The following is a 57,671-nucleotide window of genomic DNA, read 5'->3' as shown; positions in this document are numbered from 1 at the left end:
CTATAGATGGCTCTACATGGGAAACTAAAACAATGCTTTCTGCTTCATTTACATTAGGGTATAGACAATACTCAAGTAACTGTCCTAAACTTTCTCTTATTGATGAACGTAAATTATTATATGTTTTAATTTCATAAAAAACGAAACCAGTATTCGTTCTTCTAGTTATATCAATTCGCGAAGCTCCATAAGCTGTACATTCTCTTTTAACAGCACTTCTACCATATTCGTCTTGTAAAAATTTTAGAAATTTTTTTTGTAGAAGGTTATGTTTGAATTCTAATTCAATATCTTTTCTGATTCCCTTTCTTTTACCTTTTGATTCAAGTTCAGCTTCCTCACTACCTGAATTATCAAATGAAAAATTAGTATTTATCTTTTCGATAATTTTTCCAGTTACTTCATTTTTAAAATCCATTAATAAATATCTATTTGATGGAATTTCATTAGGATTTTCTACTAAAATTAAATCATTAGGAATTTCATTTATTTGTAAGGCTTTAAATTTTACATTAAATAATTGCTCAGCTCCTTCCTTAATCCATGTATCTAACTGTTTTGAATCTAAGTTAAGATTATATAAATCTGATTTCATTTCATCATACCACCCTCTCTTTTTGTAATGAGCAAGTACATTTTCAGATTCTTCTGAGCTCACAACCTCAACATCTTTTAAAGTTGTTACCCAATAGCTTTGATTTGAATCAGAATCTTTTGTGTATAATAAAAGGTCAAAAAGCTTAGCTTCATACTTAGGTCTGAATTTATGGATAGGCTCTAAAAATCCGTATTTATAACCTTCAATTATTTTGTCTCCATCAAAAAGCCACTCCTCATGGCCAAATCCATTCTCCTTTTCAAAACTTGGATAATTTGATTTACCAGAAAGACCGGATGGCTTTATCCAACCATTAGTATTCCATGTTATTCTGCATATTTTAGATTCTTTAGACAAAATTTTCTTCAAATGATTATGATGAAGTAAATGCTTTTGTATGTATGACTTACTTTCATCAATAAGCTTATTCCAATTATATTCATCTAAATTATCAAATGAAATTTTTGGCCAATCCCACTTTGCAATCTCCCTGTATTCTTGTAATAACTTAATTTTATAATCGGGTAGTTTCTTAGTGGTTTCAAAATAACCATCAAGTTTGTAACCAATGAAATTATTAGAACCGTTAACCTCTACATTAAAAAAAATGTCTTTATCCTCACCACTGTAAATTCTTGGCCAGAAATAAGGTTTAATTTTAGCTACATGACCATTTAACCAATTACCATCTTGACGAAGCTTGAATCCATCTATTAAAATTTGTTCTGCCCAAAATTTAGTTTTTGCTATAATTGGGTATAGTTTCTGTCCATAAAATTTTTGATCAGGGTTAATAGTTCTATAATCAGTATTAACTATGGAACTATAAAATTGTAATTCATCTTTTGTATAAAAATTATATCCTTTTTCATAGTATTTAAATACATAACCTAATTCTTCAAAATGCTTTCTAACTGCATCGCTTGATTGAAAATCAAGTTCTTCATTAGTAGCTAATTGATAAGCTAATCTAATTAAGTATTTGAACTGATATTCCTTATCATTCACTATCACATAATATTGGCTCCATACAAATTTTTTAGGAATACCTTGTTCATCAATTATTGAAGCAGCTTCTAGAATGTGACTTTTATTTAATACTTCAATTTTCATTTAATAAATTATAATGTTCTAACTAATAGCTTTAGCCAATCATACCCTAATAGCTCCGAATAAACCATAATGCAAGCTTTTGCAGAACTTGTATATGGTCTAGTTTCTGAATCAACCATCTTTATTAATTCTCTATAACACTTATCCATCATACTTTTCTTGTTTTCTCTAGTTAGGGAATTATCAATGGCTTCTTTTGCATCTTCAATATGCGAAACACATTCATCCCAAACAATTTTTCTATCACGGTTCAATTGATCTAAATCTAAATGATAATAAAAAATTGATTGATTGACCCTGTTTATTTCTTCAGGATCATTTGTTGCTGGAATAGGTATGCCTTTTTCAAAGGTAAGTAAGCTAACATCTACTGGGTTCAAAGGGTCGAGTAATATTGACTCTTCACAATTAATATTTTCTCCATCATTAGCAATCCTACCATTGACTAAATCTAGTGGAAAACAATCACCTTTACCTTTCACTTCATCACAATCACCTAAGCGATCTCTTCTTAACTTATTTGGATATGTACCTGATAATCTATAATTAAACCATTCATACGCTAGCCACCAATATCCATCTTCTTTCAATACCCTAGATTTACTATCTGGATTTGTATAATCAATTTTTTCTCTTGATTTACTTTTAGGTCTGAAGTGGTCAATTTCAAAATCATTTGGTCCTATCGGTCCTTCAGTATACCAACATTTATTGTGAGAAAGACCTAACATGATTGGTTGAAGCTGATTCCATTCGGGATGATTTCGAATGAATACTTTTTTCTCACCTATAGTCATTCCATTCATAGCATTGTGCTGGGAAATTTTAATAGCTTCCCATCCAAACTCTTCAACAGCTTGCCTGAATTTATTTCTATCTATATATCTCATTTGCTATTTTCTTCTTTTATAATTGCATCAAGGACTTCTTTTGCAATTTTATCAAGTTCTTCAGCTTCCTCTTTGGTATATTTTCTATTTGTAAATTCTTTATGGTTACTGGTTAGTTTTAAATATTGATTGTATCTACTATCTGAGGTATCATCATTAAAACCAATGTTATCAAAATATTTTTTAAGTCTTCCAAATTGAGCTCTTTCATCATCATTAATTAATCCTTGCGATATTTTTGCTTGCAAAAACCTTTTTTGATTCAATAAATCTTCTAATTTTTTACTCATTAATGATGGTATGCCAAATAGCTCACTAGTTAAAATTTTTGATATACTCATTTCACGTGGACTAATATGAGGATTAAATGCTTCTGTTTTTCCTTCTTTATTTTTTTTAAAAATTTGAACTTGATTCTTTTTTAAATTTCCAATCACTAATGGGTCATGCGAGCAAAATATAATTTGAGTGTTCTCTTTTCGCTTAACAACACGGTCTAAATAATCTAAAAATTTCCATTTCCACATTGGATTTAAATGTGTGTCTGGCTCATCTAATAAAATAAGTGATTCTTCATCATTTGTAAATTTCAATAAACCTAAAACGGAAAGTAATTGCTTTTCTCCTTCGCTCAGCTCGGACATAGAAAGCTCTCCGTTAACACCTTCTTTTTGGACTTTAATTTTTACGTCATGAAGCATATCTGATATATGAATACTTTCAAGAGCATTAAATAATTCAATTTTATTTTTATACTTTAATTCAACTAAATCTAAAAATGTTTTTTTGTCCTTTAAATAAAGATAGAGTCTATCTTGTGTTTCTGCTTTCTTATAAGATACTTCAATACGTTCTTTATGCTGTATTGGTGCATATGAAAATTTCAATAGTTCTTCAAGAAAATTTTTAACAAGTCCTTTTGCACCCCATAGAAGTTCATTCTTGTTTTTTTTTGATTTAGCCCATATTGGTTGTTTAAGCATAAAGAGAGCCGAACCAAAATCGTTTATTTTTAATTCATCTTTTAAAAATTTCAATGTTTCATCACTCTGTTCATCCTGGAACATGAAAAATGCTATTAGCGCAAAGTTTGCGTGAATATTTTGTGCAAGAAATATTCTTCTTATTGTATCGAATTGATCAATTTTAGCATCTTTTTTTATTATTTCTTCATAATAAAGTTTTTGGTGTGGTATATATAAATCAGCCAATCTATCACTAATGCCAGAATAGTAGACGAAAATATGCTTAGGTAAATAATGATCTATATTTTTAGTAAATTCTGTAGTAACAGGTTTTCCATTTAGAATAAAATTATATTTTTCATTTTCAAAAGTTACTTCAATAAAATTATTTCTACACTCATACTTGATATAATAATCAAAAGGGTTTTTAACCTTTTTGTTATAATTATAGAATAAATCTAAATCTCTAAATATAATTACGATTGCTTCAAGAAAGTTGGATTTACCTGTGGCATTGAGACCAAGTAAAACTGTTTCCCATGCATTTTCATCGATATCAATAGTGAAATCCTCAAGATTCTTGAAACGTGATTTTATATGTACTTTGTCGATTCTCATTTTACTAGTGATAATAATGATTTATTATCCTTTTTAACTTCTACAATTTTACATTGGATTTTTTTTAACTCTTTATAAAAGTCTTCAATGTTGTTTTTATGCTTACTTTGTTGCCAAACATCACTTGAAAGCATAGGTTTTTCAGAAGTTTCAAGAACCTCTTCAATAGTTAGTCCCTTGTTCATCTTCACTGGTTTTTTTTTAATTATTTTTTCTTTCTTTTTTTGGCTCTCCAAATATTTTTTCTTTTCAATAGTGTTTCGCTTTATTAATTCTATTGCTTCCTCATCATTTAAATCTTGTTCAACTAATCTCCCTTCAAATGCATTTTTAAGTATCGAACTTCTTATTATATCTGATTTGATTATACTCTTAGAGATAGTTTCTTCAAGATTTTCAATTATTGAAAATTGGGAATCTAATTCATCAGTAATTAAATTGATTTCATAATTAGAAGAAGGAATTGGTATAAGAATATTTTCAATTATTCCTAAGTTTAAATTAGGTTGAGCACCACCAACTGCTTGTTCTCTTAGTTCTACATAATTTTTAACAAAATAAAACTTTAAATATTTTCGTAGTTTTTCCTCGCTTTCTTTTTGGACAATTGCTGCAATCGCCTGATTAATTGTAGAATCGAAAGCAAGCTCAGAGCATTTTCCACGTGTTTTTCCTTCCCCATATAATGCAACTAATAAAGTGTTTTGAGGATAAAGCCTTAAATTAGTTTCTTTAAGTGCCTTTTCAGAAATATAAGTAGACGGTTTATTAATCATCCAATTATTTAAAGCTCCACTTGTAACCCACGGAATACTTCCATTCTTATAATAATCTGTTCTACTTTTCAATGGAGTTGTTCCAGTACCAACTTTAGATATATTTGCTATTTTAGTTAACCTCCAATTATTTGGAATATTTGAGAAAGAAATATAATCACTTTTATTAATACTTAGTTGTTTATCTAGTTTAGGTTTTATTGGTTTCTTTTCTCCATTTTTCAAGTTTTCTATTATTGTCTTCCATTTTTCTAATTCATTATCATAACGTTTCTGACGCTCATTTTCAATTTGCTTCAATAAATTCTCTGATGATTCTGATTTATTTTCCCCTCTCCAAGACTCTGTTAATTTACCTTCAAATGCATTTTTCAATAAAGTTTGCCTATATATTTTAAGTTGATTATTCATTTTTTTAAGGCTTAATACAGCTTGGTCTAACGCACTGAAAAGTTCATCAATTCTATATGCAATTTTAATTTGCTCATTTAATGGGGGTACAGGAATTTTTATCGTTGACAAGTTTCCCCTCGATATTCTTTTTCGAGTTGTACCTGTTTGCAATTCTTCGATTTGCTTTCTTATCACTGGTGAATTAATAAAATGTGTAAGGTAACTACTGTCAACACCATTTTGTTCAGTTCTAATTATTGCAACATCAACTACTGTAACATACTTTTCTTCTTCTGAATACGGAAAAACACAAGCTCTTCCTAATGGATCTGGCATCCTAGCTACAAGAATATCTCCTTTTTTTAAAAATGTACAATTAAGCTCTAAAGCTCTCTCTTTAGTCATATATCTGTCTGAACGATTTCTAAAAAAACCATCCCCTATATCTGCTAGTTGAATTAATCTAACTTCTCCATTTGGATTTTGGTCTTTGGTTTCAATCCAATCACCATCTTTGAATATACCATTTTTACCATCAATCAATTCCTCAATTGTAGCAACTGACCATCCTGTAGGTAGATTATATTTCTCTTGTTTTTCTTTCATTTTTTAATCTTCCAAACGATTTATTTCATCATTAGGAGCTTTAAACCAATAGTAAAAAGCTTCTGGGTTGTTCTTTTTTAATTTGTTTAGTTTGTTGTATTTCTGGTCTTCAATCATCCAATCTTTTATTTCGAGAGGGTTTTTAAACCTTTCGATTTTTAGTTCTTCTTTGGCTTGTAATAATTTGGTAAGATAAGCCACTTTAGCCGCTGCTGTTATGGCTTCGTCTATGTTGAATCGGTCAATTGTGAAGTTGGTAAAATTGCGAATACCTACTTGCAGCTGATTAAACTCTTCTGATTTTATATCACGTTCGGCTAATTTGTAGCAAGTTTGCCAAGTATCTTCTAAAACTTCGGTTGTTGTTATTGCTAATTTTCTAAATCCAATTTCTTCCTGAACTACTTTGTTGTAGCTGTTTTTTACTACTGATAAATCACTTATGTTATCGAATAGAAATGCGATGTCATATAGTTGTTTTATGATTTCTACTGGTCGGTTTTTACTGTAAAGTATTCCCGTTGTGTTGGGAGCAAATGCTGTTAACTTATCGCCTAGAATAGCATCAAAGGTTGGCATTGCAATTATAGTTTCTTCACCCGAAGTGGAAATCCAATTGTGTTTTATTGACAGTTCCTGAATTTGAGGATAAGGATTTGGTGTATAGAGCAGGTCCAATAAAATAGGTTCGATATTACCATCTACTACGCTTTTGTAATAGGTTTTGAAATGTCCGATTGGGGCATCGGGTGTATGCTTGCGGTCGTTATCGTCTTCCCAATCCAGAAAAATTTGTTCCTCCACTATTTTTTGTAAAACTGCTATTATTTCTTTTTCGGAATGTTCTGTTATGATATCGATGTCGATTGAGAATCGTTTTGGTTTTTCGGTTGCCAACAACAATGCTGTTCCGCCTTTGAATGTAAAGTCTAAACCGTTTATTTTTAATTGTTCCAATAGTGTTAGTGCCCAAATTACTTTTTCAATTAATTTGGGATCAATACGTTTTCCTAATTTGTTTCTTAAGTTAAGAATCCAATCTAATGTATGGCTTTCGTTGCTAATCATCATTTGTATATTATTGGCAAAAAACCATCTATTTTGCCAAACTTATATTTATCAATTTTTCTACTTCTGTTTCTCGATTTCTTCTTGCTGCATATCGTTTCATTTTTGATTCGTTTATGTCGTATTTGTTAAAGGCTGATTGGTAAATAAAATTTAATTCTCCTTGTTGTGCAGCAAAAAGGGTATCATCAATTACTATATCGACTAATATTTTTTCAAGTGTTGGGATAGTCAAATCATTAGTTTTCGAAATGGGTGCTTCAGAATATAAGTTTTTTACAATAATTACATTGTCTAATACACTGATGTATCTTTCGAAGAAAATTTCGTCCGGGTTTATAAAGGTATTTTGAAAAGAAGCGTTCAGTTCATTAAATACTTGTTCTGCAGCCACTTTTTCGATTTCAACGATTGTAAAATTTTTAAATGGTTGGTGACGCATCAAATCGTTTAACCAAGAGCTATTCCAAACACAATAGTTAACGAATGGAAATCCTTTGTGAATTCTACTGGCTATTTTTTTTAATTGTTTGTCAATTTTTGGTGTGAATAATTGGATTTTTCCAACGGTATATATTCCTCTGGAGATATTATCTATCACGCCATTTTTTTTTAGTTTATACAAGTAGGTGTTAATGGTATTATCTGACCAAGTGGGAAAATCGTTTTTGAGTAGTTCCATCAAATCTTCCTTTGATAAGACTTCTTTGTTATCAAAATATTTTATTATATGATTTTCAACAGTTTTCTCCAATTTTTATTTATTTGTAGTAAATGTAATAAAATATTTTTAACAAATATAATTTTGGCAAAAATAGTGTGATTTTGCCAAAGTTATATGATTTGATTTTGTCCCAAATTTGGTCAAAATTATATCGCAATCTACTTATTTATGTTTCATAGTTGCATTGTGAGGTTTAAACTCACTAAATTGATACATAGCATAATTAATCAGTAAAGTTTTGGCATTAAAATATCTTTACTGCCGAAACTTAATCGTATTCCAAAGAGTCAATAAAAAACTTTAAATTGTATAATTCAAGTACACCATCGTCTTCTAAATCTTCGTTTTTTAGTTGGTCAATTTCGATAAAGGATAAGTTATTTGCAAAGGACTTTTCTCCGATTAAATGCTCAATATGAACATAAACAGCTTCTCGAAGTCTTGGGTTGTCTTTATGGACGATGTAGTTTTTGAGTAGTACTTTTATTCCTAAATCGGTTGGTTTGTTTGGGTTTTCTAATGGGATGAAATACATTTCGCTTATTCGTAATGTGATGCCGTAATATTCTAGTGGTTTGTCAGTTCCGTTTTCGTATTTGGTTAGGTTGGTTTCGGGTTGGAGGAATGCGGTTATTTTCCAATGTTCTACAACTGGAGCGTGATGAGCTAGCAATTCTACTTCTTTGAAGAGGTAAGGATTTCCGTTTGCTGTTATTATTAACTCTGCAGCATTTGTTTTGTTTTTAATGATGAGGTCTATGTCTTTGTTGTATTGGTGTAGTATTTCGATTAGTTTATCAAAATGGATTTTTATTTCTTCTTTTGGAATTTCGTTTAGGAGTAGGAAAACGAAGTGGTTTTGTTGGAAGTAGTTCCAGAAGGTGGTTATAGTTTTCATGTTGTTATTCGGTTATTTGAAAGGTTCTAGCTTACGCTCAATTCGCTTCGCTCGGGTCGATACATTTTTTGTTCCATTTCATTGCACAAAAAACACTCGAACTGACGTTAGCGTTTATCTGGTGTTGATTTATCATAAGCTATCAAATTGACCATTAACTCACGCTTTATTATTGTTTTTTTGTGTTCGTGATTATGCAATTTATTTACGCTTGTCTTTAGCAACATTGTTGAAGGCTATTAAATTGCAAAGTTCCCTAAGCCTAGAGCGAACTCGGTTACCATACTGTTTTTCTATTTCTGATGCTGAAAGGTTGGTTGTGATGTGGGTTTGTAGTTTTTTTGAAATAAATAGATCATATCTGCTTAATAGAATTTCTGCCATTACGTTGCATTCGTTGCCGTAGTATTTTAGGTTATTTTCTGTGCCAAGGTCGTCAAAGCATATTGTTCGTGGGTCTGCTTCGTAGAGTTTGCCTTTGCTGTATTTGTGAATTATTTGATAGCCGTCCTGGATGAATTCAAAGCTTATGTCTCGGCATGGTTTTACGTAAAATTTATGTTCTGTTGCTGTTAGGTATTTCATTAAATTCATCAATGAAGTTTTTCCGCAGCCGATTGGTCCAGTTAATAATATTCCCTTGTTGAGGTTAATGTGTAATTGAAAGCATGTTGGTTCATCTTTTAGAAAATAGGCAATAAGCTTGTAAACGATAGGATAATCGGTTTCAAGGATTTTGAAATGATTTCCGTATAGTTCAACGCCTTTGGCTTCGAGCCAATTGATTACTTCTGTGTAGTTGTAATGGGATTTTATTTCGTTTTCCATAACTAAAAATTTAACCGCAAAGTCCGCAAAGATTAACGCTAGGTTCGCAAAAGATGAAATGCTGAAACAAGTTCAGTACGACAAAAAAGCTAAAGAGGTTCTGAATAGTCTTTGTCAGTTGTTGTGTTGAGTTGTTTTGCTCTGTTTGGTTGTTCTGCATTTGAAATGTATTTTAGGGCGTTAATCATCCAATTTTGTGCTGCTGCTTGCCAATCGACCATTGGTGTTTTGCCACCGACTAACCATCCTATACTTGAAAAGTAATTGAAGAATTTTTGGGCTTCGAGTTCCGGAAAGTTGTTTTCTTGAAAATAGGTTTTGACTTCTTCGATTAATGGCTGAAAATTCTCTTTAACTCCTGTTTTATGATTGATTTCAATTTGATTCGGTGAATCCGAAACAGTTTTCTTTTTTTCGCGCAACTTTTTTTCTTTCTCTTCCTCAGTTTCATTTTTTAAATTGGAATTATTTATTTCTTCAAATTTTTTTGTGTGCTTTTCCAAGTTTGAAACGTTTTTATCGTTTGAAATGTTTGTATTGTTTATATAGTTTATTGAAGGTACTAGTGCTTGTTCAGTAGCTGTCTCGGTAGTAGTCTTAGTAATTGTTTTGTGCTTGTCTAGAACCTGTCCAGTATCTAGTGAAATTTTTTTAGTGTTGTTGTCTTTTTTTTGAACTGGCTTTAAGTCTTCTGAAAAATTGAATAAAATTACCATACTGCCTTTATACGGGTTAAATGATGGTTCGTATTTTATGTACTGTTTTTCGTTTAGTTCTCGCATACATTTATGATAGGTAGCTTTGGAACATATTTTACTAATTCGCATCATTTCATCCCTTGTAATACTGATTGGATTTTTAAAACGGTTCACATTCCATGCTTGGAAAAGTGCTATGTATAAACTTATATGTGTTGGGTTTAGTTCCCGGTCTTGAATGATACGGTCGAAGAAACCCGTTAGGTGTTTGATGTAGTTCATTTTACTAGTGATTAGTGAAAAGTAATTAGTGAATAGTGTAGCTTGAATTTTATTCAAGCATTGACCTGCTTCGCAGGAAATACTTCGGCAAGCTTAGTATGACAACACTACTTTGCTCCTCGGAATAACTCTATTTAAACAGAGTAGGTAAAGCATTTACTTTGTTTCCCTGAAGGAGTTTTTCGATGTCTGCATTATCATAATACATAATTCCACCAACTTTGGTATAAGTTAGTGTTCCGTTGATGCGAAGGTTTTGTAAAGTACCTGGAGAAATGTTTAACAGTTTGCGGACTTCATTGGATTTGAGCCACTGTTTTGTTTGTTGTGGTTTGGATTGAATGATTTCTTTTAAATCATTTAAGAGAAGACTACGGAATTCGTTGAGGTCTTCGATTGTGATAACTTGTACTGCCATAACTGATGTTTTAGATTGTTATGGTACAAATTTGTAGGTTTTGAATAGATTTAAATCACAAGTCAATCACAAGTTGTGAAAGATTTTTATTCAAAATGCTGTATTTATTGGTATTACAACAGGTCTTCTGTGTTTTCCATTCGCTTTATTAATTTTTCTTTTAATGAGTTGAGGAATTTAGTTTGGTCTGATTTTCGTATTCTAATTTCAAGAAACGCCCTGTGGTACTGACCTAAATTGACATTAAAGATGCTTTCGAAATATTCGGCAATATCCTTTAAATCGGAGGTGCCATTATTGAACACACCTTCGGTATGCAACGCGTATAAAAGCTCTATTAATGCGACTTTAGAGCTTGTCCAATTTTGTTTCACCTTGGGATTGACTTGTGATTTTTCTTTTGGTTCTTTATTTTCCATAATCAACAGCTTATCTTCTAAGTAAACCTGGATTAAATCATGTGCCATAATTTTAGCCACTTTAAAATCGTGCGAAGTAGAAAAGGTACGGTCTGCTTCAAAATAAAAGCTGTCTAAAGTGAGTTTAATATCGAATTTACCTCTGGTAAAATACTTATGGTCTAAATAGTTACTTCCTGTCCGGTAATATTTGTAAAAGTCTAAATTGTTATCAAAATATCTTTTTAGTTTCTCTAATTCGTTGTTTAGATACTTTTTTATAATACGTTCGCCTCCATGCGGTTTTTTAGTTTCTATTTTATAGATGGCGTTGTAATAAATTAGTTTTGAGGTAAACTTTGGTTTTATGTTTTTGAAAAAATCTATTTCTTGTTCTTGGGATCTTACCTTTTCTTTTTCAAAGATTGCTTTTAATTTTTCGATTGAGGTAATAATTATATTGATTGCATTTTCACTTCTCAATATTGGATCATCTATTTCTAAATCGGTAAAATTTAATTGCTCATTTAGTTTTGATAGTAGTTGTGTGGCTTTATTGTTCAATTTATACTTTGTTTGAAAGATTAGTTCAGTGAACCGTACTTACATCGTGATTTTTATTTCACTTATCACAAGATTTGATGTTGCGGAGGCAATAATTCCTTTAGAGCTAAACATATTTGCTTTTACATTGATTATTGATTTACCTTTTTTAATAACACTCGTTTTTACTATGACTGTATCTTCTTCTTTTGCCGCACTAAAAAATTCAACATTTATATTAATAGTGGGAAAGAAATTATCAGTGCCTAAAATCATAAAATTTACACCAATACAATCGTCAAACATTCCACAAATAACCCCACCGTGAAGCGTTCCTGCCGGATTAGTCATCTCTTTTCGTACCTCAAATTGAAATTCAACAGAATTTTCATCAACAGCAATCACCGTCCCATTTAGCCATTTTGCAAATGGGGACGGACTTCCTGAAAATGGTCTTCCAATAAAGCTTTGAAGCAATTGTAATCTTTTATTTTCCATCTTATTTTGATTTATAATTCTAATACCATTTCTTCAAAATCTTAGTGATTTTGAAATATTGAACCACTTATTATTACAGTATCTCCTTCTTTAATAGCAAGCATTTTTCTTAAATTAACCACCTTGGGGTTTTCTTTTTATATTCTAAGTATGGATCCCCAAACCATTCTTCCATCCATTTCTCTTCTCGAAGTACAAATTGCGTGTGAAGTATTAAAAAAATGATTGGGATTACAATGAGAGGGGAAAATGTTCCTAAAAGTATTGAAATGCCAATAAGTATAGTGATATACCCCAGGTACATCGGATTTCTTGTAAACTTGAATGGTCCTTTTATTATAATTAGGGATGCCCGGTTACCTGGGCGAGGATCTGTGCCAAATTTTCGAAAGAACATGCCACTTCCAATAGCAAGAGAAAATCCAAGAACAATTATTATAATTCCTATGTATCTCCAAGGAAAAACTAACCAATGTCCGATTGGAACAAATGAACTGAGTAGTATCATCGCAGTTAATCCTACAAGTAAATGAATTGGAGGGGGGATGCGCGGTATTGAAGTTTTCATACTGAATTGATTTAAAAATTGCTTGCTGCTGACGGTTAACGCCAGCAGCAGATTATATGCAGCTATTATTGTTATTTTGAAAATTCTTCTTCTGCCATAGCATTATTCAAAAACACTCCTGTATTATTTCCTGTTGATACAGCATATGATACAGCACGAAGAGGATTAGTACTGTCACCACAAGCGAATATATTATCTACTGTTGTTTTCTGAAACGCATCTACTTTGATAAGCCCTTGTTCGGTCAATTCACAACCCAATAATTCGGGGATTTTACAGTGTTGTTCAAAAGGAGGTCTTGAGTAGATAGCTTTTAATTGAAAAGTTGAATTGTCAGAAAAAATTATTTCTTCAACTTCTCCGTTTTGGTGTTTCAATGAGGTAATTTCTTTTTCAACAATTGAAATATTGTGTCTTTTGATTTCATCAGTTTGCTCTTGTGTCAATTCTGATTTGCCATTAGTAAATATTGTCAAGTCTTTTGTCCAGTTACTAATGAGTCGAGCCAGATGAAATGCACCGTATCCATTTGCAAAAATTCCTGTTTTTTGATTTTTCACTTCATATCCGTGGCAATAGGGACAATGAAGAACTGAAATTCCCCAACATTCAGAAAATCCCTTGATGTTTAGTATTTTATCTTTTAATCCTGTTGCAAAAATGAGCTTTTTAGCTGAAAATACTTTTCCTGACTGAGTTGAAATCTCAAATCCTTTATCGGTTTTTGTTCCATTAACAGCAAGGTCAGTTATGAATTTTACTGTATCGTATTGCAACACTTGCTTTTTTGCTTTTTCTGCAATAACGCTTGGTTTTTCTCCGTCTTGCGTAATGAAGTTATGTGAATGTGGTGTTTGTCTATTACAAGGCAAACCGCTATCAATAATTAGAACGTTTCTTAATGATCGTCCCAAAGCCATTGCTGCTGAAAGCCCTGCATAGCTTCCGCCAACAATGATTACGTCAAAATTTTTGTTATCTGTCATATCGTTAAAATTTGGAAATGTTATTAATGGAAAAGGTAAAGCTAAAACTGATAAAGCAAGACCACCTTGTTTAATTAATTCTCGTCTTGATATTTTTTTCGATTCAACCATCTTGTTTTTAGATTTATAAATTATTTGATGGGCAGAATAAATTTACTTTATTTTGCCGATCTTACACTTTTATAAATGGCATTTTCAAACATTGAATAGGCGTAATTATTAAGGAACAGCACCATTCCTGCCATTTTTCCTACGATGTTTCGGATTTTTGGATTTTTGGCATTTATCACTTTAATAATTTTGTCCACTATTACAGAAGGATCATCTCCCTCTGCCAAACCATTTTTGATATACTTATTCACTTGCTCTTTATAGTTCTTGTATTCTGCTATATTTCCATCAACAGAAATCATATTCGTGCCAATATTTGTTTTTGCCCACATAGGCTCTATCATACTCACCTTAATATTAAATTGACTTACCTCAAATCGTAATGTTTTAAAGTAACCTTCTAAGGCATGTTTGGATGCAGCATACATTGACTTCATAGGTATTGTTATAAGCCCCATCATAGAGCTCACTGTAATAATTTGACCAAATTCTTGTTTTCTGAAATAAGGTAATATTGCTTTTGTAACATTAACTGTTCCCCAAAAGTTAGTATCAAATTGAAGTTTACCTGCCTCAGTAGAAGTCTCCTCTGCTAATCCAGTGAGCATGTAACCTGCATTATTCACAAGAACGTCTAATTCTTTTACGGTTTCAAATAGTTGCTTTGTAAATTCTTCAATCGATTTTTCATCTGTAACATCTAGAGACAATACTTTGAAAGGAACTGTGGCTTGTAGTTTTTCTGCATTTCTACTAGTACCAATTACATTGTGTCCTTCTGTGTGCAACTTATTTGCTAACATCAATCCAAAACCTGATGATGCTCCTGTTATTAAAATTGTTTTTTTCATTTTCTTAAATTTTGATTATTAATATCTTCAATTATGTTTATCTAGTTTTTATTTAAAATTTGAACTCATTCGTTTTAATCCTTTTCTTTTCAGTCTTTCACAATACCAATTGTTTTCTTTATAGCTTGAAAAATTATAGATGTAAACAAAATCTTCTATTTCAAGTTTGTGTTCTTTAAAAAAGCCATACAGAAGCTCTACAATATTTTTAAAAGTTGATTTCTCAGGTTCAATTAGAATTAGCGTATCCATCCAATATATTTTGTCAATTTTGGAAATGATAGTCTCTTTTAATTTATTGACTATTGCATCGTCTTCAATATTATAATGGATAGCATTCATTTTTATTCTTCATCTAGTTTAGGAGGAATCAATTTGTACATTACTGGTGTTACAATTCTTGCCAGAATAGTTGAACTTATCAATCCTCCAATTAATACAATCGCTAATGGAGATATTTGAGGATTGGGATTTACTGCCAGAGGAATCAAACCACAAATTGCGGTGACTGATGTTAATACTACTGGAAGAAAACGTGTTTCACCAGCAATTGCAATGGCTTCATCAATGGACTTTCCTTCTTGTCTTAATTGATTTGTAAAATCCACCAGAAGAAGAGAGTTTTTCACTTGAATTCCTGATAATCCAATGAAACCGATAATAGAAACCAAAGACATCGGGTTTCCTGATGCTATTAAAAACAATACTCCTCCTAAAACGCCTAACGGAATGATGGACATAACAATGATGATTCCTTTAAATGTTTTGAATTGTAGTAATAAAACAGCAATGAATAAAAACGTACTCAATATAATTACAGCAAGAAAATTACCTCCTAATGCATCACCTTCCGATTCTTTTTCTCCTGATAGTCTGTAATAATACCCTTTTGGCATATCTAATTTATCCAATTTCGGAATAATATCTACCAACAAATCATTTGCTAAATAACCATCTTTTGTCATAGCACTGACTTTTGAAAAGCGTGATTTGTTAAAGTGATTTATAGCTGTTGGTGCAGTTTCAAAAGATACTGTTGCAATTTGATTTAGTGCAATTGGTGTTCCCTGAACATTATTTACATATAAATTTTTCAGCGCATCAAGATTAGAAAATTTCTCTCTTGGTAAAGTAATGGTCACGTTTCTGGCATCACCACGGTCATCGATATAATCTCCAACGGTTAAACCGGCAACGGCAAGACGGATTACTTTGTCTACCTCACTGGTTAGTACACCCAATGTTCTTGCCTTTTCTTTATTGATTTTTATTTTAACATCCGTTTTATAAGTGTTTAACTCGTTGTTGATGTAAACTGTACCTTCCTGATTTCTCAAAATAGTTTCTACCTTAGAAGATAATTTGCGTAAAACCTCTTGGTCTTCTCCAAATAATCGTACTACGATGTTGGCTTCCAATGGTGGTCCTTGTTCAAAATCTTTTACTTCAACTTTAGCATAAGGCATCGTTTTAAATTTTTCGCGCAATTCTTGTATAAGACTGGTTTTGTCTGAAGGTTTTGCTTCTTCTTCTAGTTGCACGAAAATTTGAGCAAAATCAGATTTTCTGTCCTGAGGATGTACATTGTAGTAAATCTGCGGATTTCCGTGTCCAACATTTGAAGTAAAATATACAATCTCTTTGTGTTTCTTTAATTCAGTTTCCACAATTTTAGTTACCCTGTCACTTTCTAAAATATTGGCTTGAAGTGGCATTTTTATGTTGATTAAAAACATTGGTTTTTCCGAAGTTGGGAATAACTTAAATCCAGCTACAGAAAACAGACCGAAAGCGATGACACTTAAAAATATAGAAATGGCAATCGTAGTTTTTGGAAACTTCAGTGCTTTAGGCATAATGTTTTTGTATGTATTTGTAAGGAATTTTTGCAAATACTGAAGAAATATATTTCCTCCTTCATGTTCGTGTGTTTTTAAGAAACGACTACCCAAAAACGGAACCAAGGTCAAAGCCACAATCATAGAAGCTAATACACTTGTGATTACCGCCATAGGTAAACTTCTGATAAATTCACCAGCCGTATCTGGAAGAAAAGTCAGAGGTAAAAAGGCAATAACCAAAGTAGCCGTTGTACCTACAACTGCAACACTTATTTGCTTTGTACCTTTTAAAACGGCATCCATTTTAGAATGTCCTTCACGGAGCCAACGTTCTATATTTTCTACAACTACAATACTATCATCAACCAGCAACCCTAAAGCAACGACCAAGCCCACAATACTCAATTGATTTAAGGAATACCCTAAAGCATTCATTGCAATTAATCCCAAAGCCAATGATAAGGGTATAGAAATCATCACTATAAGAGATGCTCTCCCTCCTAATGGAATTAATGTAATAACAACCAAAAGAATTGCTAATCCAAAGTCAAAACCTAAATGCCCTAAACGTTTTGATACCATATCGGCTTGGTCAAAGTTTTTTACAAGCTTAATGTTCTGAGGTAAATCTTTAGAAAACGCATCAACTATTGGTAAATATTCTTTTTGAACATCACTAATGTTTACATTGTCCTTCATTCCGGCAGTAACCAAAATGCAACGATGTCCATTAATTCTTGTAATGTGATAGGGCACTTCAGATTTGTAATTCACATCAGCCACATCTTTCATGTAGATAATTTTGCCATTAGCATTGTAAACAACCGTATTAGCAACATCTTCTGCATTTTTAAATTTTCCACTTGTTTTTACATTGAATACTTTGGTATCCATATCAATACTTCCACCAGGAATATCAGCAGCTTCACTTTGTAAACTTCCCATCACAATATTCAATGGGATTCTTAATTGTGCTAATTTTTCCAAATTCAAATCCACACGGATTTCCTGTTCCGGAATACCACTGTATTTTACATCTTTAAGATTGGTTATTTTTTCAATTTTTGTCTTTAGTTTGTCCGCTTCATCACGTAGTTTTTTGTCAGATGCATTTTCAGAAATCAAAGCTACCTGAAGAATTTTTACATCTGAAGACGAAATTTTTTCCGTTTTGATTTGATAAATATCTTTTGGTAGTTCACTACTTTTAAGGGCATTCATTTCGGTAGAGATTTCCTGATATTTATTATCTACATCCACTCCGTATTTAAATTTTACCTGAAAAGCGGCTACGCCATCTTCTACAGTTGTGAGTATCTTTTCGATATTTTCTAAGCCGTAAATCTTATTTTCAATTGGTTTTACAACCTGTTCTTCCATATCTTTCGGACTTGTACCTGGATAAATTACGGTAATCAAGTATTCTGGTGGATGTGTTGCAGGATCTTCTGCTCTTGGCATCGTGAATAAGGTAAGGACTCCTACCACAGCCACCAAAAGAGCGAGAATCAGTGTAAACTGATAATTCTTAACGGAAAAATTTGTAATTTTCATACTGTTAGTTATTTAATGATCTTTATCGTTGATTGTTCATTGAGGTAGGCGCTGTTGGAAATGACTATCCGGTCTGTTTTTTGAAGACCGTCATTTACAAACACCTTATCATTGTCAAATTTGTTGATGGTGATAGGTTGACGTTTCACTTTGTTATTTTCCACGACGAATACAAAGGCTTTGTTGCCGTCCGCTTCAATAAGGGAATTATAAGGGATGGCCATATAATCTTCGGCTTTATCGGTTTGTATTTCTGCTTTTCCAAACATCCCCACAGCAGGTTTTTGGTCTTTCATATTGAGTTTTAGTTCTATTTGAAAAGACCCAAGAGCAACATCTGCCGCTTGCGACTTTCTAAAAACGGTAGCTTCAAATTTTTCATCAGGAAATCCGTCAAGGGTTACAGAGGCTTTTTGATTTATTTTTACTGAAGCCCATTCTTTATCAGTCAAGCCTACTTTCAACAGGTAATTGTTGTTGTTTGACGTTTCGTTTATAGCTAAAATTGGAGACCCAGGACCAACAACTTCACCTTCATTTGCTAATTTGTTAGCGACAAAACCATCAGCAGTTGCATATATTTTAGCATGACGAGAATTAAAAGCTACTGCATCTTTTTGCTTTTGGGCAATGTCAAGACCTGTTTTTGTATTTTGAAGTTGTTCCAACGTATAGACATTGTCTTTGTATAGATTATTAGCACGTTCATAATCTCTTTCAAACTTCTTTAAATTTAAATCGGCTTGATTTAAACCTGCGTTGATTTCGGTTTGATCTAATGTGGCTAAAAGTTGTCCTTTTTTGAAAAACTGACCTTCTTCTACATAAATGCGACTTACCACACCACCAATTTTAAAACCGTAATTAGCTTGGTTTTCTGTGGTTACTAAACCCGAAGCACTTATATTGTTGGTAAATGCTAATGATTCAACTGTTGCTGTTTTAATTGGAATAATATCCGCAGTTTCAAATGGATTGTTTTCCTTTTTTTCTTCTTTGCAAGCGAAGAAGAGAGGTAATACGAATAGGGAAATGATTATTGATTTGTTCATGATCTTAATTTTTATTGGTTTAAGGTAAAAGTTGCATTGGCTCTTTCTAATTCTGCATAGGCAATCCACGAATTATAAAGTGCTATATTAGTATTGAGTTGGGCATTTACCCATTGATTTTGAGCATCCAGAAGTTCAATATAGATGGCCTGGCCTTCTTTATATAATTTGGTTATATCGTCATTATATTTTTTGGCAGACTCTTTTTGATTTTTATTGGCATTGAATTGTTCCAAAGCTGATCTCAAATTGTTTTGTGTAACTTGAAACTGAAGTAATAATTGTTGCCTTACATTGTCAATCTGTGAACTGATTTTTTTATTGTCCTCTTCAACTTGTTTTAGCTTGTATTTGTTTTTATTTCCTGAAAAAATATTCCATTCTAAACCTAAACCCGCAAAATAATAGCGTGAATCTTTGTTCATTTCAAAATCAAAATCCTGTATTCCAAAATCGGCAAAACCGCTTAATGTTGGAAACCAGTGTGATTTTGTGAGTTTATTAATGTTCTCGTTTAATTCTTTTACTTGGTCTAATTTCTTTAATTCTTCTCTGTTCTCAGTATTTCCTTCGACTAATGCACTAGGAACGTTTTCATTGATTTCATCAACCATGATTTGTGTATCGAGTTTTTGATTGAGCAGGAAATTAAAATAGGCTCTGGCATTATCACTTACTTGTTTTGCAGTTTCTAAATTGGCTGCAATACGTACTACTTCATTATCACTTCGTAAGACAGCAGTACGGTTTATTTTATCATTTTTAAATAAGGAATGGTTTACCCTTTGATTTTCGGTAACCAATGCCAAAGCATCTTCATAAATTTTTATTCCTTCCAGGGATTGCAAATACTTGTAATAGGCAATTTTTATATCCTTGACCAATTCTCTTTGGTAGATTTCCAACTCTATTTTTTGTAAAGTTGTTTGTTGGGCTTTAATCCTTTTGTTATAGATAATTTCAAAATTCAATAAAGGCATTGTAGTATGAATTTTTGCATCATAGAAATTATCCGGATTAATAAGTACTGACTGATTTTCTAAAGTTGGAAACGCATTAGAATTTGTAATTTGATTCAAGGTGCTATATACCGGATTTAGCATATCTCCAATAGGGATATCAATGGTTCTTCCACCTTCTGCCTTTGTGTAAGTTCCATTTAAAGAAACGTTAGGGTAGAATAAGGAACCTGCTTCTTTTAAAGCCCACATACTTTTGTTAATATCGAAGTTATGCTGTTTGATAACTTCGTTGTTTTTTAGTCCGGCTTCGATGTAGCCGTCCAGCTTACTTTGCGAATATCCTTGATACTCAAGTAAAATTGCTATTAGAACTAGTGCTTTTTTTATCATTATTACATTGTTTTTTAATTGAACATTGTTCATTTTTTTGAACAAAAAAAATTATAATTTATCTATTATTTTTAAATACTCATTGTAACCATCATATAGGATAGTATCTGGATTTGTGAATTTTACACCTTTGGTTCTTTGACGAATTTCGAGGCAACACATACCGTGGACTAAACTCCAAATCATAAACGAAAGCGGTTCCATATTGTGACCTTTAAAATGTCCTTTATCGATGCATTCCTCAATTGTTTTTTTAACATGTCCAAACGTTACTACTCCTTCGTTCCAATCTTCATTATTGGAGCTTTCCAAAAATTCCATAGGTGCTTTAACATTAAACATCAAATCATACATTTCTTGATTTTCGAGTGCAAATTTGATATAAATGAATCCCATTTTTTGAAGACGTTCCATAGGATCTTCTATTTTAAATAAGTCTTTAAAATAACTACCCAATTCCTGAAACCCAATAGAATGCAAATCATGTAAAATAGCGTTCTTATCTTTAAAGTAAACATAGACAGTACCAACACTATAGTCAATTTCGTCTGCTATGTTTCTTATAGTAGTCTGTTCAATTCCTTTTTCCAAAAAAAGCTTTTTTGCTCCTTTTAGAATGAGTGCTCTCAATGCTTCTTTTTCTCTTGCTTTTCTATCTGCTACGCTCATAAGTATTATTTTCTTTGCAAATATATGTATTTTTTTTGAACAATGTTCATTTTTATAAATTATTTTACTTTTTTATTTGAATGTGATGAGTTTATAGTATTTAAATTGATAAATTTCTCCCTTAAAATCTGCATATCCTCACTCACTTTTCTATCCAAAACCTTAGCATAATGTTGAGTGGTTCTCAAATTTTTATGACCTAACATTTTGCTCACACTTTCAATTGGAACACCATTAGTAAGTGTTACGGTGGTTGCAAAAGTGTGTCGAGCAATATGGAAGGTTAGTTCTTTTTCAATTTCACAAACTCCAGCAATTTCTTTTAGATAAGCATTCATTTTTTGGTTGGATAGAATGGGAAGCAGCTTATCTTCATTAATACATTGCGGATGACTTTCGTATTTATCAATTATCATTTGAGTAACTGGAAGGATTGGAATTTTTGAAGCTGATTCGGTTTTTTGTCTGTGGGTGAATATCCACTTCTCTCCATCAATACCGTAGCTTATATGCGACTTCGTTAAGTTCTTGACATCGATGTATGCCAAACCAGTAAAGCAGCTGAAAAGAAAAATATCACGAACTAATGATAGCCTTTCGGTTTTGAAGTCTTTTTCAATTATAGCTTGAATCTCTTCTTCGTTGAGGTACACACGTTCTACTTCTTTGATTTTTGATTTGTAGTTTGCAAAAGGGTTTTTATCGAGCCAATCATTGGCCAAACATATCTTGATAATTTTATTGAAATTCTTGATGTATTTCACCGCTGTATTATTAGCACAGTTTCTAACGCTTCGTAACCAAAATTCGTAATCAGAAATAAAGGCATGATCAATCTTTGTAATATCGATATCGGAAACATTATATTTCCATTTCATGAATTCAATAGTATGTTTCAAAGAAGTAGTGTAGCGTTCTAATGTTCCTGGAGCGTATTCTTTTCCAACCAATTCTTTTATTTTGTTGTTGTGGTCTTGGAAGATAGGAACGAGCATTCTTTGCCTTTTATCTGTTCCTTGTAGTTTAGCTTTCAATATTGATGAAGTCGCTTGTTCTTTATCTTTCAACACTTGGTGATGCGCTTCGTAAACTTGTTGTTCTAAAGTTTTTAGATAAGCATTTAATGTTTTAACCTCAGTGCTAGAACCAAAAACTTTTTGAAGTTTGTTATCCCATCTATCTGGTTGAATATTTCTTTTCGCTGAAATTTCTTTGGGTACTCCATCAATAGTAATTCTTAAGTAGATTGGAGCTGTGCCATCGGCTTTGATTTTGTTTTTCTTGATAAAGAAAAGCAAATTGAATGTTTTGTTCATAATGTGGTGACTTTAGGTTTATAAAATTATCCTTAAAAATCACTTGAAACAAGATGTTTAAAACGTGAACACCTTATTATACAAGTGTTTCAGCTTAATTTAGTGACCTATTTGGGTTTATTAAAATAGGTCACTAAATAGGTCACTGACAGAATACCATTTTATGAACTTTTTGGTATAGCCACTAATGAAAAAACGCCGTAAAACATAAGTTTTACAGCGTTTTGATGAGGTTTGTTAACCTTTCAGCGGAGAAAGAGGGATTTGAACAAAACCTTCACATCCCGCTTTTATACTGCATTTCTAATATTTTTTAACTGCTGTGCCACGGATGTGCCATGAAAATTTTTGCCATTTTTATAAATATTGAAAGTTTCAGACTGGTTTAAATCCGCTTAAATTTACGTGATAATTCATAATTAATTGATAGACAAAAGTACGTTTTTTTAAGATAAAACAGGACAAATATTTTTGAAACCTTTTAAGTGATTTAACAAGCTACTACAAATAAAATGGAAATTGATTTTTGTGGCAAAAAAGATATTAAGTCCAATGTGGTTTATTATTTTTATATCACATTTGTTTTTATCATCTGCTATTATTTAAGTCACTCAGATCGTTACCCCTGAATATTTTCCAAATTAGAAATTATATTCCAAATAAATACTGGGTTCACTTTTCTCAATTGAGATAATTAAATTGTTCAATTTAAATTTATACAACATAGTATCAATTCTTCCTGCCGTGATTGATTAATTTAAAAGTGTAATCTGAATCCCCATAATTAAATGACAATGAGTCAAAATATTCCCTTGAAAAACCTTTATAAAAAAGAGTTTATTAATGCTAAAAAAATAATATGAGAGCATTTTTAATATAGAACCTTATTTTTAAGGAAGGTATAAATCCCTTACAAACACCTTTTAAATCTCTCAAAAATCAGGACAAAACAGATAGTTCTATGATGATGTCTGACTAAACTAATTCCGATTCCTTTCGTTGGGACAATTTTAGGAAGCTCTATTTTTTATTTATTATTTTTTCTTACAAATAAAATTGTTAAAAAAATATTATATATTTACTTAATTGTTTAATTAGTAAGAAAAAGATTTATGCATTTTACTTTTCATTGAACTTTTATTACTCAGAAATCTGCGCCAATAGCAGGGGTATTTGCATCCACTACTTAAACTGTTAAATTATGGATTACAACGAAATACAAGAGAATTCCCGTAGAGAGTTTATTAAAAAGAGTTCATTATTTTGGATAGGAAGTATTGTTTTGGGTGACCCGGCGGTACAGCTTGTTAGCGAAGCACTTGGTATTCGATCCCTTGGTGAGAAAACACCAGCATTCAGTTGCGAATTGTTTCGTTGCCAGGATCTGATGCACTTCAAGTACTATTTTTATAATGCCAAGTTGAGCGGCAGAAATATCAAGAGTACTGGAAAAGAGCCTTGCTACATATTGATTCAGGTTCCGCGACAACATATTGCAGAAGGACTGCTAGTTGATGTTCCTAACGAGTGGAAGGATTTTAAAAAACAAAAATCGTTTTTGGCAAAAAGTTCTTGGTTAGGCTTTAAGTTACCAGAAAATTTGGATATGGATCTCACTCCAGAGAGTCTGATCAATTGGATCGGTTGGGATATGCTTACAATTGATGATTTCGCAAAAGCAGATAATCCAGAACAACCTGATTATGAAGCTACTTTGCCTAAACTAAGTACAGCATTTGGGGATGGCTGGATGTATGACAATGCCCCGGAGCGTTATTTGCCAAATAATGTTCCCTTAACTACTTTTGAAATTCCTTACAAGATGTTTTTAAGTCCAATAGCCCTTTCTGACGAAACGGACGAGAAAAAACTAATGCGGCTTCAAGGAGATTACATATTCCTTAAAAATAATGCACCGCAAATCCATCACATAGACAAACGGAAGAAGAACGGTCAGATTGAAATTATATCACCGTGGCAGAATACACTTGTGTTTAAGGATCTTCGCCAGAACATCTCGCCGCCAAGATTTAAAATTGTCAAATATATTGGACAGGAATGTGACATTGACGACAAAACAGAACTGCTTCCTGCCCCCATACAACGTTATGATTTGAATGGTTTAACAATGCTTCCAGAGTATGATAGGGATGTAATTTCCGATTATTTTATGATTTCGGCACGTGGTGGTACTACCAGCCTGAAATATAAACATGATGATCCGACTGCTGAACATGCATTGGCCGCATGGGACCAAATCATAAAAGACGGTCGCGACAATTTTACCCGAGTGACATATCGTGCAGTTGATGTATTTACCGGTCTTAAATTACTAATTTCCATCGTCGCACCACGAGACTTTAAGGCCGGAGTTTCTTTCCTACCGAAACTTTACCATGTGGCTTACGCTGAAAAGGAGAAAAATTATGATGCTGAGGAAACAAAAAGCAAGCTGCCATTTGTTAAGATAATACCTCAGACTGAAGGGGCATACTTTACACCATTCGATATTAAGGAAGATTCATCTACAAAAAGTGAATGCTATCTTGTTGCAAAACCTAAAGAAAATCAAGATGGTTCCACTCAATTGGAATCTGATAAACTTTTGGATTTTGAATATATTGGTATTGATAAAAATGGTGTAGAACACAAGTTTAAGTCAAAAATTATATTTATTCCAGCAGAACGATATGAAATTACTTCAGCAGAGCCTTATATATATGAATATGAAGGCATAAGAGAAGTAATCAAAACTGGGAAATCTGTTGGCATAAAATTTATAGGTTTTCTCAACCCATACAGGAACGAAGCTTATAATGGGGATCCTCCAGTTGCTGATTGTCCGGAAAATCCAGTTCTTTATAAATTTAAGATGATCAAAACATTTTCAAGTTTGCCTGCTGAAGTGGGTAAACTTGGGTCACTTATTGATAAGATAAACGCACATATAAATGTATATTCGGACGTTTATAAGAATATCATAAGAGCAGACGTTACTTATGCAAAAATCAATAAACTAAAGGAGGGAAAGTCACCAAAAATTAGTAAATCTTCGACAAATGCAACCTTTAAGACTGAGGCCATTTTGCTAAATGCGGAGCAAAACCTTTTACTAAAAGCTCCCGACGGAGAACCAATTGATTATTACCTTAGCTATTTCCCTTTAGTGCCAACGCTTAAAAAAGCTAATGTAACTATTTCTCAAGTTGACCAAATAAGAGGGCAAAACGAATACTATTGGGTTTCCTATTACGACAAATATCGTGACAGCCAAGATGAACTGGAAGACTATGATGCGAACGATTTAAATAATGCTTATATTTTCTTTAAATTAGTTACTCCCATCGACAATTTCTTCACCGGGAATTATAAGAGTTCAGGGGCGATGGTTAATCCGGGGATAAAGATATCGCATGTATCGGCACTGGACAATAGTATCAGTTTTAATGAATCACATAATGATAAGGCTATCATTTTAACTGATGTTCATGGAATCAGTAAAGTAAATACGCTGCCGGCCATACCAGCTGTTTCCATATTTAAAGAACTTGATGCGGAAATATTAGGTATTTCAATGCTCGATATTCTACAGGAATTTATGCCTGTAGGAGACATTCCCGTCCTGGAATTTGCAAAAGAAATGGAGCAGACGATAGCTAGAATTACGCAGTTAGCACAGGAGTATAAGGAATTGGCGGAGGCCTGGATTGCAGAGTACGATAAAGCAGTTGCAGAAGTAAAAGATTATGCCGAAAAAATTAAGGCTGCTAAGGATGAATTAGAGTCACTTGCTAAAAATGGTGTTAGGGAATGGCTTGATACCTATATAGAACAGTCGAACATGCTTTTTTTCTTTGAGGATCAAAGTAAAGCATTACAAAGTTACACAACCGAGTATCAACAATATTCCAAAGAATGTGTTGAGGTAATACTGACTAAGCTCAAAAATATCAATCCCGTTGTATCGAGAAGCATCCTTGTAGCTATTGATACTTTTATTACGAAGCCGGATACTATTGCTTTCAAAAATTTCCTAGTGACTGTTTACGACCACCATGACATATACAGTGAAAGGCAGATCAAGGAACTGCTGAAGGCTTTCTATACGGCAGAGTTTATTAATCATATCAAACCAGATAATAGGATTGAAAATGCCATAAATACAGCTTCGAGCTTTGCCAGGGAAATTGACGAGAGATACCTTTCCTATTATAATGCAGCCGTGCAAGGCATGCAGGAGTCACTGGCATTTTCACGCACATTTGTCAAAAGCAAACAAAAATTATTAGCTGATCAGTTGACCGATACGGTAAAATTTATTCCTAAAGTTATTGAAGAAGCTCTCGCTAAGTTAGATATAAAGCCCAATCAAATTGATAAAACAATTGGCGCGATTTATCGACTCGCAAAAGTATATGAAAACTATAAACGACTTTATACAGATCTACAAAGCGAAAATTATGAGCGGTTCCTTATTGACTCAGGGCTGGTAGATAATGTCTTAATTACTGACCTTCGAAAAAATACACAGATAATTGAGCAACAGCTTATCAGTTCCTTAAAGTTGACTATTAAAGGTATTGAAATACCTAAAAATATAGATACGGCTGTTATTAATGCATTCAACAGTGTAAAAGACAAATTGGCGGAAATAGCTTCGAAAAGTGACGCCTTGCGTAAATTTGAAGAAAGAGTACCGTTAGAAAGTATAAAGTCTATGGTCGGAGCCTATACTGCCCTTGCGGGAAAATATTATGCTGAATATGATAATGCTCAAACTTTATTACTGTTTTATGAAGAAAAGATTAAAAATCCGGAGAAAACGGTACGTGACTTCCTGAACAACCAATTGCAAAAGCTATTCGATGACCTTAAAGAGAAAAGCGAGCAAATGAAGGCAGAATTTATTCGTAATGGTAAATCGTCACCGTTATACCTTAAACTGTCTGCAGAAGTTTCGAGAATAGAGTCATTCGTAAAAAAAATCAAGGAACTCAGCAAACAAAAACTTGAGTATACGATGTATACGAAAAAATTCAGGAAGGCTTCGCTTGGCGGTGTGATAGAGTTTATCCCTGAGCCAGGAATTACCGACCTGAAAGTTTTTGTGAAATATGAGATAGAATTCGCAATCACAGCCATCAATAAACCACCATCCATTACTAAGCAGACATGGATTACCGATACTACACTGCGGGCTTTTAAACTCGGGTTGCTCCAATTATTATATATTGATTTTGAGAAGGTCAGTTTCGTAACAGGGTCAGATGTCAAAGACGACTTTACGGTAAGAATCAAGAACGTTGAGTTTGGTGGTTTCCTAGCATTTTTTCAGGCTTTCCAGGAATATCTTAAGTCAATCAGTGATAATCTTGTGTTCGATATCGATGCCAACGGTGCCAAAATAGGATACGGTGTCACCATACCTGACTTTCCTGCTGGATATTTTAACTTTTTTAATCTCAATTTAAGCGGGATGTTGGTATTGCCTTTCCAGCCGGAAAAATCAATGCAAATGCACTTTGGGATTGGTAATGAATTAAACAAATTCGGACTGACCGTCATGGTTATATTCGGCGGACAAGGTTACTTTAAGATCATTGCGGAACCTAAACGTGGGATTGTGGGTATGGAGGTCGTACTTGAATTTGGAGCCATCTTTAATCTTAACCTGACTATTGTTAAAGGAACCGCTTACATGGTTGGCGGAATTTATATCAGACAGTACGACGGACAATTTGATCTTAGGGCATATATATTATGCGTGGGAAGGCTAAGGGTTTTAGGCTTATTTTCTGCCAGCCTTTCTTTTTATATGGCACTTGGAGGTACCAGTGAAGTATTGGAAGGAGTGTGCCGCGTGCGTGCGAGCCATAAATTTGGTCCTTTCTTTGAAATTTCGGTAGAATGCGAAATGAAGAAAACACTCAAGGGTGCCAGAACAAATAAAGATCCACAATCATCGGGACCAGATGGAATAAGATCGGTCGGGACTTATTTAAATAATAATTCAAGTAAGGAAGTTTATTATGACGACGAATCCTTATTACTTATTATTGCCACGACGAACGACGTAAAGCCAGTAGCCATCCTGAGAGATATTATGGGGGACGATGTTACTCCAAGAAATATAATATCTCAGATAAGCCGTAACCTGTTTGAAATCAATGCAAAACTGAAAGATTATAAGGCTGGAAGGTATACCCTAGAGGTTGATCATAGCAGCCAGAAAGATATTTATACAATAGATATCGTTAATACTAAAAATCCTTGCGAGCTTTCAAAAAAAATCGCCAGGGATATACCTGCTAATGAATACTATGCTTCTTATTTTTATAATGCTTAAAAACCTAGTTTATGATACTCATTCCAAGATTTGATATTATTCCCCATGGCGTAAAACTAAATGGGAACACATACGAAGCAGTATTTAAGGTTTCGGTGTCAGTAAGGCAATTTGAGAAATCATATGTTTTTCGCGACTCAAATTTTAAGGTTAGTACTGAAGATTTTAGTGATTTTATTAGAAGTATTAATAATTATCAGTTCAATCTATTGTATGAAAGTGGTAAGGTGAAATTATATGTACGTCCACGTCCATCTGAGACTGATCCTGCGGATCAGAGTCATAGATTGGAAGGTTATTTTAACTTTGCCAATGTTGTAAAAACTAACACACCAACAGTTGATGGACAAAGACGTGCTCACACTACAGAAAGTAGCCCGCTTGGAATGTTAGCACCCTTAGAAACGAAAGTGTTTAAAATCCGGACTGAGGGAGAAGAAATACCCCTATTCCAAATAGATGGTGATTTAATTAATACAGATGGAAAGGCAAGCCACTATAACAGTATTTTACAATCGAATAAAAAGTATGCCAAATTTCGTGAGCAACAGGATTCTCTTCGAAGAAAAGAGGAAGAGCCATTGGATTTTCGTGTGGTTTATGCCAATATTATGAATGAGCCGTTGTTGGCAGAGCAACATTTTGGTATCGTAAGGGAATTTAACCTAGATGCCGATAAAATGCTCGGAAGTACAGACGACTTATCCTATCAGGTTGAAGTAATAACCGAGATTCCTGCAATTAAAATTCCTGATATAGAATTAAGTATTGCAAAATACAGACTGTTAAAAAAAGAGGGCAAATACTATAATGGTTTGAAGAAAGTCTTTTTCTCTAAAAGCGATTTTAAAGAAGTAGTACCAACTTTTCATGATTTATACAAAGCTTATCTTGAGAAAAAACAGCCGCATCCTGACGGGATATATCTCAATGTGTTATACGGCCCCAAAAAAAATGAGAAGGGTGAAGAGATACCAGGAGAACTTCACGATCCTTTTGACGACCCCGGAATCAAAGGGTATAATGCTGTTGTTTTTAGCGATTCATACCGATCTCTTAGCTTTCATAAAATAGAATACATTTTTACAAATCAGAAAAAGTATTATGAATACACTACTTCAGGCACTTTAATGGCACGGTCTGAAATCATTACCCAAGACGATGCGGGTCGGACACCAGAAAAAAAAGCCTACCGTAATAATGTGTTGCTAGCCTGGCGTGGTGACAACCTTTTAGTAAACCGTAATGCGAATGCGAAGTTGGAAGAAACCGAATCCAAAAACCAAAACAAACCGAAAATGGAAGTCGGAACAGAATATCGGGCCGCTACAACAGAGTGTGAAGATGTATTCATAAACCAAGAGTTCTTCTCTATTACGGAAAGCCTTCTGAATGATACCCAAACTCAGCTCATTGCGGGCCGTGACTATTATTTTTTACTGAGAACTGTCTCTTATCTTGAACATTATATGCCTATTGCCGCAGAAATTGCTGGAAAGCCTGAACAGAAATATACGATGACAGTGGAAGATTATATTTCTAGTCAGGTGGAATTGGAAAAACATACAATAACCACCAAGCCAGTTACACCTTACTTTCATTCTGCGACTGAGCTTCCAATAAAGTCGGTTGACATTATAGGTAAAAAGAAATTTGGCGATAAAAACACTGGTTTTGTAGACAATGGAAACCATATTGTCTTAAACCGTATAGACAATGAAAAGAAGGAAAAAAGATTTATTTACCCGCCATCCATCAAACTTGAAGATATCCGGATCTTAGGTTATCAATCACCGGAATTGATCAAGATGGAAGGCGAAGCACAGCTTACACGTGATGAATTTGTATACAGATGCATCAGAATGGAAAAGCGTAATGCCAATACATTGCCTGAACGTGCCAATAGACGAACAACAGTAGATTATCTTGCCGACCCACGAGGAAAGAAATTACTATTTGTTCCAAATGACTTATATACCCTCTTGCAGTTGCCTAAAACACAATTTAAGGAGGTTTATGAGTTTAGTAAGCGATATCCGTTTTATGATGATACCGAATCATCAAAACTTGAGCTTCGTTTCAGTAAGGGTACCAACTCCTCACAATTGCTTTTGAATGACGAAGTATTGTATAGCCACATTCCGCAGGGGATTTTTAACTTTAATATTTATGTGGCTGATAAAGCATTTGGTATAGATGAAATCAAACGATACAATTCAACTCCTCTGAAAATATCCTGTGTAGACAAACCGAAAGTACCGGAAATCAGTATTGTTCCTAACTTCGCTTTTGAAGCCAGCAGAAATCCTGCGAAAGACCCGGCTAAAAACTACTGGTTCCTTCCAATTGAAATGGATGAAAGTAATACCTGGAAGTCTCTGAAATATATAGAGGAAACGACCGTACTTAATCTTAACCAAAGTGATTATTCCAAGCTTTTAAAACGGAAACTCAGAAAAGGCATGAGTTCGTACGATCTTATGTTTGATGAGTATCCTTACGAAACTTTCCTGACTACCGAAGGTAATGTAGATTATAAAGGGGAACTAAGAACCTCCATATTTCCTGAAAAGGTAAAAATTTCTCTCATGGCTTCCCAATCGCTCAAGCTTGCGGATGACAGCATCTTTATGTCGCTCATGCTAAATGACAAAGAAAAACTTATTGTCAGAAGTTCAGGATCGGAATTATGTCTCTATATGAATGATGTTTTCCTTGGGGAACAAGCTGAGCAGTTTGAACTTCAAATTGTTTTTAACCGTGATGAAAATTGTTTCGATATTATGAGGGGAGAAAAAAAGATCAGATCCCTAACCAATTATATTAATCCTGACATTTCAGTCAAGGACATTGAGATATCACAAGAAATCCTACATCTACTTTATCAGCATGGTTCAAATTGTAAAATTAACCTTGAACGTGCGGGTAGCTATATTTTTGTAACTGACAATCGCCATCCCTATTCAGCAAAGAAACGGGTAAAGCTGTTTGCATCTTCACCATATCAGGCTTATTTTCCAAAAGTTGAATCTGAATTTAGTCTTGGTACTACGGGTAGTGTCTTTGATATAACGATACCAAATAACACCCGTCCCTTAAAACCCGTAATTGAGGCTGACGTACTACTTATGTATACCAAAGACGAATCTTGGCATGATAAAGAGATCAAAAAATTTAAAAAGACCAAGACACAGTCGCTTGTAAGAATTACCATGGATGCAGATTTCATGATGGAAGGGCATAATAAGCTTGGTATAATAATTCGGAACATCGTTCGCGACAATCAGAACATCATTCTCGACCCCACTTTTGGAAAAGTTTCTTTGATAGGTGATGATATTACAAAACTAAGTAAAACTGATTTTACGAACCAGACATTGAAAAACATGCTCGATAATACGGATCTCGACAAACCATTATTTAAAAAATACTTGGCTGATGAGGCAATCCAAAACTATCATATTGAGGGACAAGACTATGAAGTGCTTTTATGTACACCATTCTATAATTCCTTAATCAGGAAGTGGCAGGTTATATTACCTCTGGGAAATTTCATTGAAGCCGAATCAATGTTTGTAAAACTATCTTGTGTAAAAATTAGCGAAGGTCACGGATTTGATATCGTACAAGGGCAAAACGTAACAGTGCAACGTGATTTAACAGGAACCAATCTGTCACCCATTACTGACCCTATTATTTTCCCAATTTACAGCCCAAGGGAAATATCAATACAATGTCAAAAAGATACTTATCGAATCCAGTATAATGGCCCTGTTTCAAATAAGTTGTTTTTTGTGATTTATATTAACGATGATGATGGTGTTTCAACGATTATGGACAAAAATGGCACCAAAAATTTTGTTTCATTCAGCTGTCCCGCTGCCAATGATCCGCAAGAAAATGGAAGAATTTTGTTGTTTTCACAAACAGATATTATCATATCGAAAAAGAATGCGTCAAAGCTCCTTGTGCTGGAATTTGAGACTCATGACAATTTTAAATTACAAGATTTTAAGGCTCTTCAAAATTTTAAAGGTAAAATCTCTGATGCACCAGTATTTGTTGCAGAAAACCCAATGTTTGACATTGATGGAATTAGGCTTATCAACGCAGCAGAATTTAAATTGTAAATCGTACATAAATTGTTCTAAAATGAACCACTAAACCTAAAAGAAAAAGATAAAATAGCTACGAACATTATTGCAATTTTAACTCACCACTATCATTGACAACCAAATCAATATAACCTAACAAATAGAATACCTACAATACAAAAGTCGAACAAGCAAAAGACAGACTATAAACAATAAAGCTTGCAACAGAGCCGCTGAAAACTATTCAGAGTAAAATATCAATTCAAAATAATAATAAAAATAAAAAAAATGGCAACTTATACAACATCTAAAGGAAGAGCAGTTCAACACTGCCACATTCAACCCTGTTTTGAAAGGGAGTTTACTTCTGCTGAAATAGTAAGCATCTCAAATTGGTTAAGACAAAATTTCCCTAGCGTAATTATCGTTGCTCCAGCTACTAGACAATACAATTGTCACGGTAAAGCACACGCAAATGCACATGGTTGGTTCAATGACCCTCAACCATTCATTGGAGATGATTACATTCAAGCAACTATGGCTCAACCGAGGGTTAACGATGCTATTGTCTATGTTAAGAATGGACTACATACTCATAGTGCTATCGTTACACAAGTTAACGGAACTACAATTACACAATGCAGAAGTAAGTGGGGAGGTATGCATGAAGTTCTTCACGGTCTAAGAGAAGTTCCATCTGATTATGGAGACCCTATTTACTGTATCCGAAGAAGAGCTAGTGTATTACAAACTTTAAATTCTGATGAAATGAAAAAAGAAGACATTAAAAAAATGTTTGATGAAATTAAAAACCCAGACAATTATATTAGAGTTATACTTGCTAGTTCTCCTGAAGTAGCAAGAGCTATAATTCAAGACCTTTACGGAGTAGAAGAGATAAGCAATCTTGGGGAAGCAATGAAGAAAGAACTTATTAATGCTTTTGAGAGTGATGAAGCTCAAAATAATGAAACTTTAATGGCTATTTTATTATACATAATTCAGAGAAATCCGTTCCCTGAATTTAAAGAACCTTTGTCTAAATTGGTGCTTGAAAATAAATTCAGTTTTTTGATTAAAGAAATGCTTCCGTCTGCCTTTCTTTCAGTTCTAGGTGTAGACTTCATTCAATCATGTCCATTTGATGTTGCAGTGGCCGAAGCTAAAAAAATAGCTAAGAAATAAGCTATTTAAAATATCAGTTTGCAGCAATGGGGACTAATGTACTTCTATGAAATATTTGTGCTTAAGAGAAACATAGTTTTTCTACTAAGCTTTAGTGCAAAAAAAAATCCCCACTGCTGCATAGGCTATCAATAACCGGTTGAGCAACAGTAAAAAATCAAGTTACAATAACAATTAAACTCTTTTATGAAGCAAAATTCAACTATATTTCTTCAGGGAGGCACTGTGTTTGTAGGCTTTGTCGTACTCGCTAACAAGATTTGATTTCCCTTCACCGAAGAGAGAGTCATAAACTTAGATTTGTTCAGCATTTACTCTAATCCACTTATCTTGTATGGGTATGCCGCATCTATCACATTTTTATTATGTTGTATAAGTGATCAAATTACTTGAATATATTATACAAAATAAAGCATTCTCATTAAATTCGGTGAGAACTTTAAGATATATAAATATTGCACATCGTATTGAGTAGCTTCTTAATTATGAGGGCAGGATTAGACATTAAAAATGTTTCATGATAGATGTTGACCTATGGGGTTTCTTGCCATATTTATTGCAACTACTTTTCCTTCTCTCGCAGTTGCTATTGCAATAGCTCTGTTTATTATCAATTAAATTGTTAACTAAAAATAAAAAACCTTGTAAATCAGTTGTTTACAATGTTTTTTGTGGAGTGGATGGGATTACAATCGAACACCTTGTTCCAATTTTAACTTTTCTAGATAGTTTAAAAATGAAATCATAATATGTTGATATTTATTGTTTTAAGTTTTTTTTGGACGTGTGGAGTTTTAATGTTTATACTGTTTTTAGATAATTAATTTAAGTATAAACAGTAAATTTTGATAGTAAAAAAGAGGTTTGAAATAAAATTGAATTAAAGAGAAATAATTAATTTAAAAAGTGACTAGGAGTACAATCGAACTATAATTTTTTTTTAAATTGTGCTTCAATCCTAGCGAGGACGGGAGTTAAACCCTTGATCTCAGGTTTATGAATCGTACGGTTTATCTTTTTAATAGGGGGTAGTGTTTTGATTTTTAAATAGTTGTTGTATTTTTTATAGCATTTTATTTGGTTTTTATCATGTGTTTTCCTTGCTTGAGTGTTATTTGTTTTTTTGTCTAAAATAAAGCTCATTTTGATTTTCAAAAAAAACTATCATAGATGCAAATTATGATTATTTCTTAACTTTTTGTGATGGCTAAATTAGGATGTCCATTAAAAATCTTAGTTTTTTGTTTGTAAAGTCATATTTGAACTGAATTTAAAGTTTTTGAAAGAATATGTTTTAAGCATCTGTAAATAGTTTGTAAACTTGTATAAAAAATATTTTCAAAACTCATTTGAATTTAATTTTTTAGATTTTAGAGGTAGAAACTATATTGTTAACAAAAAATATAATGACAAAAAACAAAATCCATTTTGAAATTTCCGAAAGAAAAATGATTCTGCATATAGTGGACTTTTTCTGTGTATTTATAGCCTTGTATAATGTGGGGTACTTTTTCGACTTGGTTTATTTAAAAGCTTCAGTGTCTAATTTAATTTATTTAATGGTTTTGATTCTTTATCTTAAAGTTATTGGAACTATTTTTGAATTGTATATTCTTGAAGCAGCAAGTAATGAATTCGTAGTGACAAGAAATACCATTCTTACTGTTACAACAACGGTATTAGTGTATTTTTTGACACCAGTTTATTCGCCTGAATTACCAAAGAATCGTCTTCAAATCCTTGTTTTTTTATTGGTTATTTTATTTTCATTGATTTTATGGAGGATTTTTTATGCACGTTTTTTGGTCTCCAAACGTTTTCAGCAAAATGCTTTATTGATATGTGATGAGGATCAGTTAGAAGAACTTGTTTTGGGCTTGGAAAATTTAGATTCACATTATAAAATTATTGCGTATGTAAGTGATTCAAAAAATAAAAATCTTGAAAATTCATTCCATTCTAAGATAAGATGTATAATTTCGGCGGATTTAAGCACTTTTGTAAAAGAGAAAAACATTACTGAAATTGTTGTAGCTATTCAGAAACCAGATTGCATTACCGCTGAATTGCTCCAGCAATTATTAGAGTCAAGAATAGTAATTCGAGAATATTCGCAAGTATATGAAGCGAAAACACAACGTATTCCAGTGCAATATTTAGGGCGAGATTTTTATCGCTTTTTCCCTTTTAGTCGGAGCAACCAAAATCCCTTATATTTACTAATAGTTAGAGTATTAGAAGTTTTTTTTTCAGTTATTGGTTTACTGATTACGCTATTGTTGATTCCCATTATTTTTTTAGTAAATAGTATAGCTAACAAAGGAAGTTTATTTTATACACAAGAACGTGTTGGAAAAGACGGTGTGGTGTTTAAGATTTTAAAATTTAGAACAATGATTGAGGATGCTGAACTTGAGAATGCAATATTTGCTACTGCTCAAGATCAAAGAATCACTTCTTTTGGAAAATTCATGAGAAAAACTAGAATGGATGAATTTCCACAATTTGTCAATATTTTGAAAGGTGAAATGGCGGTAATAGGACCACGTCCAGAAAGACCATCCTTTGTGAAAGAATTTGCCAAGAGAATGCCTTTTTATGAAATAAGACATATTATAAAACCGGGGCTCACTGGTTGGGCACAGGTGAATTATAATTACAGAGATTCCTTAGAAGGGAGTTTAATAAAGTTACAATACGACTTGTATTATATTAAGCACAGGAGTTTTTACCTTGATTTTAATATTTCATTAAAAACAATAACCACTATCTTGTTTTACAGAGGGAAATAATGTTTTAAAATCCCTTATTCAAAATTTATTATTTCTGAGAATTGATTGTTCTTAGCTTCCGAGTACAGCAGTACATTTAGAAGTAAGTTAGCTTTTAAGGAAAAAGATAAAAAAGTAACAGATTTTGATTTTTAGTATCGGTTATTTTTGTTTTTCTATGTTTATTAAGGCCAGTTTTGGGAAAAAAAATGAATTTTTGCTTCCAACAAGGTATAATAATATGTAAGATTTAACTTTTTTAAACTACTATTTTAAACATGCTCGAAAAAGTTAGATACTATAGAGCATTTTATGGAAAGAAAGGTTAAGTATGAATTTAGAATCACGTTAAAATTTTTAAGCTTTAATTGAAGCCAATGAGTACAAGTCATAATGGAATTAAGGCGTAATTATGATCTAAAGTTACTTTTAAATCATACAAATATGGTTTGAAATAGTTTTCATTTACTAATTGAGATATTAATCAATCTTAGATTTTTATTACTCACAAAGATATGAGTAGTTTCATCCCATACTGATAAATCTTTGGCATATTTTAGTTAGCATTATTCATATTTAACTATATAAGCATGAGATTTAATATTTATACCGCTACAGGATCTTCAAAAGAAAATATTAAAATTAAATCATTGATTATCAGTTGTTTTAAAAATAAAATAACTAGAAATTTATGTTTAATAAAGGAGTCTATTTAAAGGTTTTATATTTAATCTTTATTTTTTTTTGAAAAAAATGTAATTTTTCATACATTTTTTTTTTTTATTTTAAATAAAATTTGTAGGTTCGCAACTACAAGATTTCTTTTCTTAGTCTTAATCCTCATATAAGAAAAATATTAACAATTTAGTGTAACTGAAGTGGCGCAGCTATATCCAATTGGATAGTAAAACACTGAAAAATAGATTTTCAAAATAAATTTTCTTGAACTACTTGATTTTAAAATAGCTGACGGCTATAATATTTAATTTTAATATATTTAATTTTATGAAGAGTATTCATTTTAGGAGTGGATGGTATGTCATTTACACAAAATCTAATTATGAGAAAAAAGTATATGATGTATTGAAGAGTGACTTTGATGTCTTCCTTCCTCTTAAAAAAACTATTAGGCAATGGAGTGACCGCAAGAAAACAGTTAATACGCCCTTGTTTAAATCATATATTTTTGTTTTTTTAAAAAATAGTGAAGATCAATCCAAAGCACTTAAAGCTGAAGGAGCCTATAGCTTTATCACCATTCAAGGGAAACCCGCTATTGTTACTGATAAGGAAATAAAATCAATTAAACTTTTTACAGGGGAATTATTAGATGTTGAATTGGCTCCATTTGAAATCTGCATAGGTGAAAAAAAGAAAATTAATTCAGGTCCTTTTTTAGGATATAATTGCTTTATTGTAGACTATAAAGGAAAAGAAAAAGTTGTTGTTCGGATTGATTCTCTTCGAAGTTGTATTACCGCAGAGATAAATAAGGTTCATCTAGCAGAAATAGTTTAATTATCCAGATTTATTAATGTAATCGATTGTTTATTTTAAAGAATAAAAATATATATGATATCAAATTATTTAAAAACCTCTTTTCGAAATCTTAAAAAAAGATTGCCTTTTACCTTAGTTAATATTATTGGATTAAGTATAGGTCTGTCTTGTTTTTTATTATTGATAGCGTACACTAATTACGAAGAAAATTATGAAGATTTTCAAGATAATAAAGAGCAACTTTATAGAATAGTTTTTGAACGATTTCAGGGAGATGAGTTAAAATCTTCTTCGCCCGCAGTGATGCCCTCACTTGGCTATAAAATTAAGGGTGAGATTCCTGAAGTTAAGCAAATGTCGCGTTTTTCAAATGGTTCAGGTATTGTGAAAAGTATACGTGTTACGGCCGAGGAGGAAAAGATTTATTATGCGGATGCAGATTTTTTTAAAATGTTCTCTTTTCCTTTAGAAGTTGGTAATCCAGATACGGTATTGGAGAATCCGAATTCAATTGTATTAACTGAATCTAGTGCTTTAAAATACTTTGGAAAAGAGGAAGCTGTTGGAAAAGAATTAGAGGTCGCTAATGAATTTGGAACAGCAAAGTATTACGTAACGGGAATTGTAAAAGATCTTCCTTTAAATACGAGTTTTAGTTTTGATTTTTTATGTTCTTTTAATTCTATAAATAAAGGTAAAAATTGGTTTGTAAACAATTGGATGTGGTGGTCATTTCCAACTTACGTAACCATTTCAAATAAAGCTGATTTAGAAAGTGTGAAAAAACAATTTCCAGCTTTTATAAAAAAATATAAAACAGATCCAATAGAAGCAAGTGTTACTTGGAACTTTAGTTTTCAACCAATAGAAGACATCCATTTAAAATCAGATTTCAGAAATGAAACAGTAAGAAGAGATACAAAAGCAAGAACATTGAATTTACTTAAAATTATTGCCTTTTTGATTTTAGTAATTTCTTGGGTAAATTACATTAATTTATCTACAGCAAGTTCAACAGAGAGAGCTAAAGAAATAGGAGTTCGTAAATCTCTTGGCGCTTATAAAAGTCAAATTTCAAAGCAATTTCTTACTGAAGCAGCTTTGGTTAATATTATTGCAGCTATCTTATCGATTATTATTATTATTATGATAATAAAACCTTTCAGTAAGCTTTTAGGCTTAAACTACAGTACGGAAATTTTATTACAGCCTACTTTCTGGGTATATCTATTGCCAATAATTATTGTTGGAATTATTGTATCAGGGCTATATCCCGCATTTATTTTGGCATCTTTTAAATCTACTGAAGTATTAAAAACAAAAACAATGAGTACTCCTGGTAGTGTTATGGTTAGAAAAGTACTTGTAGGAATTCAATTTGTTATTTCAATTATACTGATTACTTGCACTTGTATTATGATTAATCAGAATAACTTTATGAAAAATAAAGATTTAGGTGTAGATATTGATAAAATCATTGTAATAAAGAAACCTCAACTTCTAGAAAAGAAGGTTTACAAATCACAGATTAACAGTTTTATCAAGGAATTACATAAGGGTACAAATGCAAAATATACTACCGCAAGTTTTGCATTACCTTCAATTGAAAGTTGGGGATTAGCCGTATGGAAAAGTTCAGAAGATCCAGGAACTCAAAAAGTACATATGGTAAATGGGGTGGATGCAAATTATATCCCTACTTTTGGTCTAAAGTTGCTCGCAGGACGTAATTTTGATGAGAACAGAATATCGGATGAAAATGCCGTTATTATTTCAAGGAAATCACTTAAAATTCTTGGTATTGAAGATCCAAATGATGCTATTAATGTATCATTGAATATAGAAACTTTTGAAGATAGGCTTTTTAATATTATTGGAGTTATTGACGATTTTCATCACAATTCATTAAAATCGGAGATTGGAGGAATGATTCTTACTCCTAATACGGGATTATTTAGTCCTCCGAGGTATTTTTCTTTGAAGTTAGACAATAATAAAGTATTGAAAAATACAATTGGTGACGCAAAATCTATATACAAACAATTTTTTCCAGAAGATCTTTTCGAATATTATATTTTAAATGACAAATATCAATTGCAATACGTAGAGGAGGATAGAAATCAAAATGTATTTACCGTTTTTTCTTTTTTAGCCATTTTTCTGGCTTGTATTGGGATTTTAGGTCTATCTTCTTTTATAGCGTTTTTGAAAACACGGGATATTGCTATACGTAAAGTATTTGGAGCAGATAAAGATATTATCCTCTGGGTGTTATCTAAGGAATTTTTATACGTATTGATTGGAGCAAGTTGTATCGCTATTCCAATTGTCATTTATTTCATGAAAGATTGGTTGGCAGATTTTCCATATCGCATAGAAATTAGTTTTTGGCATTTCGCTATAGCTATTTTTTCAATATTCTTTATAACCTTGTTAGTTATTGGAGTTAATTTATATAAATCACTTAAAAGAAAACCAATACAATCGTTAAGATCAGAATAATTAATAAAAAATAGTAATTATAAAATGATAAAAATTAAAGTTTTAAAATAATAATCATGATAAAAACTGAAAACCTATCAAAAGTATTTAAGACGACAGAGCTTGAAACTTCAGCAATTGATAATTTAAATTTAGAAGTAAATGCAGGAGAGTTTATAGCTATTATGGGGCCATCTGGATGTGGGAAATCTACGTTGCTCAATATTTTAGGATTACTTGATAATCCAACTTCAGGCAGTTATCGTTTTGGTAATCAGGAAGTTTCTAAGTGTTCAGAAAAACAATTGACGACTTTGCGTAAAGGTGGTGTTGGTTTTATTTTTCAAAATTTTAATTTAATTGACGAATTAACTGTTTTTGAGAATGTAGCCTTACCGTTAGAGTACCTTAAAGTTCCAAAAAACGAAAGAAAAAAGCGTGTTGAAGAAGTTTTGAAACGTATTGGTATCGATCATAGAGCAGATCATTTCCCTAGACAATTGTCAGGTGGTCAGCAACAAAGAGTTGCTGTTGCTAGGGCAATTGCTTTTAAGCCAAAATTTATTTTAGCAGATGAACCGACTGGGAATTTAGATTCCAAAAACGGCAAAGAAGTTATGGACTTACTTTCGGAATTGAATAAAGAAGGAACGACCATAGTTATGGTGACCCACTCTAAAAGAGATGCATCATATGCGAGTAGAAATGTATTTTTATATGATGGAAAAATAGTCGATAAGTTAATTGAAGAAGAAGTTTAAAAGAATGATTAATCTCATAATTATTACATTATAGAAGCTTATCACGAACAGGGAATTTGCATTAAATCTGATTCCAAATCAATATTTGGAATTTTAGCACTTCCAAATAATTTAAAAGTTGAAACAAATAAGCCATTATTAGTGCTAATTCCAGCAGTAAGTGGAACTAGAATTGGACCCCAAAGGATATTTGTTGAAATAGCTAGAGAAGCGGCTTTACTGGGATATTCAAGTTTTAGAATGGATATGAATCGGGCAGGTGATTCAATACAAGATCATAAGGATAACATAGATGATTCTGAAAATCCACTAATTTCTTGGTATAGTAGTTATTTAGATGAGGTTACAGGTTTTTTTAGTAAAAGCCCATATACATTTTCAAATTATTTATTGTTGAGCATTTCATTGGGTTGCGAACCAATTTTAAGGTATGCAATAAAAAGGTCTTATATTTCAGTTATATTTCTATCTCCAACCTATTTAGATTATGTTAGTGGTACTAGTGTTAATAAGAAAAATCTAAAATCTTACTGGCATAAAGTTTTTAAGAAACAGACTTGGATAAAATTACTCCATTTTGATTTGAACTGGAAAAAAATAGTTAGGAATGTGATTCCAGAAAAGCACACAATAAAAAAACAAAAACCTTCACAGTTGATTGTTAATAAAACGATTGAAGTATACAGCATTTATGGTGAACTAGATCAAGAATTCATAGATTCAAAAAATCATTGGAATAAATTAGTAGATAATGGTATACTTTCTTCATTTGTGTTCAAAGTTGTTAAGGGCTCTGATCATAATTTTTTTGGATATCAATTTAAAAAGGATGTCAATTCAATCCTAATGGGCTGGTTATATGGTTTTGAATGGAAAAAATAATTTATAAAATTTTTGAGATTTCTGAAGATAAAGTAAATCTCTGTTTACATATTCACTATCCTATAAAGTCGAATGATAAAGCATTTCTTTTTGTAAATCCTTTATTTGATGAAAAAAAGAGGTCTCAAAAATTCCAAGCGGATACGGCTCGTGCTTTAACTAATAAAGGTTATACCGTAATTAGGTTTGATTATTACGGAACAGGAGATAGTTATGGAGATTTTGAAGAATTTACCATTAATTCCTGTTTAGAAAGTTGTAAAGCAATTTTGAATTTTATTCATATTGAAATTGGAATTACTAATATTTCAATTTTGGGAATACGATTTGGAGCTAGTTTAGCATTGAAGTTAGCATCAGAATACAAAGAGTTGGAAACTGTTTTTTTAATAGATCCAATCATTTCAGGTAAACGCTACCTTATGGAGCTTCGTCTACGTAGAAAGGCTTTCTTTATGTTAAATAAGATGGAGAATGTAGGGGAGAAGATAATTATTAATGGGGAAGAATTTGAAGATCATCAAGGGTATTTAATAAGCACTACTTTAACTGAGGAGTTAAGGAATTTGGATGTATTTCAATATGTCCTCAGTGATGAAAATATCTTACTTTTTTCATTGGATACATTGAATTATAAAAAAATATTGAACTTACAAGAGGATTTGAATTCATCTGGGAACAAAACTAAATTAATAAAAGAGAAGACAACATCATTTTGGAACACGATGGAAATGGCAAAAACAGAATCATTAACAATTGAAATTATGAAGTATGTTTAATCTTTTTAACAGAAAAGAGAAAAAAAAAACTAAAGAAAAATCTGTTTTTGAAGTTTCTACTTTAGATACAGTAAAAGAACTAATTTCGGATGTCGTTGGAGATATTGATAAAGGGGATATATATCCGGAAGCTGAATTAGAAAATTTGGGATTGGATTCTATAAAGTTTTTGAATATTTTATTAGCTTTTGAAGATATATTAGAAATGGATTTGGAAGACATTGTTGAGAAAATAGATCTTTCAACAATACAAAGGGTTCAAGATGTTATTAATATTATAGATAAATTAAAAAATAACAAAGTTTAAGTGAGAGACTTTATTTATAAAAAATATAAAGAACTTAAAAAGAACAGTTTAAATTCAATTGTTTATTTTGAAGGTAAAGAAAGAATAGAAAAAACATTTGCTTCTTTTTCAGTTGATATTGATAAACATATTAAGATATTAAAATCAATAGAAAACTCTAATGGCAAAATTAATAGGATTGGTATATTAGGGGCAACATCATATAAGTGGGTAGTTTTTGATCATGCTTGTATTAAAGGTGGTTATAAGTCAGCGGGACTTCCTGAATCTTTAGGAGTGGAAGTCATCGATAAAATCATAAAGGATTTAAAAATAGACATATTACTACTCGATTTTAGCTTAAAAGAGGTTTATGGAACTATTGAAACTACTCAAATTTATTATTTCAATTGCACAGAATCTATACATAATGATGTTGAATTGATAGATTATCATGATCAAATTATTTCAGAAGATAATTTGATTCAAGAAGATTATAGTATTGTGTTTTCATCTGGAACTTCTCAACATATTAAATATATTAAGAGGACATTTCATGAAATAAAAGAAGATAAGAAATCCTTATTAGAAAAGTGTAAAATTTATTGGAGTTACAGAGGGTCTATTTGGTATATAATAAAGAAAACAAAAAACAATAAATTGATTATCTTTCTTCCTCTTTCACACCCTATGCAGCGTTGGTTCATTCAAATAGCCATTAATAATAAAATAGACATTGTCCTTTCCGAACCAAAAAATTGTATCAAACATATTATGATGGAAAAACCCAATATAATGGTTTCCATTCCTCCTATATACGATGCCATGGCATCTTTAATTGAGGCACGAATAAAACGTTATGATAAAAAGCAACAAAAATTATTCATGATTTTTAATGAATACAATTTTAATCAATTAAAAGATGGAAATCCAATTAAGCAGTTTTTTACAAAACAGCTATTTCAAAAGGTGAAAAAAATTTATGGAGGACGAGCTGACTTGTTTATTACAGGAAGTGCTCCTACAAAACGGAAGACCTTGGAAACTTTTGAGAAAGTTGGAGTACGCTTATATGAAGCTTACAGCCAAAGTGAATTATCAACTATTATTATGAATTCCCCTAGACATTATAGACTAGGAAGTGTCGGAAAACCACAAAAAAACTTAGCTGTTAAAATTGGAGATGAGAATGAAGTTCTTATTAAGTATAACGAAGATTACGATACTATAAATAAAGAGGTTTTGAATATAAAGGAAGATTATATTCATACTGGAGATACTGGTTATCTTGATAAACAAGGTTTTCTTTATATAACAGGGAGGTTGGATGATGTCATTGTTTTAGAAAGAGGCAAAAAGATTCACCCTGATGCAATTCAAAATAAATTATCTGCTTTGCTAGATAATGCTCGAGTTCTTGTATATTCTTCAAATAAGGAATCTATAGCTTGTCTAATTTTTTCAAAAGCACTTACAAAGACTCAAGCCCAATCTCAAATTTCATATTTAAATAAAAGTTTGGCTTCCTACGAACAAATCAAAAACTTTAGGATTATCAAAGAAGAGCCTTCCGTTGAAAATGGTTTATTGACAGCTACCTTAAAGTTAAAGCGGAAAACCGTTATAGAGAAATATATAAAACTAGAAGAACCGCTAATTAAAGTATGATTATAGATTTCCATACACACTTGGCATATCATAAAATATATCCAGATACATTCTTAGCAAGTCTTTTCAATTTAGGCAAGACAGATTCACAGGATTCCAAGCAGTTATCGTTGTTAAAATTGTTTTTAAGGGATGACTTTGGTGAAAAGCTTATCAAACAAATGGATGACTCTGAAATTCAGAAGGCTGTCTTGTTAATAGTTGATGACAATGACTATATAGGAGCCTCTAAAGAAACGATTGAAGAAAAGTACGTACGACATAGAAACGTCTTAAAAAAATATCCAAATCGGTTTTTTGTGTTTGGAGGTTACCACCCCTTGCGAAGAGGAGGTTTTGAATTGTTGCAAAAAGGTATTGAAGAATATAATTTTCATGGGATTAAGTTATACCCTCCTTTTAACTTTAAAGTGAATGATCCACTAATGAAAAAATGCTATCAATATGCTAATGATAAGGAACTAACCATTTTGTCTCATACAGGATTCTCAATCAAAGGACTTAAAAATGAATATGCAGAGCCTAAAGACTTTTTAGAGATTGTTGATCTTTATCCTAAAGCTAATTTTGTACTGGCTCATGCTGGATATAAATTGAATGATCCTATTGTTAAAGAGTTGATTCAGAAGAACAATGTATATGCAGATATAGCAGGGTTTAAAACAGCAAATAAAGAAGATTTAAAGTTGATTTTTGAAGAAACTTATAATGATAAAATTCTATTTGGATCAGATTGGCCTATTAATAATATGATGAAACCATTGAGTTACTTAGTGGATTCTATTAAATCATTATATGAAGAATCTAAAATAGATAACCCTAGGTTGTTAGAAAATATTTTTTACAATAACGCTTTAAAACTTTTATCAAAATAAATGCTTGAAATAAATTCTAAATATATTGAGAAATTTACTTCTATTTCAGAAGTTTTAGAATACAGAGCTTTAGTTTCTCCTGAGAAAATAGCCTATACGTTTTTAGAAAATGGATTGGAAGATGAACTGAATTTAACTTATAAAGAGTTACATAATAGCGCATGTAGTATTGCAAATAGGCTTTTAACTGATTTTAAAAGTGGGGATCGTATTGTTTTGTTTTTTCCGCCTGGGGTAGATTTTATAAAAGCTTTTTTTGGGTGTTTGTATGCAGGGATGATAGCGGTGCCGTCTTATCCTCCTAAAATGAATCGGAGTGCAGATAGAATGAAAGGGGTTTTGGAGGATGCATCTCCAGTAGCAATTTTAACAGTGTCAGGTATAGGTTACGAAAAAGTCTTATCAAAAGTTGATACTATAGATTGCTCAATAATCTATTTGGATAAAATCGATACAAATAAAAATAGTACACGACCTCAAATGGAAATCCCAACCGAGGTTGCGTTTTTACAATACACATCAGGTTCTACTGGAGCACCTAAGGGGGTTATTGTTTCTCATAAAAATTTGATGGACAACCAGCAACAAATAAAACAGTCATTTCAACTTCATGAAGTATCAATACTAGTTGGTTGGTTGCCTTTTTATCATGACATGGGTTTGGTTGGTAATATATTGCAATCAGTATATAGTGGATTTAGAGCAATATTATTCCCTCCTGTTCAATTTCTAAGAACACCTGAATTATGGCTACAAGCCATTTCAAAATATAAAGCGACTGTGAGTGGGGGACCAAACTTTGCTTACGATTTATGCGTAAAAAATGTTGATGAGTCTGTTTTAAAAGAACTTGATTTAAGGAGTTGGATAACAGCTTTTAACGGAGCGGAACCCATCTTGTTAGATACCATTAATGATTTCGCGGAAAGATTTAAAATTAGCGGTTTTAATAAAAGTAGTTTCGTCCCTTGTTATGGTATGGCAGAAACAACTTTATTGGTTTCAAGTAAAGGTGCAAACAAACCAATTGTGACCAAAAAATTTACTGAATATCAATTACAATTTAATATTGAAGAAAAAGGAGCTAGTTTAGAAAAGAGAGAATTGGTTTCTTGTGGAGAAGTAGTCAATGGATTTGATATTAAGATTATTGGTGAAAATGGAAGAGAAGTAAACGAAGGTTATGTAGGCGAAATTTGTTTGCAAGGAAAAAGTATCTCAAAAGGCTATTGGCAAAATTCAGAAGAAACAAAAAAACATTTTCAAAACAAAATTGAAGGCGCTCAAGGTTTATTCTTTAAAACAGGAGATTTAGGTCTTTTACACAAGAATCAATTGTATATAGCTGGACGTTTAAAGGATATATTGATTATCCATGGTAAAAATTATTACCCTCAAGATATAGAAGAAGTCGCTTCTAAATCTCATGAAAACATAATATTTGGTTCAGTTGCAGTATTCAGTGTACTTATAAATAATAAGGAAAGCATTGTTGTTGTTGCTGAATGTGTTTTGTCTAAAGAGATAAATGTAAGTGGTGTAATTCAAAGTGTACACTCAGAAATATTTGATGTATATAAACTGTCGGTGTATGATATTGTATTGATAAGAAGAGGTGCTCTTTTAAAGACATCTAGTGGTAAAATTCAAAGAAGAGGTAATAAAGAAGCATATTTAAAAAATAATCTTAGAAAGATAGGCTCTTTTTTAGATTTAAAAAAGAATAAAAGACCAATTAAGCAAGAGCCAATTGTAGATATATCAAATACAAAGAAAAAAATACAGGATTTTTTTCAGGTTGAACTGAACCTTGAGCAACAAATCAAAAAGAATCAGAATCTTTTAGAGTTTGGATTAGATTCCATTTCTTTAACAAGATTGGTGTTTTTTATAGAAGATGAATTCGGTAAGGAAATTCCATTAGAGCAAATTTATAGTCATTCTACAATAGATGAATTAGCATTACTTATTGATAATTATGAGGTAAACATAACAGATGAAGAAGAAAATAATCAAGAAAAAGTAAGAGCGTCTTATTTACAACAAAGTATTTGGATAAATCAGCAGAGAGATCTTTTAAATTCTGGATATCATATTACCGTTAAAAAAAAACTGAAAGGTTCGTTAGATTCTGAAAAAGTACAAGAAGCATTTCAATATTTAATAGACAAATATGATGTGCTAAAGACCATATTTGAATTTGAAAAGGAGACGCTTTACCAAAAGATTCAAAAGGACTATAAAGTCAATATTGATGTTTGCGAATTGGTTGATGAAACGTCAAAAGATCAATATATTAAAGATTTTTCAAGAACTCCTTTTTCGTTAGAAAAAGGGCCTTTGCTAAGAATAACGTGTTTATGTGTAAATTCTAAGGAGTTTACAGTTGTATTTGTAATACACCATATCTTGGTAGATGGAAAATCAGTTAGTTTATTGTTAAATGAGTTTCATAAACTATATGATGCTTTGAGTAAAGATCAACAGTCTTTAATAGTCTCATCACCTCAAAATAATTTTAAGGATTTTTGTCAAGAAGAATTCATTTTTGATAAGGACTTACTAAAAAAGCAGAAACAATTTTGGAAACAACAGTTAGGCTCAGCTCAAGTACCTTTGGAATTACCAAAAAAGACAAGCAATAGTATTGATAAAACTGCAGCGAGCATTTTATTTTCAATAGAAAAAATGGAGTTATTAGCAATTAAAGATTATGTAAAAAGAGAAAGAATAAATTTGTTTTCTTTTTTGCTTTCAGGCTATTATGTACTACTAAACCGTCTTTCGGGTAATGATATAATTACTATTGGTACTCCTGTGTCTTTAAGGGAAAAGAAAAAATACGAAGAGGCTATTGGTTTATTTATTAATAGTGTTATGCTAAAAACAAGTATCAAGAAAGATGAAAACCTTTCAATGTTTGTAAAAAAAGTATATAATCAAACAAGGGCATCTTTACAATATGCCAGTTACCCTTTTCAAAAAATATTAGAAGATTTGGAAGTAGGGATTGATGAAAACAGGCTGGGGTTAAGCACCGTTTTTTTTAACTTTATGAATAATCAAGAGAATAATTTGGTTGTTGAATCTTTAGAAGCAGTTTATGGTATTAATCCTGGAGTAGATTTGAATTTTGATTTAAATTTATATGCTCAACCTACAGACACAAAAATAGAGTTTCGTTTGGATTACAAGAGTGCTGATTTTTCTCAAGAGGCCATTCAAAATATAGTTTTCTTTTATAAATATATCCTCTCTGATATTGTACATGTTCCAGATAGTTTAATTCGAGAAAAAAAATATGAGTCTATTGTAAATAAACGGATTCCAGTAATAAGAAATCATGAGCTCTTTTCTGAAAAAGAAAGAGAGTTGTCTGTTTGGCAAAAGTTTAAGCAGGTGGCACAATCAAATTCTAAAAGCATCGCTATTAAAGGTATTGAAAGAGAATACTCTTATGAAGAGGTATATATCCATGCCAACAATATAGCAACCTATATAGAAAATGGGAAAGCTGAAAATATAGGCTTGTGTTTTGGGCATCATGAGCACATGATAGTAGGAATGTTGGCCATTCTAAAAACAGGTAATGCCTATGTACCAGTTGATTTGACACTTCCGGATGATAGAAAAGAATATATTATCAAGGATGCAGAAATCCAAAGAGTTCTTACAGACTCTTCTAACTATAATCAGGTACGGAAATTAGTAACAACTTTAAATATTTCTGTCGATATTGTTATTATTGACCAGTTAAAAACACAAGATGTTATTGAAAGTAATGAGCTAATAATTACCAATTCTGAAACAAGGGCTTATATATTATATACATCTGGTTCTACAGGACTTCCTAAAGGTGTTATTCAAACTCAGCAATATATTATGCATATTGCCTATAGTTTTATTAATAGTTTGAAAATCTGTCCTGAAGATTGCATTTCGTTGATTCCTACTTTTAATTTTAGTGCCTCCATGATGGATACATTCGGAGCGTTACTAAGTGGTGCTTCAATTAAAATTATTGATATTAAAAGTGAAGGAATTTCAGGGATGTTGGAAACGATTTCAAAATCAAAGGTTACAATATACCATTCAGTTCCAACGGTTTTTCGTAGTATGATAGAAGAAGTAACTGTTGTTGAAGATAAGAAAAAATACTTAAAAAATGTTCGACTGATATATTTAGCAGGAGAACCTTTGTTAAGAGATGATGTCATATCCTATCAAAAAATATTCAATAAAAACAGTATCCTCGTAAATGGTTTGGGGTGTACAGAATTTAATATTTGTAGTCAAAACTTTATTGATAAAAAAACAGAGATTACATCCCCTTATGTCTCTTTAGGTCATAATGGTTTAGATATTGAAGTCATAATTCTAGATAATGATCAGACTCCTGTGGATGTATTAGTAGAAGGCGAAATAGCATTAAAGAGTAGGTATCTATCTAAGGGATATTGGAAACTTCCAGAATTAACAAAGCAAAAGTTTATCACAATTGATGGTGAACAGTTTTATTTGACAGGAGATTTGGGTAAAAGACTTCCTGACGGAGAGCTAATACACTTAGGGCGGAAAGATTTTCAAGTAAAGTTAAGAGGTCAAAGAATAGAATTAGGAGAAATAGAATCACAATTGTTAAAAATTGATGGAATAAAAAGTGCCGTAGTTGTATTAAAAGAGCTTCACCAAGAAGACTACGAATTATGCGCCTATTATATTTCAGATTCAGATATTGTATTTGAGGAATCATTTCTTAAAAAACAACTTTCCAGTTTTTTACCATCTTATATGTTACCGAAATACTATAAGCAATTAGAGAAATTCCCATTAACAACAACAGGAAAAGTAGACCGTGTAAAGCTTCCAATTCCTATACAATTGCCAAAGAAGAGAGTCAATATTGAAAGTGTTCAAAAAACAAAAGAAGCACTCAAATTAGTAAAAATATGGGGTGAAGTATTAAGATGTGATTTTGAAAGCATCGAAAATGACTCAGATTTTTTTCAGCTAGGAGGAGATAGTTTAAAAGCTTTGCAAGTTTTTTCAAGAGTTCGTGAGGTGTATAAGGTTGAAATAGGTCTGCAATTCATTTTTGAGCATAGTGAATTTAGGGATATGTTGGATTCCATATCAAAACTTCAAACAACAGAGACCGTCAAGATAAATAAATCTCCTCTTTCTAATGACCATCCCCTTACTCCGGGTCAATATAGTATTTGGATATATAGTCAATTTAAAGATGCATCTATAGCTTATAATCTTACAGGAGCTTATAAAATAAATGGGAAATTGGATATTTCAATTTTAAAGTTAGCTATTAGAAGACTCTATGAGAAATATGCAGTATTAAGAACGAACTTTTATGAAAAGGATGGAAGTCCAGTAATGAGAGTTAAGGAAAAGTATTCAAATTTATCTGAAATTGTACAATTAAGAAAGACAAATAGTGAATATGTTTCAGAATTATTAAGGCAACATCATCATAGAATAATAGACCTTGTTAAAGACGAGCTTTGCACCTTTGAAATAATAGAAATAGAAGGAAATCAAGAATTTTATTTATCATACAATATTCATCATATCATTGCAGATGGTTGGTCTTCAGGGGTACTTGTTGCAGAAGTTCTGAAAACTTATAAAGAAATCAAAGAAGATACCTTTAAAGAGGTTTCATTAGATATACAATTCTTCGATTATAGCTATTGGTACAATCAACATATAGAGTTGCTACATGAATCCAAAGTATATTGGCAACAACAATTAAAAGATTATCCAAAGCCTACTCAGTGGTTAAATAATGTAGTATCCAAAGAAACTTCTTTTGAAGGGAGTGAGATGAATTTTGAATTTGATATAAACCAAACCAATACGCTAAAAAAAATAGCAGAAGAAGAACACTGTACATTATTTATGGTGGTTTTGAGCTTGATTAATATTTGCCTTTATAAATATTCTAACCAAGAAGATATTATTGTTGGAACCGATTTTTCAGGTCGTAATTTGGGAGAGTTGGAAAATCAGTTAGGTTATTTTTTAAAATTAATTCCAGTAAGAACTCAAATAAATAAAGAGTTTACTTTTAGTGAGTATCTTTCTATAGTAAAAACAACGGTTTTAGACGCATTTGATAACCAAGACTATCCTATTGAATATATGATTAAAGATATTGAAAAGGATAGTTCGGATAGAAAGACTTTTTTTAATACGCTGATATTATTTCAAAATTTCAATAATATTCCCGATTTTAAAAATTATGTTTCAGATTTAGATATTACACAAATACCGACTAACAATGCTAATGCCCTTCTGGATTTAACATTTGAGTTTCTCCAAATTGAAGATCGATTAGAATTAAAAATACGATACAAAACAGAAGTATTTGAAGCGTGGCAAATAGAAGGGTTTTGGAATCAATTCAATACGCTGATAGAGAGCGTTGGCGAGAAAAAAAATGAAAAGATAAAAACACTTCATATAGAAAAACAATCTCTTGAGACTCCTATAAGAGCAAAAGTAAATTATCCTTGTGTGATAGATGCTATTAGCAAAATAGCTAAACAGAACCCTCATAAATTAGCATTGCATTGCAATGATAGAAACCTAAGTTACCAACAATTATATGATAGGGTTAATCAGTTGGCTTCTTTTTTAAAGAGGGATATAGGGTCTAAGGAATATGTAGGCATTTTTATGAAAAAAGATGAAAATGCGATCATAACCATACTAGCCATTTTAAAATCAAACTGTGTGTTTGTTCCTATTGATATACATTATCCAAAAGCTAGAATTCAACATGTTATTAAAGACGCTAATATAAAACACGTAATATGTGATATAAGTACATCAAAAGAACTATCCGAGTTTAATACATCTGTAAATATTTTGGAGATAGAACAGGTATATAATAAACCTATTATTAAAGATGTCAAATTTGAAGATTGTAAAGAAGATGAATTAGCATATATTTTATACACATCAGGCTCAACAGGAACTCCAAAAGGGGTTATGATTGATAGAAGGTCACTTAATTATTATACGTCAACTTTTTTAAACTATTTTAAGTTGACAGCAGAAGATCGTGTATTGCAACAAGCAAGTTTATCTTTTGATACGTCTATAGAAGAAATTTTTCCAGCATTGTGTATAGGGGCTACACTAGATATTATTGAAGAAGGAGGGAAAGATATTGTATCTATAGTTAAAGCTGTCGAAAATCACGCTGTTACTGTTATTAGTTCAACTCCAATGATTATTAATGAATTGAATGCATACACCTTCAATCAAAATAAATTACGATTGTTAATTTCGGGAGGAGATGTTTTAAAGGAAAGTCATATAAGTAATTTTATTGGAAAAATGCCAATTTATAACACCTACGGACCAACTGAGACTACGGTTTGTGCTTCTTATAAAAAAGTAGAGGTTAAAGAAGATTTAAAATCTATCGGAAAACCAATTGAGGGTAAGCAAATTACTATTGTTGATACTAATGGTTTTATATTACCAAATGGCGTAGAAGGCGAAATTTGTATTGGAGGTGAAGGTATTTTTAAAGGCTATGTTAATGATAAAAATCAAACCGATAATGCTTTAGTTCTTTTGAAAGAGAATGGTGTTTTTTATAAAAGCGGGGATAGAGGCTATATAGACAATAAGGGAGAAGTAATTTTTAAAGGAAGAGTAGACAATCAAATTAAAATTAGAGGGCAGAGAGTTTCTTTACAAGAAGTAGAGGATGCCGTTCTTTTAGATACTACTGTTAAGAATGCTTTTATAAGTGCTCAATTAGATGATAAAGAAAAATTAGATATAATAGCACATGTAGAGAGTAAAGATTCTTTTGAATTTCAAATGTTTTTAGATAGACTTTCCCAAAAGCTGCCGCAGTATATGATTCCAAAGCGTTTTTATAAAGTAGAAAAATTTCCAATAAACGTTAACGGTAAAATAAGTATTGAGAAGTTATTATCTAATCAATATCCACAGATAAAATTAGAAGACATTTTTATAGTTCCAAAAAATGATATCCAAGAAAAAATACTTGAGATATGGAAAAGCGTATTAAAACAGGAGCATATTAGTATTACAAGTAATTTTTTCCATATTGGGGGAGATAGTTTGTTATTAGGAAAAATTAAAATGGAATTAGAGATTTGTTTTTCTACAGAATTAAGTTTTAAAGAGCTTTATGAGGCAAATACGATTCAATTGTCTTCAGAATTGTTTGCGAAAAAAAGTCGAACACAGATTGAGATTGGCAGGAAAGAGTTCATAATTTAAGAATAGCTTTTTTAGAATAAATACATAAAACGACACCATCTAAAATGATATTGATAGATAACACAAAACAAATACTTCAAGATATAAAATACTTCGGTGGAACTATTTCATTAAAGGACGATAATCTAAAATTAAGTTTTCCTGATGATTTTAGCAATCCTGATTTATTGGAAAGAATTAAGATTAATAAATCTTCGTTAATTAATTTTTTAGTTAATGAAAGCCATATAAAACCAACACTTAAGCAAACTGGTTTCAGAGCTACTTCTGGACAAAAAGGGTTATGGGTTTTAAGCCAATTTGAAGAAGGGGCAAAAGCCTATCATATAACAACTGTTTTTGATTTAATAGGAGAGTTAAATCCAATTTTTTTAGAAAAGAGTTTTCAAATTTTAATGGATCGTCATGAAGTTCTTAGAACTACTTTTTATTCGGATGAAGAAGGAGAATTGTATCAACAAATTCATGAAAAAGGCGAGCTAAATTTAGCTTTTAGTTATTTTGAAGAATATAATTTTTCAAAGCAAGAAGAGTTATTAAATAAGCATGAAAATGCAATTTTTGATTTAGGAAAGGATTCTTTATTTAGGTGTATTTTAATTAAAGGTGAGGGAGAAAATAATATTCTAGGTCTTACATTGCATCACATAATTTGTGATGGCTGGAGTGTTGGCATTTTGATTAAAGAGCTGTTGCATATTTATGATCAACTAAGTAAAGAAGAAGATGTAGTTTTGCCTGAATTGAAAATTCAATATAAAGATTATGCTTGCTGGCAGACAAATCGAGTTTCTAAGATGGAGCTATCGCAGTACTATTGGAAAGATAAATTATCAGGGGAATTACCCATGTTAGATTTGTTAGGATATCAAACTCGTCCACCAGTGAAAACTTATGTTGGAAACCGAGTTTTATTATCGATAGACAAGTTGAAGGTTGAAAAATGGAAGGAAATTTGCAATAAAAATAGTGCCACATTGTTTATGGGGCTCTTGACCGGCTTAAATGCTGTTTTATCCCGATATACCTCACAACAAGATTTTATAATAGGAACAGCTACCGCAGGAAGAATTCACCAAGATGTAATAAATCAAATAGGTTTTTATGTAAATACACTGCCAATAAGGGCAAAAGTAACCTCTGAAAGTTCTTTTTTAGACTTGTTGTCAGAAGTCAGAGAAACGACCTTAGAAGCTTTTGAACATCAAGAATATCCTTTTAATGCGATTCTTGAAGATATAGATATAAGAAGGGATGCGAGTAGAAGTCCATTATTTGATTGTATGTTGGTCTTACAGAATAATGAAAAAATTAGTATTGAATCGAAGGGGTTAAAGGTCATTCAAAGAGATAATGTTTCTAAGACCAGTAAGTACGATATTTCTTTTGTTTTTACAGAAAATAAAGATGGGGAGTTAAATTTGGAATTGGAATATAATGCAGACTTATATCAACAAGATTTCATGAAACAATTAGGAACTCATTATATTAATTTGATGAATGGAATGGTTGTGAATGAGAATATACCAATTTGTAGTTTGGAATATTTATCTGTACAAGAAAAACATCAATTATTAGTTGAATTTAATAAAACTGAAGTTGATTATCCAAAGGATAAAACATTCATAAATTTAATTAATGAACAAGTATAGAAATATCCCAAAAATATTGTCCTTAAAAGATGATATTAAATTTTATTCCTATTTAGAGCTAAATAAACTATCTAGCCAAATAGCCGAAATTTTTTTATGAATTATGACAATGTAGATAAATATCCAGTAGCTGTTTTATTGAAAAGGTCAGCAAACTTAATAGCTATATTATCAGGTATATTAAAATCAAGTAGATAATATATTCCATTAGAGCCAACTTTTCCTAAAGAACGATTAAATTATATCCTTAAAAAAAGTCAGAGTAAAATACTCATTAGTGAAAAAAAATATGAATTAGATAATATTGAGGATACAAAAATTAAAATATTAGAAAATATATTGTTGAATATTAATGAATTAAGAGGTGTTGTTTCACAAACTATTTCTTCTGAAGTCAAGCCATCACGAAACATTAAAGCGAAATCTTATCTTTCTATAAATCAGGGGATATTCTTTTGAATGATTTTTAATTATGTTCCTTGAAATAGATTTCTTTTAATAATATTATTATATTAACAAGATTTTTCACTTTATTAAGTGAATTTTACTCATTTACTAAACTTAATTGATTATAAACAATAAACAAAAAAACAAGTTATTTATGAAAGCATTAATTATAGGTGGTGGACCAGCAGGATGTAGTTCTGCTTATTATTTAAAAAAATTAAATGTGTCCGATATAACAATAGTTGAGAAAGATAAAAATCTTGGAGGATGTTCTCATACAAAATTTTACGATACAATTCCCTATGAATTTGGTCCACAAATTTTATATACTGAAGATAAATCTTTGCAAAATGTTTTCGATGAATTTGTAACTAATTTTAAACCAAAAAAAGTTTACAAACCTTCATTATCAATAGATGGTGAATTAGAAGGTAATTCATTGCATTCTTTTCCACTTTCGTTTAGTAATATAATTAAATTGGAAAATTCTGAACAAATTATTGAAGAACTATATAAAGTAAATTTGAAAGAACCTAATTACAATAGTTTTGAAGATTATGTAAAATCAAGAATGGGTGATATTTTGTATCAGAAATTTGTAAAAAATTATAATATCAAACAGTGGAAAATTCATCCTAAAGATATGGATGCCGAGTGGGCAAAGTATAGGCCATTAACAATTCAACAGAATACAAAAGGTATGTTTAAAGGAGATTATCAAGGACATCCAGGTGATTATAATCCATTGTGGGAAGGTATGGCATCAGGTTGTAAGATTATTAAAGGAAAAGCCACTGTATGTAACGATTTTAAAAAAATTGAAATTGATGGTAAAGCTGCGGAATATGATTTGGTAATATCGACTTTGCCTTTGTCAAGTGAACTTGAATTCATCTCAACCGCATTAATTTATGTAGTTATAAAATGTGATCAATATGTGATGCCATCTTATGCAACATCATTTCCAAATAATTATAGTTTTGTAAGGATTATGGAATATAAGCAACAATTTGATGCTAATTCTAATTATTCCCTTTTAGATTTTCA

36 protein-coding genes (2 of these 36 running past the window's edge) are annotated in these 57,671 nt (G+C 31.7%); 15 read left to right on the top strand and 21 right to left on the bottom strand.

What is annotated here, in order from left to right; translation table 11 throughout:
- The 21 genes from H599_RS0107380 to H599_RS0107280 form a co-directional block, all read right to left on the bottom strand.
- Positions 1 to 1,711 carry the 5' portion of a hypothetical protein gene (locus H599_RS0107380; RefSeq protein WP_026713545.1) on the bottom strand. The gene continues 101 nt to the left of window position 1, outside the view, so 1,711 of the gene's 1,812 nt are visible here — the first part of the coding sequence; its start codon is at positions 1,709 to 1,711; its stop codon lies beyond the left edge, outside the window.
- An 8-nt stretch (positions 1,712 to 1,719) separates the two neighbouring features.
- The gene (locus H599_RS0107375) at positions 1,720 to 2,601 is read right to left on the bottom strand and encodes a hypothetical protein (RefSeq protein WP_026713544.1); all 882 of its coding nucleotides are present in this window, start codon (positions 2,599 to 2,601) and stop codon (positions 1,720 to 1,722) included.
- Positions 2,598 to 4,184: an AAA family ATPase gene (locus H599_RS0107370; protein WP_026713543.1), complete on the bottom strand. Its 1,587-nt coding sequence runs from the start codon at positions 4,182 to 4,184 to the stop codon at positions 2,598 to 2,600. The genes H599_RS0107375 and H599_RS0107370 overlap by 4 nt, the downstream gene beginning before the upstream one ends.
- On the bottom strand, positions 4,181 to 5,959 hold the full coding sequence (locus H599_RS20270) for a restriction endonuclease subunit S (RefSeq protein WP_051590675.1): 1,779 nt from the start codon (positions 5,957 to 5,959) through the stop codon (positions 4,181 to 4,183). Before H599_RS20270 ends, H599_RS0107370 begins: the two co-directional genes overlap by 4 nt.
- Positions 5,960 to 5,962: 3 nt before the next feature.
- The gene (locus tag H599_RS0107360; RefSeq protein ID WP_081810527.1) at positions 5,963 to 7,030 is read right to left on the bottom strand and encodes a nucleotidyl transferase AbiEii/AbiGii toxin family protein; all 1,068 of its coding nucleotides are present in this window, start codon (positions 7,028 to 7,030) and stop codon (positions 5,963 to 5,965) included.
- Positions 7,031 to 7,055: 25 nt separating this feature from the next.
- Positions 7,056 to 7,781, bottom strand: a complete 726-nt coding sequence (locus H599_RS0107355; protein ID WP_051590674.1) for a DUF6577 family protein — start codon at positions 7,779 to 7,781, stop codon at positions 7,056 to 7,058.
- Between the two features lie 238 nt (positions 7,782 to 8,019).
- A complete protein-coding gene (locus H599_RS0107350) occupies positions 8,020 to 8,649 on the bottom strand; it encodes a hypothetical protein (protein WP_026713540.1) in 630 nt (209 codons plus the stop codon).
- 201 nt (positions 8,650 to 8,850) lie between these two features.
- Positions 8,851 to 9,477 carry an AAA family ATPase gene (locus H599_RS0107345; protein WP_026713539.1) on the bottom strand — a complete coding sequence of 209 codons (627 nt, stop codon included), beginning with the start codon at positions 9,475 to 9,477 and terminating at the stop codon, positions 8,851 to 8,853.
- An 89-nt stretch (positions 9,478 to 9,566) separates the two neighbouring features.
- Positions 9,567 to 10,457, bottom strand: a complete 891-nt coding sequence (locus H599_RS0107340) for a hypothetical protein (RefSeq protein WP_026713538.1) — start codon at positions 10,455 to 10,457, stop codon at positions 9,567 to 9,569.
- A 130-nt stretch (positions 10,458 to 10,587) separates the two neighbouring features.
- On the bottom strand, positions 10,588 to 10,875 hold the full coding sequence (locus H599_RS0107335; RefSeq protein ID WP_026713537.1) for a helix-turn-helix domain-containing protein: 288 nt from the start codon (positions 10,873 to 10,875) through the stop codon (positions 10,588 to 10,590).
- A gap of 113 nt (positions 10,876 to 10,988) precedes the next feature.
- Complete coding sequence (locus H599_RS0107330; protein WP_026713536.1) at positions 10,989 to 11,837, bottom strand: RteC domain-containing protein; 849 nt, start codon at positions 11,835 to 11,837, stop codon at positions 10,989 to 10,991.
- A 39-nt stretch (positions 11,838 to 11,876) separates the two neighbouring features.
- Complete coding sequence (locus H599_RS0107325; RefSeq protein WP_026713535.1) at positions 11,877 to 12,314, bottom strand: PaaI family thioesterase; 438 nt, start codon at positions 12,312 to 12,314, stop codon at positions 11,877 to 11,879.
- Positions 12,315 to 12,423: 109 nt separating this feature from the next.
- Positions 12,424 to 12,882, bottom strand: coding sequence for a methyltransferase family protein (locus tag H599_RS0107320; protein ID WP_026713534.1), 459 nt, complete (start codon positions 12,880 to 12,882; stop codon positions 12,424 to 12,426).
- Positions 12,883 to 12,953: 71 nt separating this feature from the next.
- Positions 12,954 to 13,979: an NAD(P)/FAD-dependent oxidoreductase gene (locus tag H599_RS0107315; RefSeq protein ID WP_026713533.1), complete on the bottom strand. Its 1,026-nt coding sequence runs from the start codon at positions 13,977 to 13,979 to the stop codon at positions 12,954 to 12,956.
- A 47-nt stretch (positions 13,980 to 14,026) separates the two neighbouring features.
- Positions 14,027 to 14,830, bottom strand: a complete 804-nt coding sequence (locus tag H599_RS0107310) for an SDR family oxidoreductase (RefSeq protein ID WP_026713532.1) — start codon at positions 14,828 to 14,830, stop codon at positions 14,027 to 14,029.
- Positions 14,831 to 14,878: 48 nt separating this feature from the next.
- On the bottom strand, positions 14,879 to 15,172 hold the full coding sequence (locus H599_RS0107305; RefSeq protein WP_026713531.1) for a hypothetical protein: 294 nt from the start codon (positions 15,170 to 15,172) through the stop codon (positions 14,879 to 14,881).
- A gap of 2 nt (positions 15,173 to 15,174) precedes the next feature.
- Positions 15,175 to 18,225 carry an efflux RND transporter permease subunit gene (locus H599_RS0107300; protein WP_026713530.1) on the bottom strand — a complete coding sequence of 1,017 codons (3,051 nt, stop codon included), beginning with the start codon at positions 18,223 to 18,225 and terminating at the stop codon, positions 15,175 to 15,177.
- An 8-nt stretch (positions 18,226 to 18,233) separates the two neighbouring features.
- Positions 18,234 to 19,277, bottom strand: a complete 1,044-nt coding sequence (locus tag H599_RS0107295; RefSeq protein WP_051590673.1) for an efflux RND transporter periplasmic adaptor subunit — start codon at positions 19,275 to 19,277, stop codon at positions 18,234 to 18,236.
- 11 nt (positions 19,278 to 19,288) lie between these two features.
- Complete coding sequence (locus H599_RS0107290) at positions 19,289 to 20,629, bottom strand: TolC family protein (protein ID WP_245600500.1); 1,341 nt, start codon at positions 20,627 to 20,629, stop codon at positions 19,289 to 19,291.
- Positions 20,630 to 20,680: 51 nt separating this feature from the next.
- Positions 20,681 to 21,298: a TetR/AcrR family transcriptional regulator gene (locus tag H599_RS0107285; protein WP_026713527.1), complete on the bottom strand. Its 618-nt coding sequence runs from the start codon at positions 21,296 to 21,298 to the stop codon at positions 20,681 to 20,683.
- Between the two features lie 59 nt (positions 21,299 to 21,357).
- Positions 21,358 to 22,614 carry a site-specific integrase gene (locus tag H599_RS0107280; protein WP_026713526.1) on the bottom strand — a complete coding sequence of 419 codons (1,257 nt, stop codon included), beginning with the start codon at positions 22,612 to 22,614 and terminating at the stop codon, positions 21,358 to 21,360.
- A 1,201-nt stretch (positions 22,615 to 23,815) separates the two neighbouring features.
- Here H599_RS0107280 and H599_RS0107275 point away from each other — a divergent pair.
- The 15 genes from H599_RS0107275 to H599_RS0107200 all read left to right on the top strand — a co-directional run.
- On the top strand, positions 23,816 to 28,960 hold the full coding sequence (locus H599_RS0107275; protein ID WP_026713525.1) for a hypothetical protein: 5,145 nt from the start codon (positions 23,816 to 23,818) through the stop codon (positions 28,958 to 28,960).
- A gap of 11 nt (positions 28,961 to 28,971) precedes the next feature.
- Positions 28,972 to 33,090 carry a hypothetical protein gene (locus tag H599_RS0107270; RefSeq protein ID WP_026713524.1) on the top strand — a complete coding sequence of 1,373 codons (4,119 nt, stop codon included), beginning with the start codon at positions 28,972 to 28,974 and terminating at the stop codon, positions 33,088 to 33,090.
- Positions 33,091 to 33,342: 252 nt separating this feature from the next.
- On the top strand, positions 33,343 to 34,239 hold the full coding sequence (locus H599_RS0107265) for a CHAP domain-containing protein (protein WP_026713523.1): 897 nt from the start codon (positions 33,343 to 33,345) through the stop codon (positions 34,237 to 34,239).
- Between the two features lie 1,406 nt (positions 34,240 to 35,645).
- Entirely contained in the window at positions 35,646 to 37,031 is a 1,386-nt protein-coding gene (locus H599_RS0107255; protein ID WP_316930439.1) for an exopolysaccharide biosynthesis polyprenyl glycosylphosphotransferase, read from the top strand.
- A 984-nt stretch (positions 37,032 to 38,015) separates the two neighbouring features.
- Complete coding sequence (locus H599_RS0107250; protein WP_051590672.1) at positions 38,016 to 38,528, top strand: UpxY family transcription antiterminator; 513 nt, start codon at positions 38,016 to 38,018, stop codon at positions 38,526 to 38,528.
- Between the two features lie 54 nt (positions 38,529 to 38,582).
- On the top strand, positions 38,583 to 41,012 hold the full coding sequence (locus tag H599_RS0107245; protein ID WP_026713519.1) for an ABC transporter permease: 2,430 nt from the start codon (positions 38,583 to 38,585) through the stop codon (positions 41,010 to 41,012).
- A 56-nt stretch (positions 41,013 to 41,068) separates the two neighbouring features.
- Entirely contained in the window at positions 41,069 to 41,752 is a 684-nt protein-coding gene (locus H599_RS0107240) for an ABC transporter ATP-binding protein (protein ID WP_026713518.1), read from the top strand.
- Positions 41,753 to 41,893: 141 nt separating this feature from the next.
- Positions 41,894 to 42,634: a hypothetical protein gene (locus H599_RS0107235; protein ID WP_026713517.1), complete on the top strand. Its 741-nt coding sequence runs from the start codon at positions 41,894 to 41,896 to the stop codon at positions 42,632 to 42,634.
- The gene (locus tag H599_RS0107230; RefSeq protein ID WP_026713516.1) at positions 42,622 to 43,413 is read left to right on the top strand and encodes a serine aminopeptidase domain-containing protein; all 792 of its coding nucleotides are present in this window, start codon (positions 42,622 to 42,624) and stop codon (positions 43,411 to 43,413) included. The genes H599_RS0107235 and H599_RS0107230 overlap by 13 nt, the downstream gene beginning before the upstream one ends.
- Positions 43,406 to 43,720 (top strand): phosphopantetheine-binding protein, encoded by a 315-nt coding sequence (locus tag H599_RS0107225; protein ID WP_026713515.1) that lies wholly within the window; start codon positions 43,406 to 43,408, stop codon positions 43,718 to 43,720. Before H599_RS0107230 ends, H599_RS0107225 begins: the two co-directional genes overlap by 8 nt.
- A complete protein-coding gene (locus H599_RS0107220; protein WP_026713514.1) occupies positions 43,721 to 45,367 on the top strand; it encodes an AMP-binding protein in 1,647 nt (548 codons plus the stop codon).
- Positions 45,364 to 46,242: an amidohydrolase family protein gene (locus H599_RS0107215; RefSeq protein WP_026713513.1), complete on the top strand. Its 879-nt coding sequence runs from the start codon at positions 45,364 to 45,366 to the stop codon at positions 46,240 to 46,242. Before H599_RS0107220 ends, H599_RS0107215 begins: the two co-directional genes overlap by 4 nt.
- Positions 46,243 to 54,525 (top strand): non-ribosomal peptide synthetase, encoded by an 8,283-nt coding sequence (locus H599_RS0107210; RefSeq protein ID WP_026713512.1) that lies wholly within the window; start codon positions 46,243 to 46,245, stop codon positions 54,523 to 54,525. It abuts the gene before it with no gap.
- Positions 54,526 to 54,575: 50 nt separating this feature from the next.
- A complete protein-coding gene (locus H599_RS0107205) occupies positions 54,576 to 56,177 on the top strand; it encodes a condensation domain-containing protein (RefSeq protein WP_162174251.1) in 1,602 nt (533 codons plus the stop codon).
- Positions 56,178 to 56,778: 601 nt separating this feature from the next.
- A protein-coding gene (locus H599_RS0107200; RefSeq protein WP_155960757.1) for an FAD-dependent oxidoreductase crosses the window boundary here: on the top strand, positions 56,779 to 57,671 show its 5' portion. 346 nt of this gene lie beyond the right edge of the window; the window shows 893 of its 1,239 coding nt (coding positions 1-893); it begins with the start codon at positions 56,779 to 56,781; its stop codon lies off the right edge, out of view.

It is taken from the genome of Flavobacterium daejeonense DSM 17708 (assembly GCF_000425425.1).
GTDB lineage: Bacteria > Bacteroidota > Bacteroidia > Flavobacteriales > Flavobacteriaceae > Flavobacterium > Flavobacterium daejeonense.
The sequence above is the reverse complement of the archived record's forward strand: the minus strand, read 5'-3'. Positions and strand labels throughout refer to the sequence as shown.

What these genes read in the sequence shown, in the direction of transcription:
- H599_RS0107290 (WP_245600500.1), bottom strand. Translation starts at nt 20,629, where the DNA reads ATGATAAAAAAAGCACTAGTTCTAATAGCAATTTTACTTGAGTATCAA.
- H599_RS0107360 (WP_081810527.1), bottom strand. Translation starts at nt 7,030, where the DNA reads ATGATGATTAGCAACGAAAGCCATACATTAGATTGGATTCTTAACTTA.
- H599_RS0107350 (WP_026713540.1), bottom strand. Translation starts at nt 8,649, where the DNA reads ATGAAAACTATAACCACCTTCTGGAACTACTTCCAACAAAACCACTTC.
- H599_RS0107375 (WP_026713544.1), bottom strand. Translation starts at nt 2,601, where the DNA reads ATGAGATATATAGATAGAAATAAATTCAGGCAAGCTGTTGAAGAGTTT.
- H599_RS0107275 (WP_026713525.1), top strand. Translation starts at nt 23,816, where the DNA reads ATGGATTACAACGAAATACAAGAGAATTCCCGTAGAGAGTTTATTAAA.
- H599_RS0107285 (WP_026713527.1), bottom strand. Translation starts at nt 21,298, where the DNA reads ATGAGCGTAGCAGATAGAAAAGCAAGAGAAAAAGAAGCATTGAGAGCA.
- H599_RS0107245 (WP_026713519.1), top strand. Translation starts at nt 38,583, where the DNA reads ATGATATCAAATTATTTAAAAACCTCTTTTCGAAATCTTAAAAAAAGA.
- H599_RS0107315 (WP_026713533.1), bottom strand. Translation starts at nt 13,979, where the DNA reads ATGGTTGAATCGAAAAAAATATCAAGACGAGAATTAATTAAACAAGGT.
- H599_RS20270 (WP_051590675.1), bottom strand. Translation starts at nt 5,959, where the DNA reads ATGAAAGAAAAACAAGAGAAATATAATCTACCTACAGGATGGTCAGTT.
- H599_RS0107300 (WP_026713530.1), bottom strand. Translation starts at nt 18,225, where the DNA reads ATGAAAATTACAAATTTTTCCGTTAAGAATTATCAGTTTACACTGATT.
- H599_RS0107210 (WP_026713512.1), top strand. Translation starts at nt 46,243, where the DNA reads ATGCTTGAAATAAATTCTAAATATATTGAGAAATTTACTTCTATTTCA.
- H599_RS0107370 (WP_026713543.1), bottom strand. Translation starts at nt 4,184, where the DNA reads ATGAGAATCGACAAAGTACATATAAAATCACGTTTCAAGAATCTTGAG.
- H599_RS0107215 (WP_026713513.1), top strand. Translation starts at nt 45,364, where the DNA reads ATGATTATAGATTTCCATACACACTTGGCATATCATAAAATATATCCA.
- H599_RS0107230 (WP_026713516.1), top strand. Translation starts at nt 42,622, where the DNA reads ATGGAAAAAATAATTTATAAAATTTTTGAGATTTCTGAAGATAAAGTA.
- H599_RS0107335 (WP_026713537.1), bottom strand. Translation starts at nt 10,875, where the DNA reads ATGGCAGTACAAGTTATCACAATCGAAGACCTCAACGAATTCCGTAGT.
- H599_RS0107310 (WP_026713532.1), bottom strand. Translation starts at nt 14,830, where the DNA reads ATGAAAAAAACAATTTTAATAACAGGAGCATCATCAGGTTTTGGATTG.
- H599_RS0107240 (WP_026713518.1), top strand. Translation starts at nt 41,069, where the DNA reads ATGATAAAAACTGAAAACCTATCAAAAGTATTTAAGACGACAGAGCTT.
- H599_RS0107280 (WP_026713526.1), bottom strand. Translation starts at nt 22,614, where the DNA reads ATGAACAAAACATTCAATTTGCTTTTCTTTATCAAGAAAAACAAAATC.
- H599_RS0107305 (WP_026713531.1), bottom strand. Translation starts at nt 15,172, where the DNA reads ATGAATGCTATCCATTATAATATTGAAGACGATGCAATAGTCAATAAA.
- H599_RS0107325 (WP_026713535.1), bottom strand. Translation starts at nt 12,314, where the DNA reads ATGGAAAATAAAAGATTACAATTGCTTCAAAGCTTTATTGGAAGACCA.
- H599_RS0107320 (WP_026713534.1), bottom strand. Translation starts at nt 12,882, where the DNA reads ATGAAAACTTCAATACCGCGCATCCCCCCTCCAATTCATTTACTTGTA.
- H599_RS0107340 (WP_026713538.1), bottom strand. Translation starts at nt 10,457, where the DNA reads ATGAACTACATCAAACACCTAACGGGTTTCTTCGACCGTATCATTCAA.
- H599_RS0107270 (WP_026713524.1), top strand. Translation starts at nt 28,972, where the DNA reads ATGATACTCATTCCAAGATTTGATATTATTCCCCATGGCGTAAAACTA.
- H599_RS0107295 (WP_051590673.1), bottom strand. Translation starts at nt 19,277, where the DNA reads ATGAACAAATCAATAATCATTTCCCTATTCGTATTACCTCTCTTCTTC.
- H599_RS0107265 (WP_026713523.1), top strand. Translation starts at nt 33,343, where the DNA reads ATGGCAACTTATACAACATCTAAAGGAAGAGCAGTTCAACACTGCCAC.
- H599_RS0107225 (WP_026713515.1), top strand. Translation starts at nt 43,406, where the DNA reads ATGTTTAATCTTTTTAACAGAAAAGAGAAAAAAAAAACTAAAGAAAAA.
- H599_RS0107345 (WP_026713539.1), bottom strand. Translation starts at nt 9,477, where the DNA reads ATGGAAAACGAAATAAAATCCCATTACAACTACACAGAAGTAATCAAT.
- H599_RS0107250 (WP_051590672.1), top strand. Translation starts at nt 38,016, where the DNA reads ATGAAGAGTATTCATTTTAGGAGTGGATGGTATGTCATTTACACAAAA.
- H599_RS0107255 (WP_316930439.1), top strand. Translation starts at nt 35,646, where the DNA reads ATGACAAAAAACAAAATCCATTTTGAAATTTCCGAAAGAAAAATGATT.